A 57,671-nucleotide genomic window follows, 5' to 3' on the forward strand; every position below is an offset into this window, starting at 1 on the left:
GACGATTGAACATCCGAACCAGTGTGGATTTACCACTCCCGGACAGTCCCATAATAACGAAAATCTCGCCTTCCTTAATGTCCATGTTGACCCGGTTGACACCAACCGTTATCTGTTTTTCTTTGGCCAACTTTTCTTTACCCCAACCTTGCTCCAGTAATTGCAGACCTTGCTCGGTTTGGGGTCCAAACAATTTACTTACGTTTTTCACTTCAAGTATGGTCATGTTTTCACCCCTTCTGATGTGTTGTGCACTTCGAACGGCTTTCAGCATCCATAAGCCCATACACTTATGCGCCCAGCCACGAAATCCGGTAATTGTTGCTTCGCTTCCCGTCTTTCTGGGTAACGTTTTTAAGTCTAACAATACTTAACCAGTATATCAACCGAATAAACAGTACATAATGTTTGTACAGTAAAAACTGTACAAAGTTTTTCGTCCAAATACTCCGTCATTCTCCTTATTCTGGCTAATAAGGCAGCTTTACATTTGACATTGCTTTTCCTACAATAGAAAATGAGCTGAATTGAAGCTAAATTTTTTGGTTAAAAGATAGTCATAGGCAATTGTAGCCTGGTAAAGTTCCCATTTTCATACATTGGGTGAATGAAAGCCCTCTGGCATATATGATGTCCGGCCGAGTGCTTTCCCATGTAAGCAGGACTTTTAAAGTGTTGCAATTATTTCGCCAAAGACTGTGGAATGTTCAGAATGGAGGTTGCAAGCATGGGCTTGGACCATTTACAAGAGGAACAGCAGGCAACCGTGCTGAAGATTCGTAAGCGCGTCATTGAAGCCATTGGACGTAATATGGATCTTTACGGCGTTACGCTGTCGACGGGACACTTATATGGATTGCTATTTTTTGCAGACAAACCAATGACCCTTGACGATATGGGACGGGAAATGGAAATGAGCAAAACGAGTATGAGTACAGGTGTACGAACACTGCTGGATTTGAAAATGGTAAATAAAGTGTGGAGCAAGGGCTCCAGAAAAGACCTATATGAAGTGGAATACGACTGGCATCAGACGTTTACGGATTATTTTGCGATTAAATGGAGAAAAGCCGTGGAGAGTAACCTTCAGATTCTACGCAAATCAATTGAAGAACTGAATCGGTTAGTCGAAGGTCTGGATGAGCAGGCAGACGCTGAACTTATCCACATTCTGATGGAAGACAAACACAAAGTTTTGCAAGCGGAAGCATATTACAAATGGTTGGATCGGTTGATTGATACCATGGAAAATGAAGAGATATACAAGCTTGTTCCGAAGGAAGAGATCAAGGAACATTCATAATTACATGCAAAGGGCCCTTTCCGTTATAGGAGAGGGCCCTTTGGCCTGTGCAATATCTTACTGAATTATTAATGAAGGAACATGATGTAAAAGATAATCTTGCCCATCGTATCGACCTATGTTCACATCTAATGTCCGATCAGACCTGCCTGAGGAAAGACTACAGACTGCTGAGTAATCTGTTCCAGTTCGTTCAGAATCTGCAACCGGCCACCCGGGGTCCAGCATAACCGTTGCCAGTTCGAAATATCGTGAACGTTACCATACAATACAGCAGGGGATCGATTCCACGATGCCGTTTGTTTCATGCGTCGGAACACCTTTTCACTGGCAGGCTGAAGCGAAGCACGATGGATCAACAGGTAATCCGTGTCCAGCACAGGGATACTATCCGCTGCATACTCATTTCTGAAACTTTCGGGAGATACAAGCTGAGGAGGCTGGAGTCCCAATTCAGCATACAACAAGTGATTTAACGGATGCTCGCCAGTTCCTTGTAAGCGAATGAACTGATTCGTAACCTCCATCAGAGCCAACCGTTTTTGTCCGAAATAGGATTGCAGGTTCAGGCTTGCTTCAAGCTTGCGAAACTCAAGTTCTTTGAAATTCAGCAACGCTTGTTTCTCACGTCCGACCAGTTCGGCTATGCGAATATGGTTCTCTTTCCAGTCATCAGTGGACTCCAAGATGATGGTAGGTGCAATACTTTTCAGGCGATCGTAATAGGGCTTGTGGTAAAAGTCACCGATGATCAAGTCTGGCTTCGCCTGCCGAAGTTGATCGAATTGTCTGGTTAATCGGCGTTCTTGTTCATATTCATCCGATTCTCGGTCAAACACACCTTCACCTTCCAGCACAGCTACCGGGCGCAGTCCAAGCGAGGCCAAGTTCTCATGAAATCCCATAATGGATGCCGTAGCTACGCGAAGTTGATCTCTTTTCATATATACGCTGGGAGCAATCCCCAAGGTTTGTTTGAATTTGCGGCTAAAATAATACTCATTACCATACCCGACAGATACCGCGACGTCTTTGAGGACACAGGATTCCTCTGTCAGCTGTTTTTTGGCTTCGTTTATACGTAAACGATTCAGGTAATCGGTCGGTGACATGCCTTTGGCCTTCTTGAAACTGCGTGAATAAGAGCTGGGGGTGAGTCCAGCAATCTTGGCAAGCTGATCCATGCTGATTCCTTCACTCATGTAACGTCGCATATACATAATGCTGCGTTCCAAGGCAGGGTCCACTTTCTCATGATTGGCTTCCAGCCTGTTCTCTGAGAGAAATTGCAACAGCTCATGCAGCTGGCTATGTATGCTGATAAAGTGATCCGGTTGAAGACCGCGATAGGTTTCATACAGTTGTTCCAAACGTAATACAGCCTGCTGCTCATGACGAACCAGCAACCTGCCTGTCTCCCAATCCAACGGGAAGGCAGGTGAAGAGGTCATTTTCCATTCACCGCGCACTTGCTGCAAACAAACCGTATCCATGCTTAGTAATATACATTCGGTCACATTCGAGCGTGCAGCGGCCTCGATGGTTGTTCCTGGCTTCAACACAAACAAGCTGCCCGCTTGCGCCGCATAGGCTGTATCATTCAGGACCAGAACACCGTCTCCTTGCAAAATAAGACAGAGCATGGGCCGTGACACCGTCTTGCCTTGCACACGGAAATTCTCCCCACGACGCACACGGCACATGGAGGAGAGGAGCGGTAGAGATGAGGTTTCAGCAATGAAGGGAAACTGTTCAGTCATACGGACCATCCTTTTGTCTTATTTTCTTAATGATAACAATTATCATTCTCATATGGAAGATGTTTTTTAAAAATAGTTTTCGACAACCAAAAAAGGACTACCAAGAGCCGTTATGGCTACAAGGTAATCCTTTTTGATATGGACAAGTCCGTTGAATGGGCTATACGCCTGAATCAATATTATATGTTAGTACGGTGTCACCAATAGAATATTGTCGAGGAAAACGTCACTCATTACTTTTTTCCCTGTTCCACCCGTTTGCACGTGATACAAGCGATATTGATCTTTGGCATTGATGTAGAAGAGGCCCGCAACATCATCTCTGATATGGAATGCATCCCATTCGTCCCCGGTAAGTTTCGTTACCTTGAGGGCTGTATTAACCGAATAGAGTCCGTTGTTGCCCGAGATGTATGCAGCCGTAGATGTACCATTGGTCAATTGATTCGCAACATACGTTACATTGTTCAGGTTCAGATTGGCAGACTTGGTCACTTTGTTGCCCGAGACCGTTTTGGCATAAGCCTTTTTGTCTGCATCAATAAGGACAACCTTGTCTGTACCTAAGGCACTTACTTCACGAACGCTTTTGTTATGAAGTTGAAGTGTTTTGGCTGAAGTGGTTAACGCAAACGCTTTGCCTTTGGCATAATTGTAATCCTTATTGCTGTCGAGAACGATTCCCTTGTTATACACGTAAAGATTGTTTCCCCAACCACCGGAATATACAGCATTCACATCCAGTTTGGCTTTGGGATTTACCGCAGTTGCTTTGCCAGTGTTGTATTTCACCTTATACATGACAACAGCATTGGTGGAATAGAAATCCTCGTAGGGGTCTGTATTTACCATCAGTTGCAGTTCGTTTTTGGCTTGATTCGTAAAATAACGTCCTTCCACTGCGCCTGCGGCAATCCGCTGCACTGCTCCAGCACCGTTGGACGTTTTGGACACGATCCACGTGTTTCCATTAACTAACGCATTATAGTAGGCGCGCCCTTTGGTTACCAGGAGGAATGGGAAGTCGGTATCAGCCTTGTCAGCAATCTTGGTGACAGATGAAGCGTCACTATTGCCATTCGCGCGATAAATGGTACCTGTAGCATCCAGATAATAGATAAATCCGTTATCCGTGTAATAGCTGAGTACATCTGCAGCAAATGTCTCTGCCGCATCGCTGGACCCGTCATTCGGAACCCGAAGCAAGGTTGTGGAAGAAGCAGTCTGCGTGTAGTAGAGATAAGAGCCTGCCGCGAGCAAGTCCACACCTTGGAAATCAATTAATACTTCTGTTGTATTGCTGCCATCCGCGGATACTTTGTACAAAACTCCGTCGGACTCATAATACACTGTGGATTGGTTAAGTGAAGCTGCCTCGGCTGCGGTTCCACCTCCCAATGTCACTGCTGCAATGAGTGTAAATAACAGCAATGTACAGATGGTGCGTTGTACGTATGTATACCTTGTTTTCATTCGTTCATCGTCCCCTTCGTTCTTCTATATGTATGTCGTTAATTCCTTATGTTATATCGGTAAACTATGGAAGATATGTTAGCTCTCAAACATGAAAAAAAGAAGAGGATGAAATTGAATTTCATAGTCATTCAAACCTGAAATCGAATTGCGCATGATGCTGCCAATCCCGTCCCAAAGCATTCTCCGCCTGACTTGATCGTGATAACATTACACTCAACCAGAGCAGAGGAGTGAGCGATCATGTTAATGAATGTGGCGATCATCGGATTTGGGAACGCAGTGGTGAATTATCATTTTCCTTATCTGGACAAAAAAGAAAACATCAGGGTGAAGATGATATATCGTCGAGAGGAAGATCGGGTTGGTGATACAGAGCGTGAATCACTCTATCCCGAGATTACTTTTTCGACGAATATTGAAGACATATTGCAAGATGATGAGATTGAATTGATTGTTATCGCCACCCATGTGGATAGCCATGTAGAGTACGCTAAGCTGGCATTGGAACGCGGGAAACATGTACTGGTGGAGAAACCATTTGCCTCCACTTCTGCGGCAGCCAAAGATATTTTTGAACTAGCCAATCGTAAAAATCTCATCGCCATGGCAAATCAAAATCGCAGATTTGATGGTGACTTTCTGACATTGAAAAAAGTGATTGAGAGCGGCAAACTGGGGAATATTGTTGAAATCCAGTCCCACTATGATTATTTTCACCCGCAGTATGCGAGAAGTGGATTTGGATTGCTGCATGGTTTGGCCGTACATACCATCGATCAGTTAATCTCTATATATGGCGTAGCTGACCGAATTGAATATGATGTTCGGAGTTTGATCGCGCCGGGTGAATCCGATGATTATATCGATATTGATTTTCGTTATGGACGAATGAAGGCCACGATTAAGTGCAGTCTGCTTGTGAAGATCGAACATCCAAAATTCATTGTACACGGGGATCGAGGGAGCTTTGTTAAATATAGCAGTGGGCATCAAACGAAAAATGGAGATGGACGAACCAGGGTATCCATTGAAGCTGAACCGGAGAATAACTGGGGTACGATTAGTTATGTGGACGATGAGGGAACATCACATACGGAGAAAGTTCCTTCGGAAGCGACAGACTATGGCGTTTTATATGATCAACTGTTTCAAGCCATTCGACATAACGGTGATAAACCGGTCAAGGATGAAGAGGTTTTATATGTATTGGATATTTTACATGACGGAATCGAAGCGGCGAAGAGAGCCAACTGACAAACAACCAACGACAGGAGAGAGACGATATGATGAATATAGCAACGATTGGTACAGGGTCCATTGTGGATGCCATTTTAGCTGCGATTAATGAACTGGATGATGTTACGTGTACAGCGATGTACTCCCGGAAGAGAGAGACAGCACAGGAGCTTGCGGGTAAGTATGGGGTCGATACCATCTATACGGACCTGGAATCCCTATTTTCAGATACAAATGTAGATCTCGTATATATTGCTTCGCCAAACAGCATGCATTACGAACAGGCCTATCAGGCACTTCAACATGGCAAACATGTCGTCTGCGAAAAACCGTTCACGTCCACGCTTCAGGAAGCAGAAACGCTGATTGCACTTGCAAAAGAAAAGAATCTGTTGTTGTTTGAAGCGATCTCCAACATTCATCTGCCCAATATTAAAGTCATACAGGAGCAACTGCCAAAGCTTGGTCCGATCAAACTCATCCAGTGTAACTACAGTCAATACTCGCGCAAATACAATGATCTGCTTGCGGGGGAAACGCCGAACGTATTTAATCCACAATTCTCTGGTGGCGCGCTGATGGATATCAATATTTATAATCTTCATCTGGTCATGAATCTGTTTGGCAGTCCGAATACCGTATCGTATACCGCAAACCAGCATGCAAACGGCATTGATACGTCAGGAGTTGTGGTTCTACAATATCCGGAGTTTATTGCGGAATGTGTAGGTGCCAAAGACACAAACAGCATGAACTTTGTGCTTATTCAGGGCGAGAAAGGTTATCTTCAGGTTGTGGGAGGAGCAAACGGTTGCCGGGAGATCAAGCTTCAGATCGGGAATGAGCCTGCTGAGGCGTATAATGCCCAGAGCCAATCCAATTGGCTGTACTATGAGTGGGAAGCGTTTAGGGACATCCATGCAAGTGGGGATCACAAACGGTGTTACGAACTGCTGGAACACAGCCAGTCTGTGATGAGTGTACTCATGAGTGCGCGCAAGGATGCCGGAATTGTATTTGCAGTGGATCAGCGTTAATCGTTAATACGTGTCGCTAATGCTCCCCATGTATAACATGTCGAAAATGTAGAGTACCGAGACCATCGAAGACATTTTGGATAGTCTTAATTGTTCATTGTATCCGTAAGCGAGTAACGTTTCATCACAGTGTTTGGAAAGGGTTGAATGGTTGTTGCCCGTGACCGCGATGACTTTCATCTGTTTGCTATTGAGCACTTTGGCGGCTTCAATCATGGATTGGTTCTCACCTGTGTGCGATATAACAAAAGACAGCGTCAGGCTGTTGGGATTCATCGTGTTCAAGTAATGCATGTTCGGACTATTATGAGCAATCGCAGATATGCCGAGTTCATTCCACTTGGCACAAGCCTGTTGCGCCAGATAATAATTCATATCACTGCCATAGACATCAATGCGTACGGATTCTTTGACCCAGTTCGCGATTCGTAGCAAAACAGGAGCATTTAACATCCGGCGGGTATCCTCCAGCGCCTGCTGGTACAGGTAAGGAACCGAGTCGATGGCAGCCAGCACGTTGCCTTGTTCTGGGAATGTAGGATCCTGCGTCTGCAACGCGGAAGGCATCTGTTGATATTCAAGAGCAAGCTTGAGCTGAAAGTCTGGGTACCCCTTGGTACCCAGCTTTTTGCATAAGCGAACAATGGTGGAAGAGCTTGTATAGGTCTGCTGAGCCAGTTCATGGGCTGTAGAATCAAATACAACTTCGGGGTTACTCAGGATATAGTCCACAATATGTTTCTCCTGTGCCGTTAATTGTGAAGCATATTTTAATTTTTGAAGTAGTTTGGATTCCATACCGTTGTTCCATTCCTCTCTAAAATCATCCCATAGCATATATCTCCACATCATAACCTGCGTATATTTATTTCTCAATCTGCATAGCGGAGCGACAGTGTAGATTGTTGAATTTCGTCGCTACACTCCACATCATTCAAATCTGACTTTCCGCCAGTTGCTGACGACTATTCCACGACGCGACCAGACGAAGAAGAACCAAACTTATGAGCAGGAGCACTGCTCCAATCATGAGTAACATCCAAGGACCAATCAGCAGCATGCCACTGGCTTGACCAGCGACTAAGGCGATGAGGGGAAGGACAATTAATCCGCCGAGCTGATAGGCTTCCTGGAACCCACGGACCTTGGCCGAGATCAGGACGTTTAATAAAATGACCATAAGACTGCAAGCGGGAACAACCCACACGACAAGTATGATCCAGTTCAGATTGGGAAACATCAACGTTCCAAACATGGGGTACATCAGAATATTGGCAATGATTCCGTAGATCAGGAAAGTAACCCAGGATAATAGAATGGAAGGGATCAGGGCAGCTAGCACTTTACCTTTAAAAAGAGTGTCCATACTGATCGGTGTGAACAACAATCCTTCCAGCGTCTTGCGTTCCTTCTCACCAGCGAAACTATTGGCCGTCAGAATACTGGAGGCCATCACCGGAATGATGAGAAACAAGGGAGCGAACATATACATGGCCAAGTAATAGACAATACGATGATTATCTGTAGGCATGGAAGCAAGCTGTGGAATCTGTCCACCATGGGTTAACGCATCCAATGATTCGAGCAGAAAGCTGATGTTGCCCACAGAACGGAGTTCCATTCTGGAGGCCGCCCACAGGAGTGCAGAGGGCATAATGATTCCAATAATCAGTGGAACGATCAACATGGGCAACCAGAGCTGAATGCTGGCTGTGACGGACCGGATATCTTTACGTACCAGTGCACGTATGGCTTGGCGGTTATTCATGGTGGTGTGCCTCCCTTATGGCAAAATAGATACTTTCCAGATCACTGCCCGTGATGCGGGCCTGATAGACTTGACCATGCTCCGTTAATTGCCTTAGCAGTAATGGAATATCTTCACGCGATGTAAGCTGAAATACTGCTTGATGTGCGGAGATTATTTCAGGCGTAAAGTCGGTTGCCGTGTGCCATCCTTCGGGCATGTCGGCTTCTACTTCGAGCTTCGGAGTGGACAGGTACCGGCTAACAATCTCCTGTTCCGTGCCTTCCTCAACGATGCGCCCCTTTTCCATGAAAATATAATGATCACAGACGGCTGACAGCTGGGACAGCACGTGTGATGAGACCAGGATTGTCATCTTTTCTTCCTTATTTAACTGACGGATAATGCGTAGCACCATCTGAATTCCATCCGGATCCAGGCCATTGGTGGGCTCATCCAGAAACAGGATGGAAGGACGGTGCAAGAGTACTCGTGCAAGGCCCAAGCGTTTCTTCATGCCTGTGCTATAGGTGCCGACTTTTCGATGCTGATAATCCTGCAACTCGAACAGAGTTACAAGCTCGTCGATTCGTTTCTTGGCATGCTTCAGCCCAAAAACATCTGCGAAGAAAGTCAGATTGTCACGCCCGCTCATATTTTCATATAATCCACTTTGTTCGGTAAGAGTGCCACACATGGCCAGTACTTTCTCCGCCTCACGAGCGGCGTCCAATCCGTTAATGGTTACCTGTCCACCGGAAGCGCCCAAGACCCCATTCATGATACGGATCAGTGTGGTTTTGCCCGAACCGTTGGGTCCAATCAACCCGGTGACACTGCCTTGTTCAACTGTAAAACTGACATCATGCAGTGCTTGATGCACTTTGAATTGCTTGGATATGTTGCGTACTTCGATCATGTATATTCACCGTCCGATCTGAGTTTGGAGATTATACGTGTGGTAGGCTGATATCGTTCAAATGGACGACAAAAAAGATCTATTCCTCCTTCAATAGTCCCGAATGTAAGATGCACATTTACCCTGAAGGCTGTCTGAAATCGGGTCTCAGGTTTGTTTTCACTCTGCCTTGTAACATGTATCCTTATTTTAGGGTAGAACATCCGTTTCATTGCTATTCATAACGTGGTAATGGAAGATAAGGCCTTACGTCTCATGAATGCCTGAAATATGCATATAACGCCGGTCTTGGTTATCCAGGGCCGGCTTGACGTGATGTTTTGGCGTGCCTGTCACGGGGAACGTCTGTTTCTAACGATTACATAATGAATTCGTCTAACACATCCATATGAATACATCGTATGGGTACATATTGTGTATTGGACGTAGAGGAAGGTGAGTGAGTCATGACAGCATCCAATGAATATCGTTTTCAAGTGAACCTGAGCGGGATGATCCAGATTTTATCCAACCATCTATATAGCAGTCCTAAAGTGTTCTTGCGCGAACTGATGCAGAATGCGACGGATGCGATTACCGCACGAACGGAGGCGGAGCCAGGGTATCAGGGTGAAGTTCGTGTTGAACTGACGGGAACAGGTGAGCAATTGACCATGATGGTGGAGGACAACGGCATCGGCTTGACCGAAGCTGACATCCATGAATTCCTAGCGATGATTGGACAATCCTCGAAGAGGGGGCAGCAAGCGCTGCTGGATGGAGAGACTTCGTTTATCGGGCGTTTCGGGATTGGGTTGTTATCCTGTTTCATGGTGAGTCACGAAATTGTCATGCTGACGCAATCCGCGAAGGGCGGCCCTTCGATGGAGTGGCGGGGCAAGCCGGATGGCACCTATACGATTCGACAATTGGACACACAGCTGTCCCCGGGGACCAAAGTATATCTGCGTTGCACACCGGACGCGGCGCACTACTTTGAACCGGATTATGTGAAAGAAGCTCTGTTCTATTACGGAGCATTATTGCCGTATCCGGTCACGCTGTATCATGACGGCGTGCAACATGTGGTGAATAGCGAGACACCGATCTGGCTGATGGACCCTGCACTCGCACGTTCACGCAGATCAGAGGTATTGGCATTTGGTGAACGTCTGCTTGGTGAGCAGTTCCAAGACTTCATTCCGTTGACGACAGCTTCAGGCCGTACCGGAGGTATTGCTTTTGTACTGCCACACGCGGTTAATCTGAATGCCAAGCGTTCTCACCGGGTTTACCTGAAGCGAATGCTGATTTCGGAGAAGGCTGAGAACATTTTGCCAGAGTGGGCTTTCTTCGTGAAATGCCTGATCTGGACAGATGAGCTTCAACCGACGGCATCACGAGAACATTTTTATGAAAATGAAAAGCTGGAGGAAGTTCGCTCCGAACTCGGAGACGCACTTCGCAAGGGACTGGCCGACATGGCTGAGAGCCAGACAGAACGGCTACAGAAGCTGATTCGTCTGCATGCTCTGTCCATGAAGGCACTGGCTGTGCAGGATCAAGCATTCTACGCGATGATTCATCGCTGGCTGCCTTTTGAGAGTACGAGGGGGCACCGTGAACTTGGTGAGCTGATCGATGAAGGAGAGACGTTGTATTTCACGTCCTCTGTTGATGAGTACCGTCAGATTCATCATGTGGCATCCGCACAATCGATGCTGGTGATTAATGGTGGTTACATCTATGACAGCGAGTTGATGGCGACACTGCCGATGACCGTGCACAACGTACACACGGAGCGGCTACAGCCGGATCAGGTCTCGATGAGTTTCACCGATGTGCCACCCGCTGAGCGTAATCAGTATTATGATGCATTGCGACTGGCCGATTCTGCCTTACAGCGCTTCCGCTGTCGGGCTGAGGTGAAAGGTTTTAAGCCATCGGATCTGCCAGTGTTGTTCACACTGTCTCAGGAATCCTCAACCCTGCGTGCGCTTGAAAAAGCAAGCGAGGAGAGCACGGAATTGTTCTCGTCTGTTCTGGGTTCATTGTCTTCTAGTATGAGTTCAGCAGGGTACTCAACCTTATATTTGAACGTGAGTAATCCGATCATTCAGCGGGTACTGACATCACCGGATGACCAGATGACGCCGATTGCCATCGAAATGTTATACGTCAATGCACTGATGATGGGGCATTATGCCATGAGCAAGCAGGAGCTTGAAGTGTTAAATCAGGGCATTGTTCGTTTTATTGATTGGGGTTTGCGTGCCAATACAGATCGTAAGGGAGATGCCTGATGAAGACAGAGATGGATTTTGAAGAACTGATGGACGAGGCCTATGGTTTGCCCAATGGTCCGGCGAAGCTTGGTATGCTGGAGGAAGCGGCAAGAGTTGCCGATGTGAACGGCATGGAGGAAGAGGCATATGAAGCAAGATCGGAGATTGTGGAGACAGCAACATTCTGTGGTTATCCGATGAAAGCGCTGATTGCTTTTTCCTGGCAGCTGGGCAAGTTCGACCAACAGCCCGAAGAATATGATGAAGAAACGTTAATGTGGTCGTACAAATGGATATTGGGCAAGATGCCCGACTTTCCGGAAATATCACGCGAGAAGATCCTGGAGCTGTTGGAGGATTTCGGACGGCGTTTCAAGTCCTACGGTTACAGCGAACGCTCCTACTGGTATTATCGGTTCCGGATCTTTATGGATTTTGGGGAGCTGGAGGAAGCGGGACGCAGTTATGATCGATTCAGAACGATGGATCGTGACTTTATGAGTGACTGCGAAGCCTGTGAGCAGGATGAGATTATGCGATATTTCTTGTTAAAAGAAGACGATGAGAAGGTGTTGGAGGCGGCACAGCCTATCCTGAAAGGGCGTATGAGCTGTGCAGAGATTCCGCATCTGACTTTGTCTGAAATTTTGATGCCGTTATATCGGTTGGGACGGACTGCGGAAGCAGATAAACATCAGACCAAGGGATATCGCCTGATTAAAGGCCAGAACGATTTTGTGCAGAGTTTTGCGGAGCAGATGGATTATCTCACACGTACGAACCCGGCAAAAGGCATTGATGTGCTGGAGGAAACACTGGTGTTTGCTGCTGATCATGAAGATCCTTACGCCAAAATGTTGTTTTATGCCAGAGCAGCATCGTTGCTTCGCCGCTGGGTGGAAGAATCTCCAGAATACCGATTGCGTCTGCCAGCATCCTTCCCGTATGAAGGCGATCCGGGCGACCTGCTCAAGCTGGCCGATTACTTTGCGGAGCATGCTCAGACCGCTGCAGCCAAGTTTGATCAGCGCAACGGGAACCTCCATGTATCTTCGTTGATCGAATAGAGACGGATATAACTCATTAACCGATCGCTATAATAAGTTATGAAAAGTAACGAAACAGGCTTGTTCGAGAAGGATCGTATCCTTCTGAACAAGCCTGTTTTTTTCTTGCATCATAAGCATGATCAATCTAATCGGTATGAAGATATTTTATTTTTATTGTGCTGATGTTGCAGAAGGGACCGTTACTGGTACAGGAACCGGCGCAGTTTCAGATGTCTCATCTGCAGGCTCAGCTCCTTCGGCAGGTTCTGCTTGTGGTTGTTGAGCTGCCATCAGTTCAGCGACGATTTGATCTGTTGGTTGGGTAAGCAGCGCATACATGATCGCAGCCTCTTCCTGACGAATCAGAGGTTTGCGGGAAAGGAAATCAACAGAACCATCCTCCATTACCTTCACCTCGGGTCCATGGATACCAAGCTTCGCCATCATCTGAATGGCTGGTACAGCCCATGCATCTGTGTGCCCCGCAAGTTTCACATCATTGAACAGTTCGCTAGGATATTGTAGTTGCATAATTCTCCACATCATGACCATTGCTTCCTGTCGGATAATCACTTGATCCGGCTTAAATTGCTGTTCGTCCGTGCCAGTAATCATACCCAACTCATATCCGAGTTGAATATATCCGGCTGCTGCATGATCTGCCCAGTCGGTGCCAGCAGGAGGCGTAGTTTTGCTGGGCTTCAATCCACTCAGTTTAAGGGTGTTCTCAATAAATTCAGCTCGTGTCACACCTGTTTTTGGTTGGAAAGACTTGTTGCCATCATTCTCATAATATCCAAGAGATTGTATGGCATAGATGGCTTCGGCATAAGGACTGTTCTCACGAACATCCCGGAAGCCCATAGGCTTTTGACCTTTTTTCTCATAACCCATAGGGTTGAGGTAAGGTTCTTTCATGTATGTGGTTCCATCTGCATATTCTTTGAATGCTGTGAATTGACCAGTCAATTCATCTTTGAAGAGATTATCTTCCACCTGAATCAGGTTGCGTTGACCCAGGAATACATCGTTAATGCTCAGTTGTCCTGGCTTATCCCCGCCACCTTTCAAGGAACTTACAATCGTGCTAAGTCGAAGATCTGCGTACAATCCGGTGAAGCGTTGCAGCTCAGCTGCGGATTGCGGCGTGTATTCCTTGAACTGTACAGGCTCTGCATATTCCGGGAAGAAGCTCTGGATGAATGCAGGGTAGAACAGGTTACGAAGTGCTCCATTTTGATTATACGTCAGGAAAACGCCTGTATTTTGCTCGGGAATAAGGAAGAGATAAGAGCTGAATCCGGTCAGGTCGCCTCCTTTTGTAATAACTTTTGGACTACTTCCTGCTCCGGGAAGCTGAAATGCAGCTTCGAATCCATACGTCGTGTTTGGTAACAGTGGATGAATGGAAGAACGGTACTGTTCCATACTTTTTACCGTGGATTCCTTGAAAATTCGCTTGTTGTCCTTCACGCCATCATTCAGGAACGCAATCATGAACTTCCCGATGTCCTCAGCGGTAGACAACATGCCACCTTGAGGCATTGGTGTTGGAGAGATGGTGTAAAGATCAAGCGGATTGTGTGCCGCATCATAGCCCGTGGCCAGCTGCTTTTGGAACTTTTTGTCCAGCATGAAACTGCTATTATCCATTCCTAGCGGTTTGAAGATATGTTGTTGCATGTAGGATTCAAAGGGCTCGCCGCTTACATTCTCAACAATCATGCCAAGCAGCAAAAACGAGAAATTATCGTACATATAGGCGCTACCAGGCTCGCGAACGACAGGAGGCATGTGTTGCTTAACGTAATCCTCCATCGCTATGTACTTGTCGAAATCAGTATGGATGTCTTCCTGCTGCGGATCACGAATCTCGAATCCGGTCGTGTGTGTGAGCAGGTTCTCCACAGTTACAGGTTTGTCAAAAGGATTATCGAATTCGAGCCCTTTCACATAGGTCTGAAAATCAGCTTGCAGATCAACCTTGCCTTGCTCCACTAGCTGCATTACAGCAGCTGACGTGAATGTTTTGGATACAGAGGCTACACGGAAGGCCGTATTTTTCGGATCAATCGCTGTTTTACTCTCCACATCGGAGAAGCCATATCCTTTTTCCGCCAGAACTTTGCCATCCTTCACAACAACAACGGAGGCTCCCACATAATGGGGTTTTGCCTCAGGTGAATCGAAGAATGAATCCAGAAAAGCTGTAGCCGATTCAGTTGTCAGCGCTTTCGTCTTTCCTTGTTCAGCAGCTACTGGAGTCGCGGTCTCCGCCTGGACTGCGGGTACCCACAGACTGAGAGACAGAACCGCAGCCATAAAAGCTCCTGTTAGGGAGGTGAACCTGAAACGGGTCTTTCGTTTGGATAAATGCATGCAAACACTCCTTTATGAAAATATTTACAAAATAGTTACCTACTCATGTATTACTGATTACTCGCACGATAGGTTTCACGATAATAGATTCCAATGTTGGCAATCCAGATCACAGAGAGCATCACAATTGGGAATGGAGCAAAGGTAAAGAGCATCGAATATAGAACCATAGAGACCATTCCAACACCAAGAAGTACATTCATCATCTGAAAAGAACGATAGGCTGCGCGATAGACAATCCATTTCTCGCCTTCATCCAGCTTCTCAAAATGATCCTTCTTCATGTTGCGCGAGTTCAGATCCAGAGTGCGCTCAGGATAATAACGGTTGTATCGCTTCACAGTCAGAGTTTGCACGACCACAACGATGATAATAGAGATACACGAAGCAACAAAATTCAAGAGGTTGAACAGTTCTGGAGAATTCGGCATGGTTCGGTTGGATGCATACAAGGACAAGGCAAGTGCTGCCCAGGTAAACGTAAGAATAACGCTGAATCCGCTGAGGATCATCGCTTTTCCGAGGGAGCGCTCTGCGGGTGAGATGAGTGAATCGGAATCTCCATAAGCATCATCTTCCATGGGAGGGAGAGATGGCGTGCGGGAGAGACTGAAGATGTTCCACACCGTCATAACTACCACAAGAGCCGCCAGGATTGCGAATAAAAGATCATAGTCATAATACACGGACAGCGTCCAGTTCAAGTCAGAAGGGAGTTTACTCACTCCGCTAGCGCCGAGAAAACCAACTACAGCGCCACCGGCTGCATACAAGGGAAGACGCAACCGCTTTTTAATGGACGAGGATGATGAATTTTTCATTTTAATCTCCACCTTTCAGTTCAAATATTTTTTCGACAGGTTCACGAAATACATGTGCTATTTTTAGTGCCAGAACGACCGACGGAGAGTAATCTCCACGCTCAATCAGGGCAATGGTTTGACGGGATGCACCAATGAGTTTGGCCAGTTCTGCTTGGGATATCCGGTCTCTGGCTCGTAACTCCCGAACGTGATTGTGTAATTCTTCCACTTGCTCACCTCCATGAACCCAATGTACATGATATTTGACTAAATGTAAACTATAATATACAAAATGTTAAAGATCATTTACTTCTAAATGTTGATCATGGACATGAAAAAGAGAGCCAGTTGGGCTCCCTTGGATGATTTTTTTGTCGGAAAAATTGCCTGAAAAGTGAAATCAAGATGCATCTGCACACGGCAGATGTTGATTTTGTTCCTCTGCCTTCCGAAGTAACATTCGGAAAAAGATGAGCGCTCCAAGCCCCATCAGGATATACAGACCAGCCATCGCATAGGAGGGCAGAAAGGCTCCAATGGTTAACCCGAGACTGCCGAGAAGGGCAGCAGCGTTGTAACTCAACCCGTCAGCAGCCATATAGGCAGCACGGTCCGAATCTGGAATCATGCCTGCGAGCATGACCTGACGAACAGGGGCGTACATCAATTCTCCAATCGTTAGCAATATAGCGGATGAGATGAGTAACCAGGCCCAGTTGCTGAAAGCAAGTACGGTGAAACCTGCGGTATAGAGGAGCATACCAACAGTCATAATAGATCGGGACTGGAAGCGACCTATCCATCTGGTGAATGGAATGGCAACCAAGGCAACCATTACGGTGTTGATGACCATGATCAGGCTGAACATATGCAGACCTGAGATATCTGAGCCGAACAGTTGGGCGGTGAATTCATTTTTTAGACGAACAGCGATGTATTTATCCAACTGAAATTCCAGGGAGACTGCAAGTACAGTGGCCGTGAAAAATATCATGAAACGTTTGTCCTGAAAGACCGCCCCGTACGTTTTCAATATGTTCTTCTGGATGGGAGCCTCACCATAATCTAATGCGCGTTTATCCATTGTTTCACGAATCATAAAGATCAAAATAAACAGGGTAGCTAGGCTTTCAAGGCATACCAGACTGAACAATAGGAAACGAAATGATTCGAAAAATAGCCCGCCCATCAGTGCACCAAAAGTTACAGCAACGTTTGTTGTCCAATATTGCAATCCATATACATAATGACGTTCATGTTCACTGCTCACGTCGACAATCATGGCATTAGCAATCGGCACGGTGATCCCTGAACTGAGACTGCTGAGCAGAAACATGAGACAAGTGACAATGATCGAATCCATCCACGGCGAATTGGCGATGGCCAAGCAAAATAGAGCCACTACCTGCAGAATTTGTGCAATCACCATCAATTTCTTCCGTCCAATCCGGTCAGACCAATATCCTGCCCACAATCCCACAATCATGGAAGCCACAATATTGACCGTCAGCAATAACCCCGCCAAACCTGCGCCAATCTGAATACTCAGATAGATCGCCATGAATGGAATGATGGACTTCTGGGTCAGATCGGTGAAAAAATCAGTAATGATACGTATTCTGATGTTCGGGTGCAAATCGGCGTATTTCATAAGTCGTTTTTCTTCCTTCCCACTGGTCATGTTGATGTTACTGAGTATAATGGAGGAAAACCTGAAGAAAAACTGTAGAAGCATCCGGATGGATTTCGTATTTTAGCAGAAGGTAGGGCATATATGGACGTATCAGAACATTACATTCAACTGCGATTAAACTTTCCACATGTGCATGATGAACAAGAAGTATATACAACAGTAGGTGAACTTGCCGATCTATTATGTTGTACCATGCGCAATATGAACCTCATTATGAACAAATTCAAGGAGAATGGATGGGTCAGGTGGAACCCGCAGCGCGGAAGAGGCAAAAAATCGATGCTGGTATTTTGTGTCCCGTTGCTTGAAGTGGCGCGTGAACGATTTGACCATCTCCTGGATGGGAACAGGATGGAGGACGCCTATGAACTGGCCGCCATCTTACCAATTACGATGAGAGAACATCTGATGCAGCAAATGCAGCATCAATTTGGTCTGCGTTCGAATGGAGGGGACAGAGGACGAGTGGATACATTGCGGATTCCACGGAATATCCCTTTTAAGACATTGGATCCCACGCAGACGGCCATGTGGGGAGAAGTTTTTATTGTTGCGGAGGTTTTTGATCGTTTGGTTCGTTATAATGCTGAACACCAGGTCTGTGAACCGAGTCTGGCTATAGCATGGGAGAGTCATGAGGACGGAAGGGAATGGACCTTTTATCTGCACAAAGGCATACCTTTTCATCATGGAAGGATACTGGATGCAGAGGACGTGAAGTTTACCTTTGATCGCATTATCTCTGACAAGAGTAACCCGTGCAGGCCTCTGTTTGGATCTATTGGGCGCATAGAGACGTTGGACGAATTGACTGTACGTTTTGTGTTAAACAAGCCTAACTTCATGTTCCCGGATCTGATGAGTAGTATGTCTGCATCGATCTTGCCGAGAGATGTGGAGATGAATCCGCTCCATCCGATTGGAACAGGACCTTATCGGTTGACGCGTCATGATTCCAAGCTGCTTGTGTTGGAAGTATTCCCTTCCTACTTCCGAGGCCGAGCCTATATTGACCGCGTTGAAATATGGCAACTTCCCCATTCTGGGAGGGTGGAGTCCGTCATCAAGCATAATATATTTCCGGATGCGGAGCCTCGTGCCGTGCAACATGAGATGCAGGGTGGCATGTATATGACGTTTAATATGCAAAAGGAAGGGCCGCAGCATGATTTGAATTTTCGCCGGGCTGTTCAACAGCTATTGAATGCGCAGGAGTTGTCGCAAGCGCTCGGAAGCACGAACACGCAGGCTGCTTATAGTCTGATTCGAGGACGAGTACAGCAACCTTTAAAGGTGGGTTCAGATCAAGGGGAGCCAGGGAAACAGCAATCGGAACAACCGGATGGTTCGGTCACACCTGTACCTGACCTTTCCGTGGAGACCTCACTGGCGCGGGCCTCAGCATTATTGCGTCATAGCTCTTATCAAGGGCAGAGTTTAAGTCTGTGGGTGGAAGAAGGAGAGAAGATGGAGACGGATATGGTCTGGTTTGCAGAGAGATGTAAACAGATTGGCCTACATATCAACATTATGCCGGGAGATCCGGTCTACGCAGTCTATCAAGATGGGTTTGGGGATTGTGATCTGATCTATACAGGAGAAATCTTCAATGATCATGTCGTGCTGAGTCTCGTGACGATGTACACCTTCCAGAACACGTTATTCCTGATTGCGATGAATGATTACTGGAGACATGAACTGGAACAGGAATGTGGAAGAGTGGTCATGATCCAGGAACCTGCGGAGCGGTTGAATAGATTGATTCGGCTAGAAGATCGACTGATTCAGGAGGCATTGCTTCTGCCCACATACAGCTTCAAGGAAGAACACACCCATCATGATTCGCTGAGAGATTATCGTCTTGCGGGGTATGGTCTGCCTGATCTGCGCAGATTGTGGGTGAAAAGAAGCCCTGGGGCCGCTGAAGAGAATACGAGTTATCCGGTGTATATTCCGTTGTGGTAGGATTAGCTGCCACAACGGAAATGAATCAGGCGTTTTCTATATAAATTGAACTAAACATTTATACAAAATGGAGAGGACAGAAATAACCTGAGGAAGCAGAGCGTTCGCCTTTATCCCCGGATTTTCACTTTATGAAAAGAAATCAAAAAAATCTGGGGATAACAGCGATCAGAAGGTTGTTCTGTCATCGGAGTGACCAGTGTAAATATATTCATTAGTTCAATTTATATAGGTTCAGATCATTTACGAAACCCTGATGAATTCAATAGGCTTTGTACCCGGTTCAAGCAACAAAGGAATGGAGATGGATTGAGCAACTTCTGAAGATTCATTGAGGGTAAACGTATACGTGATCTTCAGACCGAATAACACAAATTCGACGGAAAACGTATCTTTCCCGGTGTATTCCATGGGCATTTCAATGGCGTTAAAGGTTGCTTGCAACCCGTCCGTGGTCTCTTGAATCGACATCTCGCCATAACCAGGATGCGTGTAAATACCCGCATAAGCGGTGTAAGGGCGATCACAAGGTATGATGTGAGGTTCTTCAATATTTTCCTCAACGGCAGTGTCTGCTTGAATAGGCACTTCCAGAGGATTCTCCGGATTAGCCTCTGTTTCTGTTGATTCTTTCCCCATTAATTTTCTCAATTTGGAACTCCAATTGACGGGCTCTAATCCAAGCAGTTGGTCCATGATATGAAAAGCAACCGTATAGGGAATTATACTTCCGTTGGTATTGCTCAGAACCACGATTCCAATCTGCTCTTCTGGCAAAAAGGCAACTTGTGATGCAAAGCCATCAATAGCCCCACCATGATGAATCATGGCATGTCCACGATAAGGCTCAATCATCCAACCCAGACCATATGTACTCATAGGCAGTTCTTGGCTTATGAATGGCGAATCACTAGGCATCTGAGGACTATGCATAATCTTCATCTGTTCTTTAGATATCAATGACGTTCCTTCCCATTGACCTTGATGTAGCTGGAATTGAAGCCATGCAATCATATCGGCTAGATTGCTGTTAATGGAACCAGCAGGTCCTATGGCATCAATGGCTCGAAAAGGTATTCTCGTATTCTGACCATCCTTATCCATATAAGGGTAAGCATAGTCAGGCTGAAGTTGCATTTTTTCAACAGAGAACAGACTTGAGTTCATACCCAGCGGATTAAATAGGGTCTTCTGAACCATCTGCTCCCACGAAGTTTCATTGAGCTGTCCAACCAGATAACCTGCCGTCATGTACATCAGGTTCTGATACTGCCATTTGTTTCGGAAATCCTGATTTGGCTCCAGATACTGTAATGTTCGAACAAGTTCTTCTCTTGTAAGTGGGGAGTTGTACCATACCAACTCATGCCTTGGAAGACCGGAACGATGACACAGCATGTCGCGAATAGTTATACGTTCTGTTGCGACCGGATCAAACATCTGGAAGTCTTTCATATACGACTTCACAGGGGTATCCCAGTCCAGTATCCCCTGATCCACAAGCAGAGCAGCAGTTGCTGCGGTAAAGGCTTTGGTACTTGAACCGATGGCAAACAACGTATTAGGGGTAACTTCAAGTTTGGACTCCAGGTCACGATAACCGTAGCCTTTTTGCCAGACGACTTCATCCTTATGGACCACCGCCACCGCTGTGCCGACACCATTCCATAATTGAAGCTGCTCGTCGATGAATTCATCCAGTCCTTCCAGTGATGTGCGAAGCTTTGTCGTCATACCTTTTCCTCCTAATATTCAATAAAACGAATAATCTCCTACAATTCACTATGCCTTTTCTGGATAAATTTAACATCCTCCCTGAGACTGATTTTGCGTAGCAATGCCGTATTAACGGACTTCACCGATTGCTTGTCAAACTAGTCCGCATATATCGAACAAGTCCCTCATAACATGTACTAATCAAGTAGGGGTTCTGCTGCAAGCACAATCCTGAAGTGAAAACATGTGCTAAAGGGGATGATGTCATGCGCCGAATATCATGGATGCTTGCCATGGTATTGGTCTTATCGGTCTTGCTTGCCGCCTGCGGGAAGAAGGATGCGGCAGCTGTGGTCAAAGATCTGAACGAAGTCGTAGGAGAGATGGAAAGTTACCAAGGGGCAGGCGTGATGACGCTGCATACCGGAGATACGCCGCAGCAGTACAAGGTCGAGGTATGGCATCAGAAGCCTTCCTATTATCGTATTGCGTTAACGAATGCAAAAAAGGATGTAACACAGATTGTACTGCGTAACGATGAAGGCGTGTTTGTTTTGACGCCGAGCCAGAACAAAAGCTTCCGTTTTCAGAGCAATTGGCCAGATAATCAAGGACAGGTATATCTCTATGAAACATTGATTCGGAGCATTACGGGGGATACAACCCGTCAGTTTGCGGATGAGAAGGAGAGCTATGTATTTGATGTAGCTGCCAATTATAATACACATGCACTCGTCAGACAGAAGATCTGGCTGAACAAAAGTGATTACGCACCGAAACAGGTTGAGGTATCCGACTCCAATGCCAATGTGGTCGTGGATGTGAAGTTTGATTCCTTCAAATTTGGTGCTGCATTTGAGAAAGACGCCTTTGACATGCAACGTAACATGACAGCCAATACAGAAGAAGGCGGCAAAACGGGAACAGACTCTGGTGTGGCTCCTGCGGAGCAAACAGGTAATGAGGGCGGTAAAGAACCTGCCAATCCTCAGACAGCGCCTGAACCTGATGGAGCCGTTACTGATGGACAGTCGGGTATAGGTGGTGACACAGAGCAGCAAGGTACAGAGGGTGCTGCAACAGGTCAGGAAGGCGAAGAGCCGACACTTGCAGAACCGGAAGGGGCAGACAGCTTCGGCGTGATTCAGCCGACCTATGCGCCGGAAGGCGTGCAGCTCAAGGACGATCAGATTCTGGAAGAAGCGGGAGACTATTCGGTTATGCTTCGTTATGAAGGAACATATAATTACACGATATTCGAAGCCAGACCACAGGATCGAGCTGTATCACTTGCTCCATCCAGTGTAGTGGATCTTGGATTCACGCTGGGGATGATCAGCGGGGATGCATTGAAGACTCTGACATGGATGACAGATGGCATAGAATATCGGATCACCAGTGCCGACCTGCCTCAGAACGAAATGGCACGCATTGCAACATCGATGCAGGAAGAGTCAGGCAAATGATTTTTGAACAAATGAACGAATAGTAGCATAAACATAAGGAATGCTAAGAAGCATCGGAGACCTGTTCTCCGGTGCTTTGCTTTGATGTAAGAAAGGTATTTATTTAGCGCTGTTTTTCTTACCCGATACACTCAATAAAGCAAAATGCGCTTCTACGCAGAGGGAACCGGGTAAATAATCGATATAAGCAGATTTTGCTTGGGTGAAAAGTGGGATTTTGCCCTGCTAATCTCGCTTATCGGTCTTCTTCTGTGTTCGCATTTGTTCTTCAAAAGGCGCACCTTACATCTGTTTTTGGATGCGAAACTTCGGTTCATTTGACAGTCACATGCTGGAGCATTACGATGGAGTCTGACGTGAGCCGGATTAAGATGATTAGAGAAGGTGACTTAACGTGCAAGGACAATATCGGCCGACCCAAGCGGAGATCAATTTGGATCATTTGTGTACTAACGTAGAAGCTTTCCGCGAGGCATTGCCTCAGGGCATGAAATTCCTCGCCTGTGTGAAGGCCAATGCCTATGGACACGGAGCGGTGGAGACGGCTAGGGAACTGGAACGAGTGGGTGTGGATTACTTAAGTGTGGCTTTTCTTGACGAAGCTCTGGAACTGCGACAACATGGGATTACGATTCCAATCTTGGTACTGGGATATACGCCGCCTGAAGGGATCGCTGTTGCATGGCAACATGATGTGACCGTCACACTGTTCAGCAGGGAAGTGCTTGACGCCATTCGACATCTGGATGCGAGCACATTCGCTAACCAACTGAAGGTTCATATTAAAATCGACAGCGGCATGGGCCGATTAGGTCTGTTGCCTGGCGATGAGGCATTGGCTTTCATTCAGGAAGTAGCTTCGCTCAATCAGGTGATGCTGGAAGGTATGTTTACCCATTTTGCCAGAGCAGATGAAGAAGACAAAACCTATACACTGGAGCAGTATAGACGGTTCCAAAGCGTAGTTCATGCGCTCAGGGATCAGGGATGTTCCATCCCGATTATACATACGGCGAACAGCGCCGCTGCCATTGATACACCGGAATTGTCCTATGACATGGTACGTGTGGGAATAAGCCTGTACGGACTGTATCCTTCGGCTGAGGTGAATCATCAGGTGGTGAAGCTGTCCCCGGTATTGACGCTGAAGACAAAAGCGGTTCTGGTCAAAACACTGCCACCCCATTGGGGGATCAGTTACGGAACCCGTTATTTTACGCAAGGTTACGAACGAATAGCGACCCTGCCGATCGGATATGCAGACGGATTCTCCAGAATGCTGACAGGTAAAGCAGAAGTGCTTGTACGCGGACGCCGCGTCCCTGTCGTCGGTACAATCTGCATGGATCAGTGTATGGTGTCGTTACAAACTTTCGCGGAAGAGGCGGAAGAAATTCAAGTCGGCGAAGAGGTTGTCCTCATCGGTCATCAGTCTGGTGGCGTAATAACCGCAGACGAGGTGGCATCTCAGCTCGGTACGATTGCTTATGAAGTGATCTGCATGATGGCGCACCGCATTCCGCGGGTATATACCCGCGGGGGAGCAGTAGTCGCCAGAATCAATCCACTTTTGACATCCTGACAGGTAAACTGGACGTCATTCCCAATAAACTTTTTTTCAGAACAGAAGGAAAACTGTCGGAGCATCTCGAATTATGTATGACGGTAAGGATTTAATTCCTGAATTGAGATGTTTGGTCTGTACGAATATTGTTCCCCGTGTTTATAATGGAGTACAGCATACTTGATATACTCGGGGCATATATATTCCTTTGTATAAAAGTTCTGGAAAAACGTAATACTGGTTCACAATGGCGAAAGGTTTGTGGGGGTGGAAGAAAGGTGGCCAACTTGCAGAACACCAAGCGGATCATGATCAGTTTACCTGATTATCTTTTGCAGGAAGTGGATGGCATCGTAGCGCTGGAGAATTCCAACCGCAGCGAATTGATTAGGCAGGCTATGAAGCTGTATTTAACGGAGCGTAAGAAACGTTACATCCGTGAAACGATGCAGCGAGGGTACATGGAGATGGCAAAAATTAATCTGACCATGGCATCCGAAGCCTTTCATGCGGAGGAAGATGCGGACAGCACTCTGGACCGCTTAGTTAGCGGGGTGTAGACATTGATCGTAAAACGTGGTGACGTTTTTTTTGCGGATCTTTCTCCCGTTGTCGGTTCCGAGCAAGGTGGAGTCAGGCCGGTTCTGGTGATCCAGAATGATATCGGCAACCGGTTCAGTCCAACTTGTATTGTGGCGGCTATCACCGCCCAAATCCAGAAGGCAAAGCTGCCAACGCATGTTGAAATTGATGCGGCGGCACACGGCTTTGACCGGGACTCGGTTATTTTGCTCGAACAAATACGGACGATTGATAAACAGAGGCTGACTGACAAGATTACCCATCTGGACGAGGAGACCATGAAATTGGTCAACGAAGCCTTACAGATCAGCCTTGGTTTAATCGATTTTTAAGGCAACAACCAGCGTCTTGTACGCTGCACTGCCGTCCGTTGGCAATGGATGTTCCCGTAAGGGAACACACTGAATTCAGACTGTAACCAAAAGAGCGTATGACAACCTTCGGGCTGTTATGCGCTCTTTTGATTAAAGCTTGATGAAAGCGTAGAACATTGGCGATCTTTTCGCTATAATGAATCCTGAGAAACCGTTTACCCGAAAGACCTATATATAGAGGTGGAGGAGACATATGAGCATTTACATCAATCAGGAGAAACTTCAATTTCATTTACAGACCCTCGAGGCCAGTTACGTATTTCAGGTACTGCCTTCAGGATATTTGGTGCATTTGTATTATGGCAAAAAATTACGCGACACCGATCTGAGCTGGTTGCATGTTCGTAAAGAACGAGCATCTTTCAGTCCGAACCCGGTACCAGAGGACCGTACAATTTCATTTGATACATTGGCAGTGGAACTACCCGTGTATGGCACAAGTGATTTCCGTAATCCGGCTATCCAATTGGAACTTGAGAATGGCTCGACGGTTTCGGAGTTTACGTATACAGGCCATCGATTGGTCAAGGGAAAGACAGCGCTTACTGGTTTGCCAGCAACGTATGTTGAATCCGATGAAGAAGCAGAGATGCTGGTTATTGAGTTGGAAGACCGCGTTGCAGGCATCAAAATCGAGCTTTCTTATACAGCCTTTACGGCATTTAATGCAATTACACGCTCGATGCGTATCGTTAATGAGAGCGCTACCTCAGTGAATGTGGTGCGTGCGCTCAGTTCTTCTGTTGATTTCCCGCATGCGGATTATGAATTGTTGCAGTTGTCAGGTGCATGGACACGGGAACGTGATATTGTTCGCAGACCGCTTGCGTCAGGCCTGCAAGGGATTGAGAGCCGTCGCGGTTCAAGCAGTCACCAGCAGAATCCTTTTATTGCACTGATGACACCAGGCACGGATGAAGACCAAGGTGAAGCTTATGGATTCAGTCTCGTCTATAGTGGCAGTTTCACTGCACAGGCTGAAGTGGATCAGTTCCACACCACCCGTGTGTCACTCGGAATCAATCCGTTCGAGTTCAGCTGGAAGCTGGAGCCGCAAGAAACGTTCCAGACACCTGAGACGGTTATGGTTTACTCGGCTGCAGGTTTGGACGGCATGTCACAGTCCTACCACGAATTGTATCGGGAGCGTCTTGCGCGTGGTAAGTTCCGTAATGCGGAACGTCCGGTTCTGGTCAATAACTGGGAAGCAACCTACTTTGGATTCAATGCAGACAAGATTGAGCAGATCGCTCGCGCCGGACAGAAGCTGGGTATTGAGCTGTTTGTCTTGGATGATGGCTGGTTTGGACATCGGGACAGTGACAACTCCTCGCTGGGCGACTGGATTGTAGATAAGAACAAATTGCCACAGGGATTGGATGATCTGGCTAACCGCGTAACAGGTCTGGATATGCAGTTCGGATTGTGGTTTGAGCCTGAGATGATCTCACCAGACAGTGAGCTGTACCGAGCGCATCCGGACTGGTGTCTGCATGTGCCTGATCGTCGCCGCACAGAAGGACGTCAGCAACTGGTACTCGACTTCTCTCGTCAGGATGTACGTGATGAGATTGTGCGCATGTTAACAGACGTACTTGGTTCTGCACCAATCACTTATGTGAAATGGGACATGAACCGCAATATGACGGAAGTGGGTTCTGCATTGCTTCCGGCAGATAGACAGCGTGAGACAGCGCATCGTTACATGCTCGGACTGTATGATGTTATGGAACGAATCACTTCGGCGTTCCCTAACATTCTGTTCGAGAGTTGTTCAGGTGGTGGTGGCCGCTTCGATCCAGGTATGCTGTATTACATGCCACAGACGTGGACAAGTGATAACACGGATGCCATATCCCGCCTGCGGATTCAATACGGTACGAGTCTTGTGTACCCGGTAAGTTCGATGGGATCGCATATCTCAGCGGTACCGAATCATCAGGTCAACCGGATAACTTCTCTTGAGATTCGGGGACATGTTGCGATGTCGGGCAACTTCGGGTACGAGCTGGACCTGACAAAATTCACGGAGGAAGAGAACGACATCGTGAAAGCCCAGGTTGAGCTGTACAAGGAGATTCGTGGAACGGTTCAATATGGAACATTCCGTCGTTTGCTCAGTCCGTTTGAAGGCAATGAGACGGCGTGGATGTTTATTGCACCGGACGGAAGCGAAGCTGTTGTATTCTACTTCCGTGTGCTCTCTGAGCCCAATGCGCCACTTCAGCGCCTGAAGCTGAAAGGATTGGACCCTAATGCGGATTATCGTCTGAAAGGCGGATCGGAGACCTTTACCGGCGATGCCCTCATGTATGGCGGTATTTCGGTAGGCAGCACATCAGGAGACTATCTGAGCGAGATGTTTCGGTTCGAGCGCGTCTAGATTGCTATTTTATTTAAAGCTTTAAAAAAAAGGAAGGATCGGGGAGCGTCGTGATGACGTTTTTCGGTCTTTTTTTGACGTAATGGGGAAGGCTGGAGGATGACATCATTTTGTCAGAACTTGTATGCTTGCGGATTGATGGAAATCTGGACGTGATTCTGTGATAATATAGGGTAGAGTGGAAGAAACAAATGGTTCAACTATACTGTAATTACAGCAGCAAAGCTGCCCTGAAATGATTGTAACGAACGATTCAGGAAGGAAAGAGGGATTTATTTTGTCTGAACAGGAAACGGTTCTGGAACCCAATGAAGAAACAATAAAGGCAGAACGCCATGAACGAATCATCAAACAGGTAGCCAAGGAACTGTCACTGTCCTTGAAGCAGGTCCGCACAACGTCGGAGCTTCTGGACGAAGGCAATACGATTCCATTTATCGCCCGCTACCGTAAAGAAATGACTGGAGAGCTGGATGAGAACCAGCTGCGATCGATTGAAGAACGCATTGTTTATCTGCGCAATCTTGAGGATCGCAAATTGGAAGTCATCCGTATTATAGAGGAACAGGGCAAACTGACCGGAGAACTGAAGCAATCCATTACGCAAGCTGTGAAGCTGCAGGAAGTGGAAGACTTGTATCGACCTTACCGTCAGAAGCGGAAAACGCGTGCCAGTGTGGCCAAGGAAAAAGGTCTTGAGCCCCTTGCTGTATGGATCTGGGGTCAACCGAAACAAGGAGATGTACTCCAGGAAGCTACGAAATATATCAATGCTGAACTGGGTGTAGAAGATGCGGAGTCGGCGCTTCAGGGAGCCAAAGACATTCTCGCGGAGAATATCGCAGACGATGCTGCCATTCGTGCCTGGATTCGTCGGTACACCTTGGATCACGGGATGCTGACTTCAGAAGCGAAGGATGCTCAAGAGGAGTCCGTGTACGAGAATTATTATGATTACCGCGAATTAGCCAAAAAAATGCCTCCACACCGTATTCTCGCAATTAATCGCGGTGAACGTGAGAGTATTCTGAAAGTCGGCTTGGACGTACAGGCAGAACCGGCCCATCGCCATATGGAAGGGCAGATCATTCGTGGTGCTTCTGCCGTGCAGGATATCCTGCGTGATGTGATTGAAGATGCATACAAGCGGCTGATTGCGCCTTCCATCGAGCGCGAAGTTCGGGGAGAGCTCACGGAAAAAGGTGAAAATCAGGCCATATCGGTATTCTCGGCCAATCTGCGTAATCTGTTGCTTCAACCGCCGATTCATGGCAAACGTGTACTGGGTGTCGATCCGGCCTATCGTACCGGTTGTAAACTGGCTGTAGTAGATGATACGGGCAAACTGCTGGAAGTGGCTGTGACCTACCCAACGCCACCACACAACAAGAAACGTGAAGCTGCCGAAGTATTCCATCGCATGATCAAGCAATATGATATCGGACTGATCGTCATTGGTAATGGTACCGGATCACGTGAGACAGAGCAATTTGTTGCCGAGATCATTCAGGAGAACGGTGATGAAAGTCTTGTGTATCTGATTGTTAACGAAGCAGGCGCGAGTGTATATTCTGCATCCAAGCTGGCCCAGGAAGAATTCCCTGATCTGGATGTTGCGGAGCGCAGTGCAGCTTCCATTGCTCGCCGGGTACAAGACCCGCTGGCGGAGTTGGTTAAGATTGATCCAAAAGCCATTGGCGTGGGTCAATATCAGCATGACGTATCCCAGAAGATTCTCGAAGAAAGCCTGAAGGCTGTCGTGGAATCCGCAGTTAACCATGTGGGTGTGGATGTGAATACAGCATCACCTTCGTTGCTGTCATATGTTGCCGGAGTTAACGCTACGATTGCCAAAAACATCGTGAAGTACCGTGAAGAAAATGGCCGGTTTACGAACCGCCGTCAGCTGCAGAAGGTGCCACGTCTGGGTGCCAAAACCTATGAGCAGTGCGTAGGATTTATGCGTATTGGTGAGGGAGAGAACCCGCTGGACCGTACACCTATTCACCCTGAGTCTTACAAGGTAGTGGATCAGCTGTTCAAGGAGCTTCAGGTTGCACTGGACAAGCTGGGCAGCAAGGAACTGTCGGTATTACTGTCAGAGCAACAGCCAGAACAATTGGCTGTGAAACTGGACGTAGGTGTGCCTACATTGCGTGACATTCTGGACAGCTTGCAGCGTCCGGGGCGTGACCCGCGTGAAGAAATGCCGTTGCCAATCTTCCGTACAGATGTATTGAAAATTGAGGATCTGGTGGAAGGCATGGAGCTGCAAGGTACGGTTCGGAACGTTATTGATTTTGGTGCCTTTGTTGATATTGGGATCAAGAGTGATGGGCTTGTCCATATTTCACAGCTCAGCAACGGGTATGTTAAACATCCGATGGACGTTGTGTCTGTCGGGGATAATGTAACGGTCTGGGTTATGAGTGTGGATACCAAAAAAGGCCGTGTCGGCCTTACGATGAAGAAGCCTGCTTCTGCGCAACAGTCTTCTTAAATAGTAGGATTGGAGAACAGCCTTCCCTAACCAGGAAGGCTGTTTGTTGTCGACAGTAATAGTCCCGTTATCCGTTCTAATTCCTCTAGTAAGTACGGTGGGCAATATGTGCATTTTCTTAAAGTGCGTGTTCAAAGGGCCATCCTTCGTAATCCAATGCAGACTTTTATGAACAACCTCTTAAAGTTCGTTCTCCGCGCTGCGTGGTATGCCATTTGCTGGTTTGTTACGATAAAAGAACCAGCATTCGTTCAGCAACTTGATTTGCCGGCTGTCCTTTTTGTGAAATGCACGCATCAGTTGATTGCAAAGCCATTGAGGCAAGGGTATCTCCTCCTCTTGCATAATTCATCTGTACGTTAGCATATGTGGCAATAGCCTGGACTGTGCGGGATAAGTGGAGGCCTCCGGCAAATCAATCTTGTTCACTCAAAAAAAAGCACAAATCCCAATTCAGGGAAATGTGCTTTTCGTTCTCATCATTATAAAATGATAACTGTGGTGAATTAGAGAGCTTCCATCTCTTCTTCATACCATTGTTCCAATTGGGCCTGAAGAGCTCGGATTTCGGTAAGCAGAGAAATCAATGGATAATGGCTTTCACGTAATACTGCAAAAGATTCTTCAAGCGCATTGATATAATCAAGGCCACCGATGATAGTAAGATTTTCGTTTAGGAGATCGAGGCTGTCACATTCGGCGATCGCCCAAGGCAGGACAGGGACGTCTGCTGCAGTGAGTTTATCAATTTCCTTGTGCAGGCGCAGGTTGAGCGCACTGAGTTGATAGGCGTAATCTGCCGGCATTTCCACGAACTGCAATTGTTGTTCCTGCTGCAGGATGACATAGCGCATTGTAGGCATAACGAGTAATAATCTCCCCTCATACATTCTACTTGACAGTGTAGCCTACGAAACGGTTAAAATTCAAGTATTATGCCGGAAAAACAAATGCTCCGAGGGGGTGCAAGGAGAGGACACCGATGGAAAATGAGGAATTGCAACAATGGATTGAACAGGTATCACTGGATCATTTCGGAGTGCCGTTCACCCATGAAGCGTTGTTTAACAGTCGCCTGACCACGACGGGTGGGCGTTATATGCTCAAAAGTCACCGGATTGAGATCAATCCGCATCAACTCGAAGCCTACGGGCGAGATGAGGTTGAGAAAATCATCAAGCATGAGCTGTGTCACTATCATCTGCATATTCGTGGGCGCGGCTATCAGCATCGTGATCCGGAATTCAAGGCTTTGTTGCAGAAGGTAGGCGGCTCGCGTTACTGCCAATCGCTTCCTGACGGCAAAGGCAGAAAGCCGTTGCCATATCGTTATAAGCTGGTGTGCAAGAGCTGTGGTACGGAATATTTGCGCAAACGGAAAATAGATCCGAAGCGTTACCGTTGTGGTCGTTGTGCGGGAAAACTGGGGCTTCAGAATATCTGATGTGCGTTTCGTTCAATGTATTAAAGAAAGTGATGGAAGGGATGTTGACTTGGATTATTAATCATGGTAGATTAATCTTATTCAAGTTAATTTTCCCTGATAGCTCAGTTGGTAGAGCACTCGACTGTTAATCGAGTTGTCACAGGTTCGAGCCCTGTTCGGGGAGCCATTTCTTGGAGAGATACCCAAGTGGCTATAAGGGGACCCTCTGCTAAGGGGTTAGACTGCGTAAGCGGTGCGAGGGTTCGAATCCCTCTCTCTCCGTTCTGAATTAAACTTCTCTGCAAAGGGATGAGAACCCTAAAGGTTCGTCGGAGCATAAGCTTCGTTAGCAATACTTCGCAGTCTCGAACGAAGTGAGAGTACTCCTCTTTCTCCGTTCTGATTGCACAAAAAATCCTCTTCACATTAGACCGGTTAACGGTCAGTGTGAAGGGGATTTTTTGCGTTTACTGATCTTTGCTTATCCCTCGTATACGCTTCAGCCTAAAGTGAAATGCTCAACATCTCGTATAAACCTTTCTTGCCTGCTTCCGTTACTTCGACAGAGCGACTTCCTGTTTTTTGACGAATCCAGTCCAGTTCCGACAATCGATGTCTGAGTTGTTCCCCAAGCATACCTGATAGATGATGACGGCGTTCGCTCCAATCCAGACATTTGCGAGCGATGGCACGGCGTGATCCCGGCTTCATCTGAAGTTCAATTCCGAACGTAGTGAACCACTGTATTCCTTCCTCTGTAACTTGATAATCCTTGCTGTGTGCCTCTTCGGGCTCTGAAAGATACCCGTTCTGTACTAAGGCTTCACAGAGCGAGATTCCCAGTTTCCCGGCCAGATGACCATAACAGGTCCGTGCATGACTAAGTTGTTGAAGCTGATCGGATTGTTTGAGAGAGCGGATCTGTACAGGCGGAGCAATACTGGCCATCGTTTCAATCAGATTAGCAATTTCTTTGTTTGCAAGACGGTAGTATCGGTGGCGCCCTTGTTGTTCAACTTCGAGTAATCCTCCCTCTACGAGTTTAGCTAGATGGCTGCTTGCCGTCTGGGGAGTGACACTTGCCATATGAGCAAGCTCTCCTGCGGGCAACGCACGGCCATCCAGTAAGGATGACAGAAAAATAGCGCGGCTTGGATCAGCGATTAACGACGCAATAACAGTAATATTCGGATATACATTCATACTTCGATCATACCTGAACTATTACTGTATTACAATCGAGTTGTATCGTCCCATATGGGTCAGATTGAGCTTATAAAGCATTGGAATGGGAACAGGAGAGGTACAGGATGAAAAAGATAACGAAACAGGACTTTGCTACAGAGCAGTTGTCCGCGAGTCCAGAAGTGATTCAACATGAGACGATTAATCCCAGTATTTTATATTATGGTACGCCTGTAGTGCTGCTAAGCACATTAAATGAGGATGGATCAACCAACCTGTCACCATTATCCTCGTCTTGGGCACTGGGGGATTGTCTGGTTCTCGGTCTAGGGACACACGGCAAAGCCTATGAAAATCTGAGTCGACACCCGGAGTGTGTAATTAATCTGCCGGATGCGACCATGTGGAAACAGGTTGAGGCATTGGGTCGTTATACGGGAGTCACCCCGGTTCCTGAGGAGAAAAGGAAGATGGGCTATGAATATTGTCATGATAAATTCACTGTAGCTGGACTGACATCTGAATGCTCGGTTCAGGTAGCACCAGATAAAATAGTTGAATGTCCGCTCCAGATTGAAGCGGCTGTACAACACATACGTATTCCCGAACATACACCGTTCATGGCGATTGTGGAAGTGAAAGCGTTGAAGGTGCACGCGCACACAAGACTAATATCTGGACCGAACAAGATTAATCCAGAGGAATGGCATCCGCTGATATATAATTTCAGACATTATTATGGATTGGGAGAGAGACAAGGGGAAAATTTCCGGGCAGAGAATTGACCTGAGTAGAAGTTCTTTATTAGTCATGTAAAGATTGGGTAATAGTAAAGATAGACTCATGTAAGCATATACATAATGAAAGAGGTGATGTGCATGGAAGTGGAATATTTGATGCGTGTACTCATAGCTGGAATATGTGGTGTGCTAATCGGATATGAGCGCAAAAATCGAATGAAAGAAGCGGGAATCCGTACTCATTTTGTGGTCGCCGTTGGTGCTGCCCTGATGATGATTGTATCGAAATACGGATTCCAGGATCAGGCTGGCTGGGACAATCTGTCCCTGGACCCTTCAAGGATCGCTGCACAAGTTGTTAGTGGTGTGGGGTTCATTGGAGCAGGGATGATCTTCACACAGCGGCACACGGTCAGGGGATTGACCACAGCAGCTGGCATATGGGCTACGGCAGGCATGGGACTTGCTGTCGGTTCAGGTCTGTATTGGACGGGTGGAGGCGTGACACTGCTTATTGTCGTGGCACAGATGTTACTGCATAGACCCACACGCTGGCTGGTATCCGCCCGAACAGAGACATTAACCATCCATCTGCAAAATGAGGGAGAGGCCCTGAAGACTGTTTTGGCATTGCTGGGACAGGAGAAGATCTCAGTCATCGGATTTAAGACAGAACAGCAAACAAGCACAGACTCCGTGGAAGAGACAGTGCTTGAGTTCACATTGCAACTACCGGGTTCATACCGGGGCGAGCAACTGATTATTTTGTTACAGGACGTGCCTCACGTTCGATCTGCGGAGTTAAAATGAAGAGAACCTGCATGGATCAACAGGTGACCACGCAGGTTCAGTACTTAATTCAGTATGGGTCCAATTACTGACCTTCTCCGACAATCGTTTCTGGGCGGGATACCGGTTTGCCTTCAAGCAGGCACTCGATGGCATGGGCAACACCGTGCTCCACATTGGTCAGCGTTATGGCTTTGGCTAATGCCTGGATTTCGGGTTCGCCATTACCCATGGCGATGCCGAGTCCTGCCATTTTTAACATGGAGACATCGTTGAAGTTATCACCGATCGCTACTGTATCTTCCATGGAGATGTTCAGGTGAGCCGCCAGTTTGGTGAGGGCATTACCTTTGGATACGTCCGGGTGCTGCATTTCGAAGTTATGCTCAAAGGAAACAACCATTGCGACATCGGATCGGGATGCGAAGTATTCTCGTCCTGTCTTTACTTTGTCCGGATTCATGGAGAAGGCCATAATATTATAGATGTAGGCTTCTGCCGGAATTTCGAGATGGCTGTTTACGCGGTGGTAGTCTTTTTTGTCATAGTGTTTCTTGATGGAGCGAATCATGCGTGCAATGTCCTCACCAGGGTTCGAACCAAGAACACGTTCCATCTCGGCGAGCAAGGTCTCATGACTGCTACGCGGGGCATAGATGCCTTGTTGCGTTGAAGCCTCATAATAGACATCATGATCTTCCAGCCACTGCATGACGGAAGCTGCTGTGTCACGCTCGAGCGGAAGATGGAATAAACGTTCACCGTCTGCATCATGAATTGTCGCTCCGTTGGAGCCGATAATCGGGGTTTTGATTCCGCCTTCGCGGCTGATGGTCACAACATCGGAATAGACACGTCCTGTTGCAATGGTAACTTTCATACCGGATTGCTGGGCCTTTTGGATGGCTGCGGCATTCTCCGGGCTAATCTGGCTATCTATGTTCAACAAAGTTCCATCTAAATCTGTGGCAAATAATTTCATATATTTACAACTCCTTATCATCTGTAGGTTCAGGAATGAGAATCTCAACCTGTTGTTCGGCTAGAAAAACAAGCCATTCTTTGGTTGGCCATTGATCCGTAATCAATACATCCACCAATGACCAGTCGGCAAAACGATAACCATAACGTCTATCAAACTTGGATTGATCTGCAAGAACAACAACTTTCTTGGCAGCTTTCATCATTTGGTGTTTAATTTTTCCTTCCTCTTCGGAAGCACTGAAGCCATCCATGGTGATACCGCCAATTCCGATAAAGGCTTTATCTACATAATAGTGGGAGAGGGTCTCAATAACAGAGGTACCATAGACATAACGTTGTTCCTTATCTACTTTGCCTCCGAGCAAACGAATCTGGACAGCAGTGTGATTGGAGAGAAGATCAGCGGAATGAATCGAATTAGTAATGACGGTACAGGATTTACCGTTTAAGTTCTCGGCACAGGCCTGCACAGTCGTGGAAGAGTCCAGAATAATGATCTCGCCTTGCCTTACAATGGCCGCAGCGAGTTTGCCGATGGCCCTCTTTTCCTCAGATACATCGAGTAAACGGTCTTTGTAGGATCTGAATTCTTGCGGAGGAGGGGGGAGAATCGCACCGCCACGTGTTCGGATAATGGCATCCTGTTCCTCAAGCTTAATCAGATCCCTGCGTGCAGTATCCCGTGATACATCAAACAAGGCGACAATATCATCGGCTGAGATGCGATTGTGTTTGCGTAGATGTTCAACAATGAGCTGCATTCGTTCTTCTTGAAACAAACATGTCACCTCCGAGTGTATGGATGACCGTACTTATACTGATACTTTAATTATAAGTATTCTTAATGTGATTTGCAATATTATAAGTGAACGTAAGTTTTTATAAGTGTTTTGATGGATGGTTTACATTGTTCCTGCACGGGGATGACATTGGCATGAACGGGAGGTGGCTAATAACGGGGCTCTGAAGAAGAGTATGCAATGGGCAAAAAGGCTTGAAAAATAAATTTTAAAAAAAGTATTGCAAGTTCAAATTGTCCTGTGGTATACTCATTCTTGTCGCCAAGAAAGACAACTTGTTATTAAGGCCCGTTGGTCAAGGGGTTAAGACACCTCCCTTTCACGGAGGTAACAGGGGTTCGAATCCCCTACGGGTCATAACTTCACCACCTCATGAGATCTACATTTTCGATGAGTAATCCTCAAAGTCATTGCTCTTATAGACAAGAATGAAGCATGGCACATCCGGTGAAGTTTACAGCAAGAGCCATTAGCTCAGTTGGTAGAGCACCTGACTTTTAATCAGGGTGTCGAAGGTTCGAGCCCTTCATGGCTCACCATTTTTACAATTGAATATGCGGTCGTGGTGGAATGGCAGACACGCTATCTTGAGGGGGTAGTGGGTGTATACCCGTGGAGGTTCGAGTCCTCTCGACCGCATCACAGCAACAACATAAGATAGACTTCTATGATCATTCATGGGAGTCTATCTTTGTGTTATACGATATACCTCATCCTGTTCCAGGCATATAAAGGCTGAGCATTCAGGAATAATGTGGTATAATTCAAGCAGATGAGTTGATTATTACGGTTGGAAGGCGGTTCTTGTATGCAGTCGATCTATGAGCGAATTGAACACCTGATTGCCGAACGAGGAATGACCAAGAAGGCTTTCTGCCAACAGCTGAAGATTAGCACAGGCAATCTGGGTGATTGGAAACGTGGCAAGTCTATTCCGAGTACGAATAAATTAATTGAGATTGCTTCGTTTTTTGATGTGAGCCTCGACTGGCTCATGATTGGACATCCATCGAAGGAAGCGATGGTTCGGGAAAAACGGGAGGATTATTTTTTTGACGTTTTGCGGCAATTGAATTGCCAAGAAAGTGAATTATCGACTGTGGAACAGTCTTTTATCAGCGAATATATTGAGTTCACCCGTTACCGTAAATCCAAGGAAAGCAAGGATGCTGGCGACTATCGCTATAAACCTGAGAACAAATCAGAGAACAAATCAGAGAACGATTCTGAGGAAAACGAAGCGTAAGTGATATGAGCAGCATCCATAGACTGAATGTACAAAAACCTCTGGACTAATCCGAACACACTCGGAGACAGTTCAGAGGTTTTTTGGTGTTAACTATGATTGATGCCCTTATTTACGAAAGACAAGAGTTTCTTTGCCCAGCAGATAAGGGCGGAGTGTGTTCCAGATCTGAAGACACTGCTCCTGAAGTTCCCAAGCTGCCATGCCAAGGAGTCGAACGCCGATGCCTCCGGTTGCCAGCAAACTTGCACCTGCGAGCATTCGCCCATCTGGTGGCAGCGCAGATCTGACTTGCTCCAACTCCGCAGTACCAAGACCTGGGGCAATCATCCATAACGCAGCGGTATGTGTGTAGTGAAGGAGAGACGCTGAGTGTTTGGGATCATCGGTATCCGGTTCGAGTCCGAATTGATCCCAGACAGCCAGTTGTTCACCTTGCCATATCTCCGTCAAGCTGCGGTAACGCTTGAATTGGAACGCTTCTCCCCGATGAATCCGTCCTGCAGACCAGATATCTGCATAGGCCAGGATTGCCCTTTCTTCCAGCTCAAAGGTTACAGTGAGCGAAGAAGAACTTCCCTTGAAGGGAGTGACGCATTCAGGGAAGTATTCCAGCGTGGCCCCTTTTCCCAACCGAAAGTGATGATTAACGGATGAGGGAATGGAAGGTGTAGGATGGAGTCTGGTAGCAGATGTGCTACTCAGCATGACATGGGTGCCTTCACCTAATTCCCACTCGGAATAATAATGATCCCCGTTAAGGACTCCGGGCGAGACGTCTGACGTGTACACACATAATTCGGTTCCGCCTCCGGGAGGTCGAAAGGATCGGCTAAACCGGAGTGGTGCGCTGTAATAACGATCAGTCATGACAGTCCGGTCGCCTTGAAAGGCAAAGGTGGCCCGAAGCTCGCTGCGGCGTGTGACGGGTGCACCTGCACTTTCATTCCTAGTTATCTCTGTTCCCGTGGGGACAGAAGATGAATTAATGCGAGTGAGTGCCATGTTCATGGCTGTGTGAATGCAGATGTGCAGCGGAAGCATCGTCATCCATGTATTGATGTTCAAGCCAGTGGACAATCTCGGATACACCTTCACCGCTCATTAGATTAGACATGACATAAGGGCGGCCTTCGCGTACCCGTTCGGTATCATTTTTCATAACTTCCAGGCTTGCACCAACGTAAGGGGCGAGGTCGGTTTTGTTGATTAATAGCAGATCTGAACGCGTTATGCCGGGACCGCCTTTGCGGGGGAGTTTCTCTCCTTGAGCAACGTCGATAATGTAGATGAACACATCAGCCAGTTCCGGACTGAATGCAGCGGAGAGATTGTCGCCGCCGCTCTCGATGAAGATCAGTTGCAGATCCGGGAAGCGTTCGATCAACTCGTCAACCGCTTCGAAATTCATGGAGGCATCCTCACGAATAGCCGTGTGCGGGCATCCGCCTGTCTCGACGCCAATAATACGCTCTGGTGCCAGTGCGTTCTGACGCAGCAAAATCTCGGCATCTTCCTTGGTATAAATGTCATTGGTGATGACAGCAAGACTATAACGTGTACGCAGTGCCTTGGATAGCTTCTCCACAAGGGCTGTTTTACCTGAACCTACCGGTCCACCAATTCCAATTCGCATCGGACGACTCCGATCAAATGCCTTACGTTCCCACTCCGGATGATGCGTATGATTAGCTCCTCCACACATAACAATTCCTCCTAAGTTAGATAAAAGTTGTAGTTAAGACATAAACAGCCGCGCGGGTAAGGTCTCATGCCGCATGGCGTAGATTTCCTGGGCGATTCCGAAGCTGTGCATATCTTCGGGGTCATTGTCTCGAATGAGAGCCCATTCCGCTTCGATATTATCAAGCAGTTTCTGAATCAACATCTGCGCTTCGGTTTGTCCGATGGGCAACAGGCGAAGTGCGCTGTTCACATAAGCGTTCACCGAGGTATACAGATGCCCGGTAACGGCTTCATCCAATTCAATCTCCAATTGATAGTTGATATAACCGTGAATGGTCGTGATGCCGCAATACGCGCCGTATTCCCGTATAGCCTCATCGATCAGGGAAAAGTCCATCCATGGATAGAGTGAACGGGCGAGCTTGAGCAGTCGCTTTCCCATCTTGTGGCCGCTCTCCCTGAGTTCCCGTGGAGAGCGCTGGGCGTGCACGCGTTTGTCATACAGGGCAAGTAGAGCGGCATCTTGCTGTTTTATCGCTTGATAGACGCCTTTGATGGCAAGACCATCTAGTCGTACAAGACTGGAGTGAAGCTGGCTGCGAATAAACTGTTCAAGCTGCGCGGTATTTTGCACGGTGCCATCATGCGTGTAAGCTTCCAGACCGAAGGAATGGGAGAAACCACCGATGGGCAGGGCCGAATCCAGCAGCTGAACATAACGGAGTAGCTTCGTGCCACTGTTCATCATGAGTGCCCCCTTATCAGCTAATCCGTATTCCTATCAGAACATAAAGTACCGCTGTGCCATAGGCAACTCGTCTGCGGGTTCACAGGTGAGTAGCTCGCCGTCGGCGCGTACCTCGTAGGTTTCAGGATCGACTTCAATGACAGGGGTGACGTCGTTATGAATCATGTCTTTTTTGCTGACTGAGCGACAGCCTTTAACGGGTTCAACCCGCTTTTTCAGGCCCAATGACTCTTTGATCCCTGCTTCTGCTGCGGCTTGGGAGACAAAGGTGATCGATCCGCTGGCAATGGCGCTACCATAGGCTCCGAACATCGGTCTGCCAAATACCGGCTGAGGTGTCGGGATGGACGCATTGGGATCACCCATCTGGGCAAATGTGATCATGCCACCCTTAATGACAATCTCGGGTTTAACACCGAAGTAAGCCGGTTTCCATATGATTAGATCTGCCAGCTTGCCAACTTCCACCGAACCGACGAGATGACCGATTCCGTGAGCGATAGCTGGATTGATAGTGTACTTGGCGACATATCGCTTGATCCGATCGTTATCGGAGGGAGAATTCGGGTTGAGCTCAAGTTTGCCGCGCTGTTTTTTCATTTTGTCGGCTGTCTGCCAGGTGCGGATAATGACTTCGCCCACTCGGCCCATGGCTTGAGAATCGGAACTGATGATGCTGAACACGCCAAGATCATGCAAAATGTCTTCGGCTGCGATTGTTTCGGGACGAATCCGCGAATCCGCAAAAGCGACATCTTCCGGGATGGAAGGGTCCAGGTGATGACACACCATCAACATATCGAGATGCTCTTCTACAGTGTTGCGTGTGTACGGTCGTGTTGGGTTGGTTGATGAGGGGATAACGTAGGACTCCCCAGCGGCCCGGATAATATCCGGTGCGTGTCCGCCACCAGCGCCTTCCGTATGGTACGTGTGGATCGTCCGGCCGTTGATTGCAGCCAGGGTGTTTTCGAGAAATCCGGTTTCGTTCAATGTATCGGTATGGATAGCCACTTGAACATCATGTTCCCCGGCGGCAGTCAGACAAGCGTCGATAGCGCTCGGGGTAGTGCCCCAATCTTCATGTAGCTTCAGGCCGATTACCCCAGCTTCAATCTGTTCAATTAAAGGTGCGGTACTGGAACTGTTGCCTTTGCCAAGGTAACCGATGTTCATGGGAAAAGCTTCTGCGGACTCCAGCATCCGGTGGATGTGCCAGGCTCCTGGTGTGCAGGTGGTGGCTTTGGTTCCTGTTGCTGGTCCTGTTCCCCCGCCGATCATGGTCGTGACCCCGGAGGATAACGCAGTCTGAATCTGCTGTGGGCAGATGAAATGAATATGGGTATCAATGCCGCCAGCTGTTACAATCATGCCTTCACCGGCGATGATTTCGGTGGAAGCACCGATGACCAGTGCGGGATGAACACCATCCATTGTATCCGGGTTACCGGATTTGCCAATGGCGCAGATGTGACCATCTCGAATGCCGATATCCGCTTTTACAATGCCCCAATGATCGATAATGATAGCGTTGGTGATAACAGTATCAGGAGTGCCGTCACTTCGCAGAGCAGTGGTGGACTGGCCCATTCCGTCGCGGATAACCTTACCACCTCCGAACTTGCTCTCATCTCCGTATACGGCATAATCATGTTCAATCTCTGCCCATAGTTCGGTATCCGCAAGTCTTACGGCATCGCCGGTTGTTGGTCCAAACATGGACGCGTATTGTTCACGGCTCATTCGTTTCATGAGGGTTCACCTCCATCTTGTATGGGAGGGGAGAACGTCTTCAGGAATGCCTCCAGTTTCACTGGATCGGGGGCTTGATCCGCAGAGCCTTCGGTTAATCCGTTGAACCCGTGAATCTGGCGTTTGCCGCCAAAGGTCGTGAGTTCAACAGGTTTCTCTTCACCGGGTTCGAAGCGAACTGCGGTGCCTGCCGGAATGTGCAGGCGATGTCCAAAAGCTGACGTGCGATCAAAGTCCAGTGCTGCATTAACTTCATAGAAGTGAACGTGAGAGCCGACCTGGATGGGGCGGTCGCCGCGATTAAGGACAATGAGTCGTAGGGTTAAACGATCCGGATGACAGATGATGTCGTCATCTGGCTTCAAACGGTATTCACCAGGAATCATGGTTTCTCCTGCCTTTCTCAGCGGATGGGTTCATGTACGGTAACCAGTTTCGTACCGTCAGGAAATGTGGCTTCTACCTGTACTTCAGGAATCATATCGGGAACACCATCCATACAGTCTTCACGTGTCAGGATGGTGCCTCCGTATCTCATTAATTCGGCAACACTCATTCCATCCCGTGCTCGTTCCATCAGTTCGGAGGTCAACAAGGCGATGGCTTCGGGAACATTCAACTTGAGTCCACGTGCTCTTCGTTCACGGGAGAGGTTAGCGGCCACGGTAATCAGGAGTTTTTCCTTTTCCTGCTCAGTCCAGTGCAAGGCAATCCGACCTTTCGCTTATAATGTCTGATATGTTCATGGATCATATTGTATGTTAAATATACTCACACAGGGTGAATCCTTTGTCAATAAGCTTCAAGGCATATTAGCAGTATGCATGAAACGAGTAGGCATGAAATAAAATTATGTAAGCTATATTGACATGAAGAGAGGAACCCTCCATAATTTGGATCAACGAACATTTCGGACGCAAATGACCTTAATGTTCGTCAATAGACTAAAAAAAGGGAGTGTAGGCTATTGAAGAAGAGGTCGGTCAAGTTATGGAGTATTTTGCTGGGTGCGGTCATTGTGATGACAGGATGTGTGGAGGGCACTGCACCGCCTGAAGCTTCGGGTTCAGGTGGTACAGGAGAGCCGGCTGCATCCGGTGAACCGATTAAAGTTGGCATTCTTCACTCTCTCAGCGGAACGATGGCGATCAGTGAAGTATCTGTTAAAGATGCGGAGATGCTTGCCATTGAAGAGATCAACGCCGCGGGCGGAGTTTTGGGTAAACAGATCGAACCTGTAATTGAGGATGGCGCTTCGGATTGGCCTACTTTTGCGGAGAAGGCTGGGAAGTTACTGCAACAGGATAAGGTCGCTGCTGTATTTGGCGGATGGACCTCTGCGAGTCGGAAGGCTATGCTCCCGGTGTTTGAACAGAACAAAGGTCTGTTGTTTTACCCGGTACAATATGAAGGATTGGAATCATCGCCAAATATTTTTTATACAGGAGCAACAACCAATCAACAGATCGTTCCATCCGTAACCTGGTTACTGGAGAACAGGGGCAAGACGTTTTATCTGCTCGGTTCAGATTATGTATTCCCAAAAACGGCCAATCAGGTCATTAAGGCACAACTCGCAGCAGAAGGCGGCGAAGTAGTGGGTGAAGAATACACACCGCTGGGCCATACCGATTACAGTACCATCATTAGCAAAATCAAGGCTGCGAAGCCGGATATTGTATACAATACGCTGAACGGAGATAGCAATGTGGCCTTCTTCAAACAATTGAAGGATGCCGGAATCTCCTCGGATCAGATGACGACCCTCTCGGTAAGTGTGGCGGAGGAAGAAATCCGTGGTATTGGCGCAGACGTATTGAAGGGGCATCTGGCTTCGTGGAATTATTATCAGACAACGGATACACCTGAGAATGCAACATTTGTTGCCAAGTATAAAGAAAAATACGGTGCTGATCGAGTGACAGCTGATCCGATTGAAGCGGGATATGTGGCGGTTTATCTCTGGAAGGCGGCGGTGGAAAAAGCAGGATCAACCGACGTGGAGAAGGTGAAGGCAGCTGCCAAGGGTCTGGAGTTTGATGCTCCGGAAGGTAAGGTAACCGTGGATGGAGAGAATCAGCATATCTACAAAACCGTACGGATCGGTGAGGTGCAGGAGGATGGGCAGTTCAAGGAATTGTGGAATTCTGGTGAGCCTGTCAAGCCGGACCCTTATCTGAAAACGTATGAATGGGGAGCTTCCCTCAGCGCTAAATAACATAGAAACCTCGCAATAAAACAGGCAACTCGCTTCAAAGCAGCCGAAACATAAACGAGGGTGTGACAACACATCCTCTTACCGTATCACGGTAAAGCGTTACTGTGATGTGAAAAATGTTACTGCCGCTAATTGAATTCATGTGAAATATCGAGAGTCACGGTATGGAGGAGGGGATAGCGATGGATATGTTTATCCTGCAGATGTTCAATGGTCTGAGTATCAGTTCAATTCTGTTGTTGATTGCATTGGGGCTTGCAGTAACGTTTGGGCTGATGAATGTCATCAATATGGCTCACGGTGAACTGATCATGATCGGTGCATATGCAACATATGTAACACAAAATCTGTTCTTGTCCTATGCTCCAGCGGCGTGGTTTGGTGCCTACTTTGTTGTGGCTCTGCCGATTGCGTTCATTGTAGCGGCTCTGATTGGCTGGTTGCTTGAAGTGGTGCTGATCCGGCATCTATATGGCAGGCCGCTGGACAGTCTGCTGGCGACATGGGGTGTAGGCATGATGCTGCAACAACTGGCCCGTACGATATTCGGAGCGCCCAATGTGGGAGTATCCAGTCCGGCTTGGCTCAATGGGGGATTGGCGATCTCGGATGGTATTGTATTTCCGTATAAACGAATTTTCATTATCGCGCTGGTTGCGGTTGTGCTGCTGTGTATGTATCTCTATATCTATCGAACATCTTCCGGAAGACGAATGAGGGCTGTGATGCAGAATCGGAGCATGGCGGGGTGTCTTGGGATTTCGACCCGGCGGGTGGATGGCATGACCTTTGCGATTGGTTCGGGCATTGCCGGAATTGCTGGCTGTGCATTAACGCTCATTGGTCCGATTGGTCCTTCGCTTGGTACGTATTATATTGTGGATGCGTTCATGGTCGTTGTTCTGGGTGGGGTAGGGAAATTGGTTGGAACCGTGTGCGGAGCATTGGGGATTGGTATGTTCAACACGCTGTTCGAAACCTATACCTCGGCCTCCATTGGCAAGGTGCTTGTGTTTGTATGTATCGTTGCTTTCCTGCAATGGAAACCACGCGGATTGGTCGCGATGCGTACACGGAGTCTCGATTAACGTGAAAAAGGGGGTTAGTTCATGTCCGCTTTACTCAAGACTGGCAGTCTCAAAATGAGGATTATCTGGGCGGTTGTACTGATCATGATGTGTCTTGCTCCACTAATCTCCACGGAGTTTCGTCTGAGTCTGTTAGCCAAGTTTTTGGCGTTGGCAATCCTGGCCATTGGTCTCGATCTGATCTGGGGTTATGGGGGTGTGCTGAGTCTTGGGCATGGGGTGTTCTTTGGTCTGGGTGGATACGCGATGGCGATGTATCTGAAGCTTCAGGCTAGTGGAGCAACGCTTCCTGACTTCATGGGATGGAGTGGTCTCAGTGGTCTACCGTGGTTCTGGGAACCGTTTCGCTCTTTCCCGGTGGCGTTGTTATTGGGGATAGCCCTTCCGGCATTGCTTGCCTTTGCCCTGGGGTGGTTTACGTTCCGTAACCGGATCACCGGTGTTTATTTTACCATCCTGACTCAAGCTTTGGTTCTTATTATGGTAACACTCTTTGTTGGTAAACAGGAATGGACGGGTGGGACAAATGGCATCACCGGATATAATTCGATCTTTGGTTTTACACTTCATTCCGCTGGAACGACGATTGCTCTCTACTATATAACGCTTACTGTTCTGGTGATCGCGTATGTGCTCTGTCGTCGAATGGTGAACAGTCGGTTCGGCCAAGTGCTCGAAGCTGCGCGTGATGGAGAGAATCGGGTGCGATTCCTCGGATATGATCCGGCAGGATATAAAACGCTGGCTTTTGCTTTTTCCGGTGCGCTTGCAGGCATCGCGGGCATGTTGTTTGTTCTTCAGGTGGGTATTATCTCGCCATCGATGATGGGGATTGTACCCTCCATTGAGATGGTCCTGTGGGTTGCATTGGGTGGTCGCGGTACGCTTATTGGAGCGGTCATCGGAGCGGTGGTGCTGAATGCAGCCAAAACAGGCATAAGTGAGGCTTACCCTGAAGGGTGGCTGTTTGTCATTGGTGGGCTTTTTGTAACGGTAGTTTTGTTCATGCCAAACGGTATTGTAGGTGTATATCGTCATGTCGTTCGCTTGCTGAAGCGGAGAGGAGAGAGTGCGCATGTCCAAGTCACTCGGGAAAAACCTAAAGTCTACTGAGGAATCAGCGGTATTGGTAGCCGAGGATATTACGGTGGCCTTTGGTGGGTTCGTTGCTGTCAAAGGCATGAATCTGAAGTTGCATGAACATGACCTGCATTTTCTAATCGGACCCAATGGTGCAGGGAAAACAACGATGCTGGATGTGATATGTGGCAAAACAAAACCTATGTCCGGCTCGGTGAAGATGGCGGATGGCACAGAATTAACACGACTGAAGGAGCACCAGATTGTTCGCAAAGGTGTGGGACGAAAATTCCAGGCGCCATCGATCTTTGCAGGTCTGACGGTGCAGGAGAATCTGACGCTGGCGGCGGAGACTCGCCGTTCCCCTTTGCAAGCCATCGGTATTCGTCGATATGGGAAAATGAGTGCTGCCATGGAGCATGTTACCCTCCAGATTGGTCTGCAAGACCGCGTTGATGCTCGTGCAGGAGCGTTATCACATGGGGAGAAGCAGTGGCTAGAGATTGGCATGTTGCTTCTGCAGGAGCCACGGGTGTTGTTGCTGGACGAACCAGCCGCAGGCATGACGGATGAAGAAACACACAAGACCGGGCGACTTCTGCAAGAGATTGCGCGTGAGCGCTCGGTTGTGGTGGTGGAGCACGATATGGAGTTTGTGCGAGAGTTCGCAGCCAAGGTAACAGTGATGCATGAAGGGAAACTGCTGAAGGAAGGTACGATGGCGGAGGTACAGGCAGACCCGAAAGTGGCAGAAGTGTATCTGGGCAAAAGGAGGGATGACCATGCTGTCGTTGCAACGAATTGAATCCGGCTACGGGGAAAGCAATGTGCTTCGTGGTGTGAACCTGGATGTACAGCCCGGACAGGTGGTGTGTCTGATGGGTCGTAACGGTGTAGGGAAAACAACGTTGATGAAAACATTAATGGGGCTGCTCAAATCACGTAAGGGTAGTATTCAGTGGCAAAATCAGGAGTTATCCACCTTGGACACAGCCAAGCGGGCAAGGGCAGGGATTGGTTATGTACCGCAGGGGCGGGAAATTTTCCCGCAGCTTACGGTGAAAGAAAATTTATTGCTCGGTCTGGAGACAAGTGCGCCGGGAGTAAAAACGTTCCCAGAGGATGTACTGGCGATGTTTCCAGTGCTTGCTACGATGTATGGACGGCAGGGCGGGGATCTGAGTGGTGGACAGCAGCAACAGTTGGCATTCGCTCGGGCATTGGCTTCGCGTCCGGGGTTGTTGCTCCTTGATGAGCCGACAGAAGGCATTCAGCCTTCTATCGTGGAGGACATTCGGCAGGTTATTTTGCAGCTCAAGGCAAAGGGGAACCTTTCGGTTCTGCTGGTAGAGCAGAGTATTGATTTTGTACGAAGTGCCGCAGATTACATCTATATCATGGACAAAGGGACCATAACCCTGCATGGGACACCGCAAGAACTGGATATGTCGCAGTTTGAACATCATCTCTCCGTGTAGTTGTAGTTAGTGTGGCGAGTGGAGAGGTTTCAGGAACGCTTGTCCAGGATATTCGAGTATTTCGGATATAACCGCCGGATGCATTCCGGACAGATGTCATGGGTGAATTCGGCGTGGGTATGCTTCTCCAGATAACTCTCAACGGAGTTCCAGTGTTCCTCTTCGTCCTTGATTTGTTTGCAGACGGCGCAAATAGGCAGCAGTCCGCGCAATGTGCGCACTTCAGACAATGCCTTCTTCAATTGGTGTTCTGTCTTTCTCTGTTCGGTAATATCCATGTGTGCAATTAAAGCGAGATCGGTATCCAGAATTGAATTTGAATAAGTTAGAGGGGTGAGTTCTACACGAAACCACCTCTTTTCGTTGTATACAGTATACACGCAGATGTCATATGTATGATTTCGATTAAAGGGTATTCCGCGTTCTTTCAAATTCTGTGCGACAAGTGCCATGTTAGCGTTTTTGCCTCGTTTTGCCCAGGCTTCCGTCAGATTCAGGTAATGTCTATGACTACTGTGTATATCCGGGTTTGGTGAGCATTGACCGAGTCCCTGTTGCCAGGCACGGTTACAACTTTGGATAATCCAATTGTCATCAACGATGATGAGCTGGTGACGTATGGACTGGAACGACAGCCTCTCCAGATCGGATGTAACATGTCTCATGGATGAGACCCTCCTTTGGCAGAAATCTTATCTCAGTTCATCTGGAATATCCAAAATATCAGCGACCAGGTGCCTGAATCGGGTTGCTTTGCGTGTGCCGTGAATGAGATTGGATAAACGATAGGGTGGGATGCCATGCTGTTCACAAAAGGTCTTCTGGTCCACTTGAAGTTCGGTTAGCCGTCGTTTGATGGCCCATCCGAACGGAGTAACTGGTTTTTTCTTGTTCAAAAGGGTTCACCCCTGGTTAGAATGTAGTATTCAGCCGCCCTTTCTTCATGTAGAATATATAGAAATGCGAGCTGTATGTTTCATTATATACGTAAATTCGTCATCTAACAATTAAAAAAGACGGAAAAAAGTGTATTTTGTGATGATAAATGGCGTAAATACGTAAATAAAACAAATAAAATGACAAAAAACACGTCGGCAAGGAGGTTGCCGCGTGTTTTTTAGTTTGTCTGAATAAAGGGGAGCAGGTATGAGGAGGAAGAGGATTAGGCCCTGTAGGCATGAAGTCCAGCTCCAAGCATATGGAAACTGGGGAAAAACGATTTCATGGACATCGAGGTTGGCTGTGCCAGTCCATCCGCAGCCGAGGCGCTGACGGTCTTCCATTCATTCTCCAGATCTGTGGCCAGGCGGACCATCAGATCCTTGGTTGTATCGTTGTTCAGGGGAATGACTTTGGAGGCTTCGGTTATGCAGGCATTCATGGCTGAATGCAGGTAACCAAGGACCGCCTCCTCGACCGGGATGTCGAGGTGGTGGTTAATCCAGGCGTGAACAGTGGAGAGGCAGCCAACCGAATCGTATTTGGCAAAGATCTGTTCGAGCTGGCTGAATTCAATCCAGGGGTGCAGAGCGCGTGCAAGTCTGATCAATCGTTTACCCATGGCGGCAGCTTGTTCTCTGAGATCTCCAGGGGTTCGCTGAACATGGACGAGCTTGTCGATCAGAGCTATCCGCCATGTATCCTTGTGATCTGCTGCGGTATAGATGCCTTTGATGGCCATACCTTCAAGACGAACGATGCTGGGATGCAACTGACAACGCATGAATGATTCGAGATCTTCAGCATTACGAATGGTACCCTCCCTGATATGGATATCCATGCCGAAGGAATGGGTGAACCCTCCAACCTGAATAGAGGAATCAAGCAGTTTGACATAATCGAGCAGCTTATTCCCACGGTTCACAATCATTCGCCTCCTGTGTTCGTTAAATGTTACTTTAAGTGACATTAATATCCCTTTTTGTTTGCATTTTGTTTAAAAATCCGAATTATATGATAGTTATCATCCCATAAATGTCCGCTTTTTGTCAATAGTATCCGTGAAATTTAATGGATTAAATTTGAAATTCAATATTTGTGTTATTTTATATAACTCACTGTGTTATTTATGTGGCGAAGTGCAGGGAGGACCATATATAAGGAAGGACTATATATAAATGAATCAACAAGATCGGCTCTTACCGAAAAAGAGGGGATCAAATCTAATAATATGCAGTTCATGGGTAAAGATGACGAGATTATGCGATTTTTGATGAAAATGCCTAGCTGAAAAAGAAGTATTAAAAAATACTTTACTTTTAGTTCTGAACCCGGTATAATCAATTCTGTTGCCGATTATTTACGACATGCGGTCGTGGTGGAATGGCAGACACGCTATCTTGAGGGGGTAGTGGGCGTATGCCCGTGGAGGTTCGAGTCCTCTCGACCGCATCATATGAACGATTAAAAAGAAGCTTTCCGTTATTGGAAAGCTTCTTTTTTTGTCTTTTTCGAACAGTATGACATCAAAGTTGAGAAAAAAAAGCCATCCATTACCGGGGCAATACTGCTCTACCTTCCCGCTACGGGTGGCCTGTGTATTATTTTTGCAGCAAGTTCTTGATATCTTCTTCAATCTTGTCCGGTGTTGTTTTGGGAGCATAACGTTTAATGACCTGTCCGTTCTGATCCACAAGGAATTTGGTGAAATTCCATTTGATTGCTTTGGAGCCGAGCAGGCCAGGAGCTTCTGTACTAAGGTGTTGGAAAAGAGGGTGAGCGCTTGATCCGTTCACATCAATTTTCTCAAACATGGGGAAGCTCACGCCATAATTCATCTGACAGAACTCGGCAATATCGTCGGAAGATCCTTTTTCCTGTGCAAACTGGTTACTTGGGAAACCAAGAACTTCAAATGGAGCATCTTGAAACTTGTCTTGCAGTTCTTGAAGACCTTTGAATTGAGGGGTAAGGCCGCATGAGCTTGCCGTATTCACGATCAGGAGCACTTTGTCACGGTAGTCGGACATTTCAACTTCTTGACCGCGAAGGGTATTCACTTTGTAATCGTAGACTGTCATCTAAATCGCCTCCATTTATTTACTCTTATATCTTCTATTATATTGGTTGCAATTAAATATTGCAAAACTAATATGGTGTTAAAAGAATCAAAACAGGCAAGTTGTGCGGAATACGTGAATGAATTGCGAAGGGATTTTCGTCAGAGTGAGAATTAGATAGCCTTGAAGAGATGGATAGAGTATAACCTTATTGTAAGCGTTATTATGGATGAGTATTGGCAAAAATCTGCCGATTCGGTGATCTGTGAGGACTTTACACCGTCATGGCACGGGTGTATGATTCATAACGTAATTTCAATTTAAACTAAATTGTATATGAAAAACGAAACAAACGATAATATCGCTCGATCTTATCTTAAGATATACGAACGATGTTTTAATCGCTGAGTTTCCATTCATTCATGAGTGGAAAACGGGGGAACCAACGGAATGCGCTGTCCAGGACAGTAGGCATTCATGGGGTGAATTTTCCGGTGACAGCCGGAAATAGGGCGACTCTCGCGCCCGAATCCGTCAGCTAACCTCGTAAGCGTTAAAGGGAGAGGCAACAAGCCGTACGCTGGTTCATGGCGTTTTCGCCATGGATTCTTTAAGAAGCGTTCGGGAGGCCTTGGTCCCCCACGCTTCTTTTTTGTTGTCTTTTCACGCCAAGGGAGGAACGAATGATGGATACTGAGATGATCTTAGTGACTGCTCCAAATGAAGCAGGACGCAAATTTATCAAATTACTGATGTACAAAAAAATGCCGTTTGCCGTTCTAACCAACAGTGCAGGGGAAGAGCGCAGACTCCGTAGAATCGGAGTAGAACATGTCATTCGCATGAACACGGCTGCAGCTCAAAAATGGTTTTTGCCGCAGGGCAGCGTAGGCAACGTGTTTATTTTCGAGAACAGCCTGAATCTGACCTGTCGTTATTTACAGATCTGCCGTTCATGGACATCGAAATCCCTGTGCGTCATTACGGAGCAGAGTCATCCTAAGGGCATCTATCGGGGCATGGGCGCAGACCGGATTGTATATTCGCTCAATGGGGAAGTTGGCTTTCTCCTCAATGGTTAATGCCATAGCTTGTGATTGCTCAGGTGTAAGGTGCCTGTTATAATTGAATGTATTAGAATCAATTTCAGAATTCACTCAAGGTATTATGAAATTGATTCATCGATAAACGGAAGTTTGAGGAGACTCATGCAGGATGGTGAGTCTTCTTTTTTATGCTTACAAGGAGGAATTGGCGTGCCGGATGTAGGTGGATTGAAATGGTTGTTTTTTGATGTTGGAGATACACTGGTGGATGAATGGGAGCCGGTTGATGATATTATTGGACAGTTCGTCCGTGAAGCTTGTGTTTTGGGGTATCCGGTGAAGATTGAGACGGTACGCGAACTGTTCGCGAACTGTTACCGAAAATATGAGCAATGGCCTATGAGAGTGGCAATTCGCACATTTGTTAAAGACGAGGGACATCAAAAACAGATTCAGGACAAGCTGAAGTTTCAAAAAGATCTTGAACGTCCTTTTCCTTCAGCAGATTCCGTTCTTCAGCAGTTGTCACGGCATTATCGCATTGGCATTATTGCCAATCAGAGTCCTGGAACGGAAGAGAGACTGGAGAGCTACGGCTTGCGGAAGTATGTTGATGTTCTGGCATGTTCGGCTGAAGAAGGAGTGTCCAAGCCAGACCCTGAGTTATACGCTGTGGCCTTGAAGCAGGCCGGTTGTGAACCGGAGGAAGCCGTCATGATCGGCGATCGGATCGATAACGACATTATACCTGCTCGGAAGCTGGGCATGCGTACGATTCGAATTATGCAGGGTTACGGAAGATTTCAGCCAGAACTATCGGATGACAAACGTGCGGATTGGACTGTTGATTCATTGGATCAACTCTTGCCGTTATTGATACCAAATCAGGATTAGATGCAGATGGTTGTTTATTGGAGTTTGAGTTTTACTATAAAAGGAAACATGTTGCTGTATTGCAACAATAAAGGCTGATCAACTGGGTATAAAATACCGGAGTTGATCAGCCTTTTTAGTATTTAGCCAATTAAAATGAGATTAGAATAACCGAATCGTCTGAATGATCAGATATACATTCAGCACAACGATAATCGCGGCAATGACCCATGAGATGATTTTGAGCCACAATTTGTTGGCGAATGCACCCATGCTTTTTTTATCACTCGTGAACATCACCAGGGGAATTACAGCAAACGGCAATTGAAGCGACAGGACGACCTGGCTCAAAATGAGTAGTTCTTCTGTGCCATGTTCTCCTGCAATGGCTGTCACAATTACCGCGGGGATGATGGCGATCAGACGTGTGACCAGTCTGCGTAGCCAAGCCGGAATTCGAATGTTCAGGAAACCTTCCATAACGATCTGCCCAGCGAGTGTACCTGTAAGGGTAGAGTTCTGACCTGATGCTAACAGCGCCACACCGAACAGGATACTTGCGACCGTAGTACCCAATAGAGGTGTCAGCAGATGATAGGCATCAGCGATCTCAGCAACCTGCGTCATACCAGCACTGTGAAATACAGCGGCAGATACAATCAGGATGGCTGCATTGATGAACAGGGCCAGTGTCAGCGCAATCGTAGAATCCATGGTCGAGTACCGAATGGCTTCTTTTTTGCCCTGTGGTGTCTGTTCGATCTGACGGGTCTGCACAATGGAAGAATGCAGGTACAGATTATGCGGCATCACGGTTGCTCCGATAATACCAATGGCAATATAGAGCATAGCCGGGTTTTGCAGGATCTCAACATTTGGTACAAAACCATGGAGAACACCGCCCATATCCGGTTTTGCCAGAAACAGATCAATCCCGAAGCAGAGGGCAATTGTTGCCATCAGCACAATGACGAGAGTTTCCAAAGCGCGGAAGCCTTTGTTTTGCAGAACAAGAATCAGGAGTACATCAACTGCGGTGATGATAACGCCGTATAACATGGGGATGTTAAATAACAGTTTTAATGCGATGGCAGAACCAATGACTTCAGCCAGATCGGTAGCTGCAATGGCAAGCTCACACAGAATCCATAACATCATAACAACAGGCATGCTGAATCGTTCACGACAGGCTTGAGCCAGATCCCGTCCAGTGACGATACCGAGCTTGCCAGCCAGCGACTGAAGGACAACGGCCATCAGGTTCGATAACAGGATAACGGATAACAAGGTATACCCGAACTGCGAGCCGCCTGCGATATCTGTTGCCCAGTTCCCCGGGTCCATGTAACCTACGGCAACGAGGTATCCTGGGCCTACAAAGGCGAGGAATTTCTTCCACCATGCAGCATTCTGCGGAACTTTCATGGAACTATGTGCTTCTCCAAGGGAAGGGGCCATGCCCGCAGTAGATAATGATTCTCTTGAAGGAGCGTTGAACGGATTTTTTTTACTCATACGATAATCACCTGACTTTGAATTATTGATTTGGAGATATTGATGCGGTACAAACCGCTCATGATATATCTAAATTTTTATGTTTATTGTTACATTGTACTCCTTCAATTATTTTTGTCTAGTGCAACTTTTATGTATCAGCACAAAATTTCGGTTGTAGCTTGAATATGCCCCTTCGTATATTACCCAACCTTAGGGAAAATACAGCCATGGCATTGAAATGCATGAAAATAATAAAGTTGTAAAAGCTGATAAAGATACAAAATTGCGTTTCAAAATGAGCCAGAAGTTTAAATTGAAAGGAAGGCAGTAAAAAACTATATGGATAAGGGAGAGATTCTGAATGGAAGCTTTATATACAGCAGTAGCGACAGTTAAAGGTGGACGTACAGGTTCGGTGACTTCTTCGGATGGCGTGCTTAAGCATGATCTGAAAATGCCAAAAGAGCTTGGTGGCTCCGGTGGTGAAGGTACTAACCCTGAGCAACTTTTTGCCGCTGGATATGGAGCATGTTATGAAAGTGCCCTTGCCAATGTAGCACGCAAAGCAGGTGTGAAATTGGAGGATGTGGTCGTTACAAGTAACGTATCCATTGGTAAAGACCCTGCGGATGACGGTTTTCAGCTGTCTGTTCGTCTGGACGTTAGCATGCCTGGTGTAGATCACAGTCAAGCAGAAGAACTGGCCCGCAAGGCGCATGATTTCTGTCCATATTCCAAAGCAACACGCGGCAACATTGATGTTGTATTAAACGTAGTTTAAGATTTGACTCCTGGTAAGTAAAGGGAACATATAGAGCAGGTTATCCCAGATACCTGATGTTCGACTACAAAGCCCTGCTGGCAATCGGCAGGGTTTTGTGTTGATTATCATATAAGGACATGATGCAGGAGATTAGATGCCAGATCGCGTACTATTTTACATAATTGCACTCTCACTTCATGCTACACATTCCATAAAGGGGGAACGAAGATGAGTATTGAAGAGATGATCGAGCGGCGATTTGTGTGTACAAAATGCAGGGGCACGGATTGTAACATTAAGGAAGTTTCCATGTCAGGAGCAGGCCTGAGTAAGATGTTTGATATACAGCATAATCACTACCTGTTCGTGGCTTGTGCTTCCTGCGGGTATGTTGAAGTATTTGATCCGGATGTCTTGAAAGGGAAAAAACAGGGACAGGTAGGGACGATTCTGGATATTCTGTTTGGCGGGTAGACATGCGCGAGTTGACATTGATCTGAATTTTCTTTAATATAACTTAGTACTGAGTAGTGTCATTGCATGAACCAAATTTGAATTAAACAGGTGATATCCATGTCTTATAGACCGCGTATTGCAGATTTAGAATTAGCTTATGGTAACAAGGAAGACGGATTGTATGAATTCAAAATGAATTTGGTAGACGGTACAAAATGCCGTGTATTCTACACCCGTTCACCGGAATGGAAGATGACCAATATCAGCCGTCTGCAGAAAACCCCTTGTCCAGTATGTCGCAAAGATTTCATTTGCAAATGTATGGACCAGTGGGCAAGTGACCTGCATCAACAGATGATCGATGACCAATGGATGGAAAAGGCAGTTACGGAATAATTGTCGGACAGATACGAGCGTGGGCACAATGCCTGCGCTCTTTTTCTTTATATTTCCCATTTATGCGTGTTCAAAAAGAGCGGTGTTCAGTCTTTTTGAACTACCTCTAGAAATAAATTTAGAATTAGTGAACAAGAAGGCCCAGATTGGGTAAGTTACTCTAACCGCAACAATAGGAGGCAGCCAATATGACAGCAAATCAAACAGATGTGCATCAGGGACATCCGATCGTACTGGTGGATGGTGTCTGTCACTTCTGCCAGGGCTTAACCAAATGGATTATCAAGCGTGACCCGGAAGGAAAATATCATTTTGCATCGCTTCAATCGGATGTAGCCAAGGAATTGATGAAGAAAGGCAATTTGTCGACAGATAGTATGGACACCTTTGTGCTGATTGAAAATGGAAAATACTATACACGTTCAACCGCCGCACTGCGATTGGCTAAGGGTCTAAAGTTTCCTTATCCGTTGTTATATGTGTTCATCATGATACCGAAATTTATTCGTAATGCAGTCTATAACTGGGTTGCTCGCAACCGTTATCGCTGGTTTGGCAAGGATGAAGCGTGTATGTTGCCTACACCGGAGATCAAAGATCGATTTCTGTGAAAAAGTCTCGTGCGACACATTGTATCCAAATTTGATGATTAATAGCGGAAATAATTGGGTAATGACTACAGATCATATCTATTTTGGGAGGAAAACAACTTGAAGAAGTGGACTACATTAATTATCGGGGCATTATTAGCAGTAAGCTTGGCAGCATGCGGAAACGACACAGACAACACGGCAACGCCGCCAGCGACCAACAATGAAACATCTAACGAGGGTAATACACCTGCGGAGCAGGAAACAAAGATCCCTACCCTGGATGAGTTGATTACCAAAACGAATGCAGCAACCAAAGAAATGAAAAGCTTCACAACTGAAGCAAACATTGATCAGAATCTGAAACTGGATGCTGGTGAACAGTCACAGGATCAACAGGTTAAAACATCGCTCAAAATGGATATCATCAAAGATCCAATGATGATCTACCAAGAGATGAAAATGGAAATGTCTGGGCAGGAAGCGCAGAATGTAAAACAATACATCACTTCAGATACGATCTATTCACAAGTGGGAGAACAATGGGTTAAAATTCCTGAAGCTCAAACCAAAGAATTGGTGGAGCAGATGAAAGCAAGCATGAATCCAGAAGGTGAATTGGATCAGTTCAAAAAGATTGAGGAAGACACCGAAGTTACAGAAGATGGCGACAATTATGTCATTAACGCTAATGTATCCGGTGATAACGTAAAGGAACTGGCCAAAGCCGTGATGGAGCAAAACGGATCGAATGCCCAGACCCAAGCGATGCTTGAACAAATGAATATTACAAGCATGAAGATGAAATATATGATTAACAAGGAAACCTATCTGCCTGCAGGTACGGATGTAAACATGGTCATGGAGATGGAACAGAATGGACAGAAAATGACGATGGACATGAAGATGAACAGTACATTTTCTAACCACGATCAAGTGGAAGAGATCAAGATTCCACAAGAAGCATTGGATAGCGCAAAATAATTTGGTTATGCCAAATGTGCTGAAGATGATTTAAAGCGGTAAGCGAGCATCCTTGTATGCCCGTTTGCAGGGCACCTCTGAACTAGATCTGTGTGAGCCGAGAGGTTTACCGGATTAGAATCAGGGGTGTTTTTCTGTTTAGCGGAGATTATGGTCAGGGTTCAAGGTGTTATAGTATAGTCATATTGAAGTAGAGAGGGGGATATAAAAGATGATTGAATATGCACACATCCACCATGTTAGTCTGGCTGTACGTGATCTGGAAATCGCGAAGAAGTTCTACTCGGGGTTACTGGGCATGCAGGAGATTGAACGTCCAGCCTTCCGCTCCACGGGTACATGGTACGCTATCGGCAGCCAGCAGCTTCATCTGCTTCAGCACCCAGAGGGTCACACGTTACGTGAGGCTGGGATTGATACTACAGACGGTCACTTTGCGATCTGGGTCACCAGTTATTCAGAGACTATAGCCTGGCTGGAGCAGCAGGGAATTGAGTATGAAGCGAGACCTGACAGTGTAGCTGGATTCGCGCAGATTTTTGTACTTGATCCGGACCGTAACATTATTGAGTTCGATTCACCGTACAACTCTTAAGGAAAAAGGGTTAGAATAAATCCCTTGCTCCCCCAG

At 47.0% G+C, this 57,671-nt stretch carries 56 protein-coding genes, 6 tRNA genes and 1 riboswitch (1 of these 63 only partly in view); of the genes, 35 read left to right on the forward strand and 27 right to left on the reverse strand.

The genetic code is table 11. The features are described from left to right. Window positions 1-226 carry the 5' portion of a quaternary amine ABC transporter ATP-binding protein gene (locus C161_RS06970; RefSeq protein ID WP_036611218.1) on the reverse strand. The gene continues 1,004 nt to the left of window position 1, outside the view, so the window shows 226 of its 1,230 coding nt (coding positions 1-226); the start codon lies at window positions 224-226; its stop codon lies beyond the left edge, outside the window. 501 nt (window positions 227-727) lie between these two features. On the opposite strand from C161_RS06970, the gene C161_RS06975 reads away from it, so the two are divergent. After that, window positions 728-1,303, forward strand: a complete 576-nt coding sequence (locus C161_RS06975; RefSeq protein ID WP_036611216.1) for a GbsR/MarR family transcriptional regulator — start codon at window positions 728-730, stop codon at window positions 1,301-1,303. Window positions 1,304-1,431: 128 nt separating this feature from the next. On the opposite strand, the gene C161_RS06980 is transcribed toward C161_RS06975, so the two are convergent. Both C161_RS06980 and C161_RS06985 read right to left on the reverse strand, forming a co-directional pair. Next, complete coding sequence (locus C161_RS06980; protein WP_036669019.1) at window positions 1,432-3,063, reverse strand: helix-turn-helix domain-containing protein; 1,632 nt, start codon at window positions 3,061-3,063, stop codon at window positions 1,432-1,434. A gap of 186 nt (window positions 3,064-3,249) precedes the next feature. After that, window positions 3,250-4,536: a hypothetical protein gene (locus tag C161_RS06985; RefSeq protein WP_036669021.1), complete on the reverse strand. Its 1,287-nt coding sequence runs from the start codon at window positions 4,534-4,536 to the stop codon at window positions 3,250-3,252. A gap of 243 nt (window positions 4,537-4,779) precedes the next feature. Here C161_RS06985 and C161_RS06990 point away from each other — a divergent pair, with 243 nt between their 5' ends. After that, window positions 4,780-5,793, forward strand: coding sequence for a Gfo/Idh/MocA family oxidoreductase (locus C161_RS06990; RefSeq protein ID WP_036611210.1), 1,014 nt, complete (start codon window positions 4,780-4,782; stop codon window positions 5,791-5,793). A gap of 32 nt (window positions 5,794-5,825) precedes the next feature. Next, entirely contained in the window at window positions 5,826-6,812 is a 987-nt protein-coding gene (locus C161_RS06995) for a Gfo/Idh/MocA family protein (protein ID WP_036669223.1), read from the forward strand. A gap of 3 nt (window positions 6,813-6,815) precedes the next feature. On the opposite strand, the gene C161_RS07000 is transcribed toward C161_RS06995, so the two are convergent. From C161_RS07000 to C161_RS07010, 3 genes are all read right to left on the reverse strand, one after another. Further along, window positions 6,816-7,610, reverse strand: coding sequence for a MurR/RpiR family transcriptional regulator (locus tag C161_RS07000; protein ID WP_036611537.1), 795 nt, complete (start codon window positions 7,608-7,610; stop codon window positions 6,816-6,818). A 136-nt stretch (window positions 7,611-7,746) separates the two neighbouring features. Further along, window positions 7,747-8,580: an ABC transporter permease subunit gene (locus tag C161_RS07005; RefSeq protein ID WP_036669022.1), complete on the reverse strand. Its 834-nt coding sequence runs from the start codon at window positions 8,578-8,580 to the stop codon at window positions 7,747-7,749. Continuing rightward, entirely contained in the window at window positions 8,573-9,478 is a 906-nt protein-coding gene (locus tag C161_RS07010) for an ABC transporter ATP-binding protein (RefSeq protein WP_036669025.1), read from the reverse strand. Before C161_RS07010 ends, C161_RS07005 begins: the two co-directional genes overlap by 8 nt. Window positions 9,479-9,924: 446 nt before the next feature. Between C161_RS07010 and C161_RS07015 the strand changes: the two genes are divergently transcribed. Both C161_RS07015 and C161_RS07020 read left to right on the forward strand, forming a co-directional pair. Further along, window positions 9,925-11,760, forward strand: coding sequence for an HSP90 family protein (locus tag C161_RS07015; protein WP_036669028.1), 1,836 nt, complete (start codon window positions 9,925-9,927; stop codon window positions 11,758-11,760). Then, window positions 11,760-12,809 (forward strand): hypothetical protein, encoded by a 1,050-nt coding sequence (locus C161_RS07020; protein ID WP_036669030.1) that lies wholly within the window; start codon window positions 11,760-11,762, stop codon window positions 12,807-12,809. The genes C161_RS07015 and C161_RS07020 overlap by 1 nt, the downstream gene beginning before the upstream one ends. A 153-nt stretch (window positions 12,810-12,962) precedes the next feature. Here C161_RS07020 and C161_RS07025 read toward each other — a convergent pair whose 3' ends face one another. The 4 genes from C161_RS07025 to C161_RS07040 form a co-directional block, all read right to left on the reverse strand. Then, entirely contained in the window at window positions 12,963-15,170 is a 2,208-nt protein-coding gene (locus tag C161_RS07025; protein ID WP_036669033.1) for a serine hydrolase, read from the reverse strand. A gap of 50 nt (window positions 15,171-15,220) precedes the next feature. Beyond that, window positions 15,221-15,991, reverse strand: a complete 771-nt coding sequence (locus tag C161_RS07030) for a DUF3169 family protein (RefSeq protein WP_036669035.1) — start codon at window positions 15,989-15,991, stop codon at window positions 15,221-15,223. Between the two features lies 1 nt (window position 15,992). Further along, on the reverse strand, window positions 15,993-16,202 hold the full coding sequence (locus tag C161_RS07035) for a helix-turn-helix transcriptional regulator (protein WP_036669037.1): 210 nt from the start codon (window positions 16,200-16,202) through the stop codon (window positions 15,993-15,995). Window positions 16,203-16,373: 171 nt separating this feature from the next. Continuing rightward, entirely contained in the window at window positions 16,374-17,654 is a 1,281-nt protein-coding gene (locus C161_RS07040; protein ID WP_235193753.1) for an MDR family MFS transporter, read from the reverse strand. A 93-nt stretch (window positions 17,655-17,747) separates the two neighbouring features. Between C161_RS07040 and C161_RS07045 the strand changes: the two genes are divergently transcribed. After that, window positions 17,748-19,631, forward strand: coding sequence for an ABC transporter substrate-binding protein (locus tag C161_RS07045; protein ID WP_036669042.1), 1,884 nt, complete (start codon window positions 17,748-17,750; stop codon window positions 19,629-19,631). Window positions 19,632-19,874: 243 nt separating this feature from the next. On the opposite strand, the gene C161_RS07050 is transcribed toward C161_RS07045, so the two are convergent. Further along, window positions 19,875-21,365 carry a serine hydrolase gene (locus C161_RS07050; RefSeq protein WP_036669044.1) on the reverse strand — a complete coding sequence of 497 codons (1,491 nt, stop codon included), beginning with the start codon at window positions 21,363-21,365 and terminating at the stop codon, window positions 19,875-19,877. Window positions 21,366-21,613: 248 nt separating this feature from the next. On the opposite strand from C161_RS07050, the gene C161_RS07055 reads away from it, so the two are divergent. The 6 genes from C161_RS07055 to C161_RS07080 all read left to right on the forward strand — a co-directional run bounded on the left by C161_RS07055 (window position 21,614) and on the right by C161_RS07080 (window position 30,216). After that, window positions 21,614-22,813 carry an outer membrane lipoprotein-sorting protein gene (locus tag C161_RS07055; protein ID WP_036669046.1) on the forward strand — a complete coding sequence of 400 codons (1,200 nt, stop codon included), beginning with the start codon at window positions 21,614-21,616 and terminating at the stop codon, window positions 22,811-22,813. Between the two features lie 394 nt (window positions 22,814-23,207). Continuing rightward, on the forward strand, window positions 23,208-24,395 hold the full coding sequence (gene alr / locus C161_RS07060; RefSeq protein ID WP_036669048.1) for an alanine racemase: 1,188 nt from the start codon (window positions 23,208-23,210) through the stop codon (window positions 24,393-24,395). 260 nt (window positions 24,396-24,655) lie between these two features. Continuing rightward, complete coding sequence (locus C161_RS07065) at window positions 24,656-24,937, forward strand: CopG family ribbon-helix-helix protein (RefSeq protein WP_017690037.1); 282 nt, start codon at window positions 24,656-24,658, stop codon at window positions 24,935-24,937. A 3-nt stretch (window positions 24,938-24,940) separates the two neighbouring features. Beyond that, window positions 24,941-25,291: a type II toxin-antitoxin system PemK/MazF family toxin gene (locus C161_RS07070; protein WP_024630714.1), complete on the forward strand. Its 351-nt coding sequence runs from the start codon at window positions 24,941-24,943 to the stop codon at window positions 25,289-25,291. A gap of 235 nt (window positions 25,292-25,526) precedes the next feature. Beyond that, window positions 25,527-27,716 (forward strand): alpha-galactosidase, encoded by a 2,190-nt coding sequence (locus C161_RS07075; protein WP_036669049.1) that lies wholly within the window; start codon window positions 25,527-25,529, stop codon window positions 27,714-27,716. A 277-nt stretch (window positions 27,717-27,993) separates the two neighbouring features. Continuing rightward, complete coding sequence (locus tag C161_RS07080; protein ID WP_036669051.1) at window positions 27,994-30,216, forward strand: Tex family protein; 2,223 nt, start codon at window positions 27,994-27,996, stop codon at window positions 30,214-30,216. A 180-nt stretch (window positions 30,217-30,396) separates the two neighbouring features. Here C161_RS07080 and cmpA read toward each other — a convergent pair whose 3' ends face one another. Continuing rightward, window positions 30,397-30,540 carry a cortex morphogenetic protein CmpA gene (cmpA, locus tag C161_RS32290; protein WP_156946085.1) on the reverse strand — a complete coding sequence of 48 codons (144 nt, stop codon included), beginning with the start codon at window positions 30,538-30,540 and terminating at the stop codon, window positions 30,397-30,399. Between the two features lie 182 nt (window positions 30,541-30,722). Further along, the gene (locus tag C161_RS07085) at window positions 30,723-31,079 is read right to left on the reverse strand and encodes a hypothetical protein (RefSeq protein ID WP_036669053.1); all 357 of its coding nucleotides are present in this window, start codon (window positions 31,077-31,079) and stop codon (window positions 30,723-30,725) included. A 119-nt stretch (window positions 31,080-31,198) separates the two neighbouring features. Here C161_RS07085 and C161_RS07090 point away from each other — a divergent pair, with 119 nt between their 5' ends. From C161_RS07090 to C161_RS07100, 3 genes are all read left to right on the forward strand, one after another. Beyond that, window positions 31,199-31,660 (forward strand): SprT family protein, encoded by a 462-nt coding sequence (locus C161_RS07090; RefSeq protein ID WP_036669054.1) that lies wholly within the window; start codon window positions 31,199-31,201, stop codon window positions 31,658-31,660. 93 nt (window positions 31,661-31,753) lie between these two features. Beyond that, window positions 31,754-31,829, forward strand: a tRNA-Asn gene (locus C161_RS07095). A gap of 6 nt (window positions 31,830-31,835) precedes the next feature. Further along, window positions 31,836-31,924: transfer RNA gene (locus tag C161_RS07100), tRNA-Ser, on the forward strand. A gap of 222 nt (window positions 31,925-32,146) precedes the next feature. Here C161_RS07100 and C161_RS07105 read toward each other — a convergent pair. Beyond that, the gene (locus C161_RS07105) at window positions 32,147-32,845 is read right to left on the reverse strand and encodes an ArsR/SmtB family transcription factor (RefSeq protein ID WP_036669055.1); all 699 of its coding nucleotides are present in this window, start codon (window positions 32,843-32,845) and stop codon (window positions 32,147-32,149) included. A 107-nt stretch (window positions 32,846-32,952) separates the two neighbouring features. Here C161_RS07105 and C161_RS07110 point away from each other — a divergent pair, with 107 nt between their 5' ends. Then, complete coding sequence (locus C161_RS07110; RefSeq protein ID WP_051449620.1) at window positions 32,953-33,612, forward strand: flavin reductase family protein; 660 nt, start codon at window positions 32,953-32,955, stop codon at window positions 33,610-33,612. A gap of 93 nt (window positions 33,613-33,705) precedes the next feature. After that, window positions 33,706-34,377 (forward strand): MgtC/SapB family protein, encoded by a 672-nt coding sequence (locus C161_RS07115; protein WP_051449621.1) that lies wholly within the window; start codon window positions 33,706-33,708, stop codon window positions 34,375-34,377. A 64-nt stretch (window positions 34,378-34,441) separates the two neighbouring features. On the opposite strand, the gene C161_RS07120 is transcribed toward C161_RS07115, so the two are convergent. Next, the gene (locus tag C161_RS07120; RefSeq protein ID WP_036610865.1) at window positions 34,442-35,338 is read right to left on the reverse strand and encodes a Cof-type HAD-IIB family hydrolase; all 897 of its coding nucleotides are present in this window, start codon (window positions 35,336-35,338) and stop codon (window positions 34,442-34,444) included. A 4-nt stretch (window positions 35,339-35,342) separates the two neighbouring features. Beyond that, window positions 35,343-36,119, reverse strand: coding sequence for a DeoR/GlpR family DNA-binding transcription regulator (locus C161_RS07125; protein ID WP_017690024.1), 777 nt, complete (start codon window positions 36,117-36,119; stop codon window positions 35,343-35,345). 306 nt (window positions 36,120-36,425) lie between these two features. On the opposite strand from C161_RS07125, the gene C161_RS07130 reads away from it, so the two are divergent. The 4 genes from C161_RS07130 to C161_RS07145 all read left to right on the forward strand — a co-directional run bounded on the left by C161_RS07130 (window position 36,426) and on the right by C161_RS07145 (window position 37,386). Continuing rightward, window positions 36,426-36,497 (forward strand) — tRNA-Glu (locus C161_RS07130). 106 nt (window positions 36,498-36,603) lie between these two features. Next, window positions 36,604-36,679: transfer RNA gene (locus C161_RS07135), tRNA-Lys, on the forward strand. A 17-nt stretch (window positions 36,680-36,696) separates the two neighbouring features. After that, window positions 36,697-36,779: transfer RNA gene (locus C161_RS07140), tRNA-Leu, on the forward strand. Between the two features lie 169 nt (window positions 36,780-36,948). Then, window positions 36,949-37,386 (forward strand): helix-turn-helix domain-containing protein, encoded by a 438-nt coding sequence (locus C161_RS07145; protein WP_036669058.1) that lies wholly within the window; start codon window positions 36,949-36,951, stop codon window positions 37,384-37,386. Window positions 37,387-37,494: 108 nt separating this feature from the next. Here C161_RS07145 and C161_RS31910 read toward each other — a convergent pair whose 3' ends face one another. The 6 genes from C161_RS31910 to C161_RS07175 are packed head-to-tail and all read right to left on the reverse strand — an operon-like array spanning window position 37,495 to window position 42,278. After that, on the reverse strand, window positions 37,495-38,454 hold the full coding sequence (locus C161_RS31910) for an urease accessory protein UreD (RefSeq protein ID WP_235193754.1): 960 nt from the start codon (window positions 38,452-38,454) through the stop codon (window positions 37,495-37,497). Then, the gene (gene ureG / locus C161_RS07155; protein ID WP_017690021.1) at window positions 38,372-39,091 is read right to left on the reverse strand and encodes an urease accessory protein UreG; all 720 of its coding nucleotides are present in this window, start codon (window positions 39,089-39,091) and stop codon (window positions 38,372-38,374) included. The genes C161_RS31910 and ureG overlap by 83 nt, the downstream gene beginning before the upstream one ends. A 33-nt stretch (window positions 39,092-39,124) precedes the next feature. Next, complete coding sequence (locus C161_RS07160) at window positions 39,125-39,820, reverse strand: urease accessory protein UreF (protein WP_084650082.1); 696 nt, start codon at window positions 39,818-39,820, stop codon at window positions 39,125-39,127. Between the two features lie 33 nt (window positions 39,821-39,853). Further along, on the reverse strand, window positions 39,854-41,572 hold the full coding sequence (gene ureC / locus C161_RS07165) for an urease subunit alpha (RefSeq protein WP_036610857.1): 1,719 nt from the start codon (window positions 41,570-41,572) through the stop codon (window positions 39,854-39,856). Beyond that, on the reverse strand, window positions 41,569-41,958 hold the full coding sequence (locus C161_RS07170) for an urease subunit beta (RefSeq protein WP_036669064.1): 390 nt from the start codon (window positions 41,956-41,958) through the stop codon (window positions 41,569-41,571). The genes ureC and C161_RS07170 overlap by 4 nt, the downstream gene beginning before the upstream one ends. A 17-nt stretch (window positions 41,959-41,975) precedes the next feature. Beyond that, window positions 41,976-42,278 (reverse strand): urease subunit gamma, encoded by a 303-nt coding sequence (locus C161_RS07175; RefSeq protein ID WP_036669066.1) that lies wholly within the window; start codon window positions 42,276-42,278, stop codon window positions 41,976-41,978. A 261-nt stretch (window positions 42,279-42,539) separates the two neighbouring features. On the opposite strand from C161_RS07175, the gene urtA reads away from it, so the two are divergent. The 5 genes from urtA (at window position 42,540) to urtE (ending at window position 47,436) form a co-directional block, all read left to right on the forward strand. Further along, window positions 42,540-43,790 carry an urea ABC transporter substrate-binding protein gene (gene urtA, locus C161_RS07180; protein ID WP_036669069.1) on the forward strand — a complete coding sequence of 417 codons (1,251 nt, stop codon included), beginning with the start codon at window positions 42,540-42,542 and terminating at the stop codon, window positions 43,788-43,790. Window positions 43,791-43,972: 182 nt separating this feature from the next. Beyond that, window positions 43,973-44,878 (forward strand): urea ABC transporter permease subunit UrtB, encoded by a 906-nt coding sequence (urtB, locus tag C161_RS07185; RefSeq protein ID WP_036669070.1) that lies wholly within the window; start codon window positions 43,973-43,975, stop codon window positions 44,876-44,878. A 21-nt stretch (window positions 44,879-44,899) separates the two neighbouring features. Beyond that, window positions 44,900-45,991, forward strand: a complete 1,092-nt coding sequence (urtC, locus tag C161_RS07190) for an urea ABC transporter permease subunit UrtC (protein WP_051449636.1) — start codon at window positions 44,900-44,902, stop codon at window positions 45,989-45,991. Next, window positions 45,954-46,763 (forward strand): urea ABC transporter ATP-binding protein UrtD, encoded by an 810-nt coding sequence (gene urtD / locus C161_RS07195; protein WP_036669073.1) that lies wholly within the window; start codon window positions 45,954-45,956, stop codon window positions 46,761-46,763. Before urtC ends, urtD begins: the two co-directional genes overlap by 38 nt. Then, window positions 46,741-47,436, forward strand: coding sequence for an urea ABC transporter ATP-binding subunit UrtE (gene urtE / locus C161_RS07200; protein ID WP_036669076.1), 696 nt, complete (start codon window positions 46,741-46,743; stop codon window positions 47,434-47,436). The genes urtD and urtE overlap by 23 nt, the downstream gene beginning before the upstream one ends. 29 nt (window positions 47,437-47,465) lie before the next feature. Here urtE and C161_RS31430 read toward each other — a convergent pair whose 3' ends face one another. The 3 genes from C161_RS31430 to C161_RS07215 all read right to left on the reverse strand — a co-directional run bounded on the left by C161_RS31430 (window position 47,466) and on the right by C161_RS07215 (window position 49,300). Next, complete coding sequence (locus C161_RS31430; protein WP_051449622.1) at window positions 47,466-48,101, reverse strand: hypothetical protein; 636 nt, start codon at window positions 48,099-48,101, stop codon at window positions 47,466-47,468. A gap of 27 nt (window positions 48,102-48,128) precedes the next feature. Next, window positions 48,129-48,332 carry a hypothetical protein gene (locus C161_RS07210; protein ID WP_017690011.1) on the reverse strand — a complete coding sequence of 68 codons (204 nt, stop codon included), beginning with the start codon at window positions 48,330-48,332 and terminating at the stop codon, window positions 48,129-48,131. A gap of 266 nt (window positions 48,333-48,598) precedes the next feature. Continuing rightward, the gene (locus C161_RS07215; RefSeq protein WP_162158974.1) at window positions 48,599-49,300 is read right to left on the reverse strand and encodes an urease accessory protein UreF; all 702 of its coding nucleotides are present in this window, start codon (window positions 49,298-49,300) and stop codon (window positions 48,599-48,601) included. Window positions 49,301-49,744: 444 nt separating this feature from the next. On the opposite strand from C161_RS07215, the gene C161_RS07220 reads away from it, so the two are divergent. Then, window positions 49,745-49,827: transfer RNA gene (locus C161_RS07220), tRNA-Leu, on the forward strand. A 149-nt stretch (window positions 49,828-49,976) separates the two neighbouring features. On the opposite strand, the gene C161_RS07225 is transcribed toward C161_RS07220, so the two are convergent. After that, window positions 49,977-50,456, reverse strand: a complete 480-nt coding sequence (locus C161_RS07225; protein WP_036610823.1) for a glutathione peroxidase — start codon at window positions 50,454-50,456, stop codon at window positions 49,977-49,979. Window positions 50,457-50,827: 371 nt separating this feature from the next. Then, window positions 50,828-51,003, forward strand: a riboswitch (cyclic di-AMP (ydaO/yuaA leader). 115 nt (window positions 51,004-51,118) lie between these two features. Between C161_RS07225 and C161_RS07230 the strand changes: the two genes are divergently transcribed. Both C161_RS07230 and C161_RS07235 read left to right on the forward strand, forming a co-directional pair. Next, window positions 51,119-51,517 carry a hypothetical protein gene (locus C161_RS07230; protein WP_235193755.1) on the forward strand — a complete coding sequence of 133 codons (399 nt, stop codon included), beginning with the start codon at window positions 51,119-51,121 and terminating at the stop codon, window positions 51,515-51,517. Between the two features lie 174 nt (window positions 51,518-51,691). After that, window positions 51,692-52,375 carry an HAD family hydrolase gene (locus tag C161_RS07235; protein WP_036669077.1) on the forward strand — a complete coding sequence of 228 codons (684 nt, stop codon included), beginning with the start codon at window positions 51,692-51,694 and terminating at the stop codon, window positions 52,373-52,375. A gap of 141 nt (window positions 52,376-52,516) precedes the next feature. Here the strand turns inward: C161_RS07235 and C161_RS07240 are convergent, their stop codons facing one another. Next, on the reverse strand, window positions 52,517-53,812 hold the full coding sequence (locus tag C161_RS07240) for an Nramp family divalent metal transporter (protein WP_036669231.1): 1,296 nt from the start codon (window positions 53,810-53,812) through the stop codon (window positions 52,517-52,519). A gap of 400 nt (window positions 53,813-54,212) precedes the next feature. On the opposite strand from C161_RS07240, the gene C161_RS07245 reads away from it, so the two are divergent. The 6 genes from C161_RS07245 to C161_RS07270 all read left to right on the forward strand — a co-directional run bounded on the left by C161_RS07245 (window position 54,213) and on the right by C161_RS07270 (window position 57,635). Next, window positions 54,213-54,632 carry an organic hydroperoxide resistance protein gene (locus C161_RS07245; protein ID WP_036610819.1) on the forward strand — a complete coding sequence of 140 codons (420 nt, stop codon included), beginning with the start codon at window positions 54,213-54,215 and terminating at the stop codon, window positions 54,630-54,632. A gap of 210 nt (window positions 54,633-54,842) precedes the next feature. After that, window positions 54,843-55,088 carry a zinc ribbon domain-containing protein gene (locus C161_RS07250; protein WP_036610816.1) on the forward strand — a complete coding sequence of 82 codons (246 nt, stop codon included), beginning with the start codon at window positions 54,843-54,845 and terminating at the stop codon, window positions 55,086-55,088. A gap of 99 nt (window positions 55,089-55,187) precedes the next feature. After that, window positions 55,188-55,466, forward strand: coding sequence for a hypothetical protein (locus C161_RS07255; RefSeq protein ID WP_036610814.1), 279 nt, complete (start codon window positions 55,188-55,190; stop codon window positions 55,464-55,466). 188 nt (window positions 55,467-55,654) lie between these two features. Then, window positions 55,655-56,077 carry a thiol-disulfide oxidoreductase DCC family protein gene (locus C161_RS07260; RefSeq protein ID WP_036669079.1) on the forward strand — a complete coding sequence of 141 codons (423 nt, stop codon included), beginning with the start codon at window positions 55,655-55,657 and terminating at the stop codon, window positions 56,075-56,077. Between the two features lie 99 nt (window positions 56,078-56,176). Then, window positions 56,177-57,040 carry a DUF6612 family protein gene (locus C161_RS07265; RefSeq protein WP_036669080.1) on the forward strand — a complete coding sequence of 288 codons (864 nt, stop codon included), beginning with the start codon at window positions 56,177-56,179 and terminating at the stop codon, window positions 57,038-57,040. 211 nt (window positions 57,041-57,251) lie between these two features. Further along, window positions 57,252-57,635, forward strand: a complete 384-nt coding sequence (locus tag C161_RS07270; RefSeq protein ID WP_036610809.1) for a VOC family protein — start codon at window positions 57,252-57,254, stop codon at window positions 57,633-57,635. The last annotated feature ends 36 nt before the right edge of the window (window positions 57,636-57,671 follow it).

The organism is Paenibacillus sp. FSL R5-192 (assembly GCF_000517845.1).
Lineage (GTDB): Bacteria > Bacillota > Bacilli > Paenibacillales > Paenibacillaceae > Paenibacillus > Paenibacillus amylolyticus.

What these genes read in the sequence shown, in the direction of transcription:
- C161_RS07010 (WP_036669025.1), bottom strand. Translation starts at nt 9,478, where the DNA reads ATGATCGAAGTACGCAACATATCCAAGCAATTCAAAGTGCATCAAGCA.
- C161_RS07250 (WP_036610816.1), top strand. Translation starts at nt 54,843, where the DNA reads ATGAGTATTGAAGAGATGATCGAGCGGCGATTTGTGTGTACAAAATGC.
- C161_RS07025 (WP_036669033.1), bottom strand. Translation starts at nt 15,170, where the DNA reads ATGCATTTATCCAAACGAAAGACCCGTTTCAGGTTCACCTCCCTAACA.
- urtB (WP_036669070.1), top strand. Translation starts at nt 43,973, where the DNA reads ATGGATATGTTTATCCTGCAGATGTTCAATGGTCTGAGTATCAGTTCA.
- urtD (WP_036669073.1), top strand. Translation starts at nt 45,954, where the DNA reads ATGTCCAAGTCACTCGGGAAAAACCTAAAGTCTACTGAGGAATCAGCG.
- C161_RS07005 (WP_036669022.1), bottom strand. Translation starts at nt 8,580, where the DNA reads ATGAATAACCGCCAAGCCATACGTGCACTGGTACGTAAAGATATCCGG.
- C161_RS07170 (WP_036669064.1), bottom strand. Translation starts at nt 41,958, where the DNA reads ATGATTCCTGGTGAATACCGTTTGAAGCCAGATGACGACATCATCTGT.
- C161_RS07045 (WP_036669042.1), top strand. Translation starts at nt 17,748, where the DNA reads ATGGACGTATCAGAACATTACATTCAACTGCGATTAAACTTTCCACAT.
- C161_RS07230 (WP_235193755.1), top strand. Translation starts at nt 51,119, where the DNA reads ATGATGGATACTGAGATGATCTTAGTGACTGCTCCAAATGAAGCAGGA.
- C161_RS07105 (WP_036669055.1), bottom strand. Translation starts at nt 32,845, where the DNA reads ATGAATGTATATCCGAATATTACTGTTATTGCGTCGTTAATCGCTGAT.
- C161_RS07050 (WP_036669044.1), bottom strand. Translation starts at nt 21,365, where the DNA reads ATGACGACAAAGCTTCGCACATCACTGGAAGGACTGGATGAATTCATC.
- urtC (WP_051449636.1), top strand. Translation starts at nt 44,900, where the DNA reads ATGTCCGCTTTACTCAAGACTGGCAGTCTCAAAATGAGGATTATCTGG.
- C161_RS07040 (WP_235193753.1), bottom strand. Translation starts at nt 17,654, where the DNA reads ATGACCAGTGGGAAGGAAGAAAAACGACTTATGAAATACGCCGATTTG.
- C161_RS07085 (WP_036669053.1), bottom strand. Translation starts at nt 31,079, where the DNA reads ATGCCTACAATGCGCTATGTCATCCTGCAGCAGGAACAACAATTGCAG.
- C161_RS07245 (WP_036610819.1), top strand. Translation starts at nt 54,213, where the DNA reads ATGGAAGCTTTATATACAGCAGTAGCGACAGTTAAAGGTGGACGTACA.
- C161_RS06980 (WP_036669019.1), bottom strand. Translation starts at nt 3,063, where the DNA reads ATGACTGAACAGTTTCCCTTCATTGCTGAAACCTCATCTCTACCGCTC.
- C161_RS07255 (WP_036610814.1), top strand. Translation starts at nt 55,188, where the DNA reads ATGTCTTATAGACCGCGTATTGCAGATTTAGAATTAGCTTATGGTAAC.
- C161_RS06995 (WP_036669223.1), top strand. Translation starts at nt 5,826, where the DNA reads ATGAATATAGCAACGATTGGTACAGGGTCCATTGTGGATGCCATTTTA.
- C161_RS07260 (WP_036669079.1), top strand. Translation starts at nt 55,655, where the DNA reads ATGACAGCAAATCAAACAGATGTGCATCAGGGACATCCGATCGTACTG.
- C161_RS07020 (WP_036669030.1), top strand. Translation starts at nt 11,760, where the DNA reads ATGAAGACAGAGATGGATTTTGAAGAACTGATGGACGAGGCCTATGGT.
- C161_RS07120 (WP_036610865.1), bottom strand. Translation starts at nt 35,338, where the DNA reads ATGAAATTATTTGCCACAGATTTAGATGGAACTTTGTTGAACATAGAT.
- C161_RS07160 (WP_084650082.1), bottom strand. Translation starts at nt 39,820, where the DNA reads ATGATGAACAGTGGCACGAAGCTACTCCGTTATGTTCAGCTGCTGGAT.
- C161_RS07055 (WP_036669046.1), top strand. Translation starts at nt 21,614, where the DNA reads ATGCGCCGAATATCATGGATGCTTGCCATGGTATTGGTCTTATCGGTC.
- C161_RS07270 (WP_036610809.1), top strand. Translation starts at nt 57,252, where the DNA reads ATGATTGAATATGCACACATCCACCATGTTAGTCTGGCTGTACGTGAT.
- C161_RS07075 (WP_036669049.1), top strand. Translation starts at nt 25,527, where the DNA reads ATGAGCATTTACATCAATCAGGAGAAACTTCAATTTCATTTACAGACC.
- C161_RS07000 (WP_036611537.1), bottom strand. Translation starts at nt 7,610, where the DNA reads ATGGAATCCAAACTACTTCAAAAATTAAAATATGCTTCACAATTAACG.
- C161_RS06975 (WP_036611216.1), top strand. Translation starts at nt 728, where the DNA reads ATGGGCTTGGACCATTTACAAGAGGAACAGCAGGCAACCGTGCTGAAG.
- ureG (WP_017690021.1), bottom strand. Translation starts at nt 39,091, where the DNA reads ATGTGTGGAGGAGCTAATCATACGCATCATCCGGAGTGGGAACGTAAG.
- C161_RS07240 (WP_036669231.1), bottom strand. Translation starts at nt 53,812, where the DNA reads ATGGCCCCTTCCCTTGGAGAAGCACATAGTTCCATGAAAGTTCCGCAG.
- ureC (WP_036610857.1), bottom strand. Translation starts at nt 41,572, where the DNA reads ATGAAACGAATGAGCCGTGAACAATACGCGTCCATGTTTGGACCAACA.
- C161_RS07145 (WP_036669058.1), top strand. Translation starts at nt 36,949, where the DNA reads ATGCAGTCGATCTATGAGCGAATTGAACACCTGATTGCCGAACGAGGA.
- C161_RS31430 (WP_051449622.1), bottom strand. Translation starts at nt 48,101, where the DNA reads ATGAGACATGTTACATCCGATCTGGAGAGGCTGTCGTTCCAGTCCATA.
- C161_RS06990 (WP_036611210.1), top strand. Translation starts at nt 4,780, where the DNA reads ATGTTAATGAATGTGGCGATCATCGGATTTGGGAACGCAGTGGTGAAT.
- C161_RS07015 (WP_036669028.1), top strand. Translation starts at nt 9,925, where the DNA reads ATGACAGCATCCAATGAATATCGTTTTCAAGTGAACCTGAGCGGGATG.
- C161_RS06985 (WP_036669021.1), bottom strand. Translation starts at nt 4,536, where the DNA reads ATGAAAACAAGGTATACATACGTACAACGCACCATCTGTACATTGCTG.
- C161_RS07030 (WP_036669035.1), bottom strand. Translation starts at nt 15,991, where the DNA reads ATGAAAAATTCATCATCCTCGTCCATTAAAAAGCGGTTGCGTCTTCCC.
- C161_RS07090 (WP_036669054.1), top strand. Translation starts at nt 31,199, where the DNA reads ATGGAAAATGAGGAATTGCAACAATGGATTGAACAGGTATCACTGGAT.
- urtE (WP_036669076.1), top strand. Translation starts at nt 46,741, where the DNA reads ATGCTGTCGTTGCAACGAATTGAATCCGGCTACGGGGAAAGCAATGTG.
- C161_RS07225 (WP_036610823.1), bottom strand. Translation starts at nt 50,456, where the DNA reads ATGACAGTCTACGATTACAAAGTGAATACCCTTCGCGGTCAAGAAGTT.
- C161_RS07110 (WP_051449620.1), top strand. Translation starts at nt 32,953, where the DNA reads ATGAAAAAGATAACGAAACAGGACTTTGCTACAGAGCAGTTGTCCGCG.
- C161_RS07115 (WP_051449621.1), top strand. Translation starts at nt 33,706, where the DNA reads ATGGAAGTGGAATATTTGATGCGTGTACTCATAGCTGGAATATGTGGT.